This window comes from Serratia sp. BW106 (genome assembly GCF_002607755.1).
GTDB classification, from domain to species: domain Bacteria; phylum Pseudomonadota; class Gammaproteobacteria; order Enterobacterales; family Enterobacteriaceae; genus Serratia; species Serratia proteamaculans.
In genome coordinates this window covers 1-57,671 of record NZ_MCGS01000010.1, presented here as the reverse complement: position 1 = coordinate 57,671, position 57,671 = coordinate 1, and the positions used below count along the sequence as shown (strand labels likewise).

General features: G+C 53.4%; 52 protein-coding genes, 1 pseudogene and 1 other annotated feature (1 of these 54 running past the window's edge). Of the genes and pseudogenes, 25 read left to right on the top strand and 28 right to left on the bottom strand.

Annotation, left to right across the window (positions count from 1 at the left end):
- A protein-coding gene (locus BEI65_RS08065; RefSeq protein ID WP_099062875.1) for a DNA-binding transcriptional regulator YciT crosses the window boundary here: on the top strand, window positions 1-32 show its final stretch. Its footprint begins 715 nt before the window's first position; the window shows 32 of its 747 coding nt (coding positions 716-747); its start codon lies off the left edge, out of view; its stop codon occupies window positions 30-32.
- 49 nt (window positions 33-81) lie between these two features.
- Here BEI65_RS08065 and araD read toward each other — a convergent pair whose 3' ends face one another.
- Entirely contained in the window at window positions 82-777 is a 696-nt protein-coding gene (araD, locus tag BEI65_RS08060) for an L-ribulose-5-phosphate 4-epimerase (protein WP_099062874.1), read from the bottom strand.
- Between the two features lie 362 nt (window positions 778-1,139).
- Between araD and osmB the strand changes: the two genes are divergently transcribed.
- Window positions 1,140-1,358 (top strand): osmotically-inducible lipoprotein OsmB, encoded by a 219-nt coding sequence (osmB, locus tag BEI65_RS08055; RefSeq protein ID WP_004945176.1) that lies wholly within the window; start codon window positions 1,140-1,142, stop codon window positions 1,356-1,358.
- Between the two features lie 203 nt (window positions 1,359-1,561).
- Here osmB and yciH read toward each other — a convergent pair whose 3' ends face one another.
- Together yciH and pyrF are read right to left on the bottom strand one after the other, a co-directional pair.
- On the bottom strand, window positions 1,562-1,888 hold the full coding sequence (gene yciH, locus BEI65_RS08050; protein ID WP_099062873.1) for a stress response translation initiation inhibitor YciH: 327 nt from the start codon (window positions 1,886-1,888) through the stop codon (window positions 1,562-1,564).
- A gap of 10 nt (window positions 1,889-1,898) precedes the next feature.
- The gene (pyrF, locus tag BEI65_RS08045) at window positions 1,899-2,627 is read right to left on the bottom strand and encodes an orotidine-5'-phosphate decarboxylase (protein ID WP_099062872.1); all 729 of its coding nucleotides are present in this window, start codon (window positions 2,625-2,627) and stop codon (window positions 1,899-1,901) included.
- 328 nt (window positions 2,628-2,955) lie between these two features.
- On the opposite strand from pyrF, the gene BEI65_RS08040 reads away from it, so the two are divergent.
- Both BEI65_RS08040 and BEI65_RS08035 read left to right on the top strand, forming a co-directional pair.
- Complete coding sequence (locus BEI65_RS08040; protein ID WP_085117030.1) at window positions 2,956-3,216, top strand: YdgH/BhsA/McbA-like domain containing protein; 261 nt, start codon at window positions 2,956-2,958, stop codon at window positions 3,214-3,216.
- Between the two features lie 172 nt (window positions 3,217-3,388).
- Entirely contained in the window at window positions 3,389-3,685 is a 297-nt protein-coding gene (locus BEI65_RS08035; protein ID WP_099062871.1) for an Arc family DNA-binding protein, read from the top strand.
- A gap of 64 nt (window positions 3,686-3,749) precedes the next feature.
- On the opposite strand, the gene lapB is transcribed toward BEI65_RS08035, so the two are convergent.
- The 3 genes from lapB to pgpB all read right to left on the bottom strand — a co-directional run bounded on the left by lapB (window position 3,750) and on the right by pgpB (window position 6,287).
- Window positions 3,750-4,919: a lipopolysaccharide assembly protein LapB gene (gene lapB, locus BEI65_RS08030; protein WP_099062870.1), complete on the bottom strand. Its 1,170-nt coding sequence runs from the start codon at window positions 4,917-4,919 to the stop codon at window positions 3,750-3,752.
- Window positions 4,920-4,925: 6 nt separating this feature from the next.
- A complete protein-coding gene (locus BEI65_RS08025; protein ID WP_085117032.1) occupies window positions 4,926-5,228 on the bottom strand; it encodes a LapA family protein in 303 nt (100 codons plus the stop codon).
- 288 nt (window positions 5,229-5,516) lie between these two features.
- Entirely contained in the window at window positions 5,517-6,287 is a 771-nt protein-coding gene (gene pgpB / locus BEI65_RS08020) for a phosphatidylglycerophosphatase B (protein ID WP_099062869.1), read from the bottom strand.
- A gap of 278 nt (window positions 6,288-6,565) precedes the next feature.
- Between pgpB and ribA the strand changes: the two genes are divergently transcribed.
- Window positions 6,566-7,159 (top strand): GTP cyclohydrolase II, encoded by a 594-nt coding sequence (ribA, locus tag BEI65_RS08015; protein ID WP_085117134.1) that lies wholly within the window; start codon window positions 6,566-6,568, stop codon window positions 7,157-7,159.
- Between the two features lie 46 nt (window positions 7,160-7,205).
- On the opposite strand, the gene acnA is transcribed toward ribA, so the two are convergent.
- Window positions 7,206-9,878 (bottom strand): aconitate hydratase AcnA, encoded by a 2,673-nt coding sequence (acnA, locus tag BEI65_RS08010; protein ID WP_099062868.1) that lies wholly within the window; start codon window positions 9,876-9,878, stop codon window positions 7,206-7,208.
- 242 nt (window positions 9,879-10,120) lie between these two features.
- Between acnA and BEI65_RS08005 the strand changes: the two genes are divergently transcribed.
- On the top strand, window positions 10,121-11,905 hold the full coding sequence (locus BEI65_RS08005) for a hypothetical protein (protein ID WP_157765437.1): 1,785 nt from the start codon (window positions 10,121-10,123) through the stop codon (window positions 11,903-11,905).
- A gap of 101 nt (window positions 11,906-12,006) precedes the next feature.
- Here BEI65_RS08005 and cysB read toward each other — a convergent pair whose 3' ends face one another.
- Complete coding sequence (gene cysB / locus BEI65_RS08000; RefSeq protein WP_085117036.1) at window positions 12,007-12,981, bottom strand: HTH-type transcriptional regulator CysB; 975 nt, start codon at window positions 12,979-12,981, stop codon at window positions 12,007-12,009.
- Window positions 12,982-13,341: 360 nt separating this feature from the next.
- On the bottom strand, window positions 13,342-15,939 hold the full coding sequence (topA, locus tag BEI65_RS07995; protein ID WP_099062866.1) for a type I DNA topoisomerase: 2,598 nt from the start codon (window positions 15,937-15,939) through the stop codon (window positions 13,342-13,344).
- A 426-nt stretch (window positions 15,940-16,365) separates the two neighbouring features.
- Here topA and BEI65_RS07990 point away from each other — a divergent pair, with 426 nt between their 5' ends.
- A complete protein-coding gene (locus tag BEI65_RS07990) occupies window positions 16,366-16,617 on the top strand; it encodes a YciN family protein (protein WP_099062865.1) in 252 nt (83 codons plus the stop codon).
- 46 nt (window positions 16,618-16,663) lie between these two features.
- Here the strand turns inward: BEI65_RS07990 and sohB are convergent, their stop codons facing one another.
- The gene (gene sohB / locus BEI65_RS07985; RefSeq protein WP_099062864.1) at window positions 16,664-17,710 is read right to left on the bottom strand and encodes a protease SohB; all 1,047 of its coding nucleotides are present in this window, start codon (window positions 17,708-17,710) and stop codon (window positions 16,664-16,666) included.
- Between the two features lie 360 nt (window positions 17,711-18,070).
- Between sohB and BEI65_RS07980 the strand changes: the two genes are divergently transcribed.
- Window positions 18,071-18,832, top strand: a complete 762-nt coding sequence (locus BEI65_RS07980; RefSeq protein WP_099062863.1) for a YciK family oxidoreductase — start codon at window positions 18,071-18,073, stop codon at window positions 18,830-18,832.
- A 13-nt stretch (window positions 18,833-18,845) separates the two neighbouring features.
- Window positions 18,846-19,436 (top strand): cob(I)yrinic acid a,c-diamide adenosyltransferase, encoded by a 591-nt coding sequence (cobO, locus tag BEI65_RS07975; protein WP_099062862.1) that lies wholly within the window; start codon window positions 18,846-18,848, stop codon window positions 19,434-19,436.
- A gap of 44 nt (window positions 19,437-19,480) precedes the next feature.
- Here cobO and rluB read toward each other — a convergent pair whose 3' ends face one another.
- The 5 genes from rluB to BEI65_RS07950 all read right to left on the bottom strand — a co-directional run bounded on the left by rluB (window position 19,481) and on the right by BEI65_RS07950 (window position 23,584).
- Entirely contained in the window at window positions 19,481-20,377 is an 897-nt protein-coding gene (gene rluB / locus BEI65_RS07970; protein WP_085117041.1) for a 23S rRNA pseudouridine(2605) synthase RluB, read from the bottom strand.
- Between the two features lie 230 nt (window positions 20,378-20,607).
- A complete protein-coding gene (locus BEI65_RS07965) occupies window positions 20,608-21,405 on the bottom strand; it encodes an alpha/beta fold hydrolase (RefSeq protein ID WP_099062861.1) in 798 nt (265 codons plus the stop codon).
- A 148-nt stretch (window positions 21,406-21,553) separates the two neighbouring features.
- Entirely contained in the window at window positions 21,554-21,913 is a 360-nt protein-coding gene (locus BEI65_RS07960; protein ID WP_099062860.1) for a Rap1a/Tai family immunity protein, read from the bottom strand.
- A gap of 114 nt (window positions 21,914-22,027) precedes the next feature.
- Complete coding sequence (locus tag BEI65_RS07955) at window positions 22,028-22,648, bottom strand: L-threonylcarbamoyladenylate synthase (protein WP_099062859.1); 621 nt, start codon at window positions 22,646-22,648, stop codon at window positions 22,028-22,030.
- Window positions 22,649-22,696: 48 nt separating this feature from the next.
- Window positions 22,697-23,584: a PHP domain-containing protein gene (locus BEI65_RS07950; protein WP_099062858.1), complete on the bottom strand. Its 888-nt coding sequence runs from the start codon at window positions 23,582-23,584 to the stop codon at window positions 22,697-22,699.
- A 243-nt stretch (window positions 23,585-23,827) separates the two neighbouring features.
- Window positions 23,828-23,931: a sequence feature (Trp leader region), on the top strand.
- A gap of 25 nt (window positions 23,932-23,956) precedes the next feature.
- Between BEI65_RS07950 and BEI65_RS07945 the strand changes: the two genes are divergently transcribed.
- From BEI65_RS07945 to BEI65_RS07915, 6 genes and pseudogenes are all read left to right on the top strand, one after another.
- The gene (locus tag BEI65_RS07945; protein ID WP_099062857.1) at window positions 23,957-25,519 is read left to right on the top strand and encodes an anthranilate synthase component 1; all 1,563 of its coding nucleotides are present in this window, start codon (window positions 23,957-23,959) and stop codon (window positions 25,517-25,519) included.
- Window positions 25,519-27,113, top strand: a pseudogene (gene trpD / locus BEI65_RS27125) (bifunctional anthranilate synthase glutamate amidotransferase component TrpG/anthranilate phosphoribosyltransferase TrpD). Before BEI65_RS07945 ends, trpD begins: the two are co-directional and overlap by 1 nt.
- 3 nt (window positions 27,114-27,116) lie before the next feature.
- On the top strand, window positions 27,117-28,478 hold the full coding sequence (gene trpCF, locus BEI65_RS07930; RefSeq protein WP_198404420.1) for a bifunctional indole-3-glycerol-phosphate synthase TrpC/phosphoribosylanthranilate isomerase TrpF: 1,362 nt from the start codon (window positions 27,117-27,119) through the stop codon (window positions 28,476-28,478).
- Window positions 28,479-28,509: 31 nt separating this feature from the next.
- Entirely contained in the window at window positions 28,510-29,700 is a 1,191-nt protein-coding gene (trpB, locus tag BEI65_RS07925; protein WP_099062853.1) for a tryptophan synthase subunit beta, read from the top strand.
- Window positions 29,700-30,506: a tryptophan synthase subunit alpha gene (gene trpA, locus BEI65_RS07920; protein ID WP_099062852.1), complete on the top strand. Its 807-nt coding sequence runs from the start codon at window positions 29,700-29,702 to the stop codon at window positions 30,504-30,506. The genes trpB and trpA overlap by 1 nt, the downstream gene beginning before the upstream one ends.
- A 220-nt stretch (window positions 30,507-30,726) precedes the next feature.
- Window positions 30,727-31,041 (top strand): BON domain-containing protein, encoded by a 315-nt coding sequence (locus BEI65_RS07915; protein ID WP_012145400.1) that lies wholly within the window; start codon window positions 30,727-30,729, stop codon window positions 31,039-31,041.
- 47 nt (window positions 31,042-31,088) lie between these two features.
- On the opposite strand, the gene ompW is transcribed toward BEI65_RS07915, so the two are convergent.
- Window positions 31,089-31,733, bottom strand: a complete 645-nt coding sequence (gene ompW, locus BEI65_RS07910; RefSeq protein WP_099062851.1) for an outer membrane protein OmpW — start codon at window positions 31,731-31,733, stop codon at window positions 31,089-31,091.
- 433 nt (window positions 31,734-32,166) lie between these two features.
- Here ompW and BEI65_RS07905 point away from each other — a divergent pair, with 433 nt between their 5' ends.
- The gene (locus BEI65_RS07905; RefSeq protein ID WP_099062850.1) at window positions 32,167-32,919 is read left to right on the top strand and encodes a YciC family protein; all 753 of its coding nucleotides are present in this window, start codon (window positions 32,167-32,169) and stop codon (window positions 32,917-32,919) included.
- Between the two features lie 46 nt (window positions 32,920-32,965).
- Here BEI65_RS07905 and BEI65_RS07900 read toward each other — a convergent pair whose 3' ends face one another.
- Complete coding sequence (locus BEI65_RS07900; RefSeq protein ID WP_099062849.1) at window positions 32,966-34,669, bottom strand: SulP family inorganic anion transporter; 1,704 nt, start codon at window positions 34,667-34,669, stop codon at window positions 32,966-32,968.
- A 234-nt stretch (window positions 34,670-34,903) separates the two neighbouring features.
- Here BEI65_RS07900 and BEI65_RS07895 point away from each other — a divergent pair, with 234 nt between their 5' ends.
- The gene (locus BEI65_RS07895) at window positions 34,904-35,443 is read left to right on the top strand and encodes a septation protein A (RefSeq protein WP_099062848.1); all 540 of its coding nucleotides are present in this window, start codon (window positions 34,904-34,906) and stop codon (window positions 35,441-35,443) included.
- Between the two features lie 75 nt (window positions 35,444-35,518).
- Window positions 35,519-35,947 carry an acyl-CoA thioester hydrolase YciA gene (gene yciA, locus BEI65_RS07890; protein WP_012145405.1) on the top strand — a complete coding sequence of 143 codons (429 nt, stop codon included), beginning with the start codon at window positions 35,519-35,521 and terminating at the stop codon, window positions 35,945-35,947.
- Window positions 35,948-36,016: 69 nt separating this feature from the next.
- Here yciA and tonB read toward each other — a convergent pair whose 3' ends face one another.
- Together tonB and BEI65_RS07880 are read right to left on the bottom strand one after the other, a co-directional pair.
- Window positions 36,017-36,763, bottom strand: a complete 747-nt coding sequence (gene tonB, locus BEI65_RS07885; protein WP_099062847.1) for a TonB system transport protein TonB — start codon at window positions 36,761-36,763, stop codon at window positions 36,017-36,019.
- Window positions 36,764-37,001: 238 nt separating this feature from the next.
- Window positions 37,002-37,655, bottom strand: a complete 654-nt coding sequence (locus BEI65_RS07880; protein WP_099062846.1) for an epoxyqueuosine reductase QueH — start codon at window positions 37,653-37,655, stop codon at window positions 37,002-37,004.
- A 181-nt stretch (window positions 37,656-37,836) separates the two neighbouring features.
- Between BEI65_RS07880 and BEI65_RS07875 the strand changes: the two genes are divergently transcribed.
- Both BEI65_RS07875 and BEI65_RS07870 read left to right on the top strand, forming a co-directional pair.
- Window positions 37,837-38,133, top strand: coding sequence for a YciI family protein (locus BEI65_RS07875; RefSeq protein WP_099062845.1), 297 nt, complete (start codon window positions 37,837-37,839; stop codon window positions 38,131-38,133).
- A gap of 186 nt (window positions 38,134-38,319) precedes the next feature.
- A complete protein-coding gene (locus tag BEI65_RS07870) occupies window positions 38,320-40,209 on the top strand; it encodes a hypothetical protein (RefSeq protein ID WP_099062844.1) in 1,890 nt (629 codons plus the stop codon).
- Between the two features lie 161 nt (window positions 40,210-40,370).
- Here BEI65_RS07870 and BEI65_RS07865 read toward each other — a convergent pair whose 3' ends face one another.
- Window positions 40,371-40,916, bottom strand: coding sequence for a TetR/AcrR family transcriptional regulator (locus BEI65_RS07865; RefSeq protein ID WP_099062843.1), 546 nt, complete (start codon window positions 40,914-40,916; stop codon window positions 40,371-40,373).
- A gap of 124 nt (window positions 40,917-41,040) precedes the next feature.
- On the opposite strand from BEI65_RS07865, the gene BEI65_RS07860 reads away from it, so the two are divergent.
- Together BEI65_RS07860 and BEI65_RS07855 are read left to right on the top strand one after the other, a co-directional pair.
- Entirely contained in the window at window positions 41,041-42,516 is a 1,476-nt protein-coding gene (locus tag BEI65_RS07860) for an MFS transporter (RefSeq protein ID WP_099062842.1), read from the top strand.
- Window positions 42,517-42,709: 193 nt separating this feature from the next.
- Window positions 42,710-43,201, top strand: a complete 492-nt coding sequence (locus BEI65_RS07855; protein WP_085117075.1) for a Dps family protein — start codon at window positions 42,710-42,712, stop codon at window positions 43,199-43,201.
- Between the two features lie 47 nt (window positions 43,202-43,248).
- Here the strand turns inward: BEI65_RS07855 and BEI65_RS07850 are convergent, their stop codons facing one another.
- Window positions 43,249-43,425: a YciY family protein gene (locus tag BEI65_RS07850; RefSeq protein ID WP_071593055.1), complete on the bottom strand. Its 177-nt coding sequence runs from the start codon at window positions 43,423-43,425 to the stop codon at window positions 43,249-43,251.
- A 253-nt stretch (window positions 43,426-43,678) separates the two neighbouring features.
- On the opposite strand from BEI65_RS07850, the gene cls reads away from it, so the two are divergent.
- Window positions 43,679-45,139, top strand: a complete 1,461-nt coding sequence (cls, locus tag BEI65_RS07845) for a cardiolipin synthase (protein WP_085117076.1) — start codon at window positions 43,679-43,681, stop codon at window positions 45,137-45,139.
- Window positions 45,140-45,316: 177 nt separating this feature from the next.
- Window positions 45,317-45,640 (top strand): HI1450 family dsDNA-mimic protein, encoded by a 324-nt coding sequence (locus tag BEI65_RS07840; protein ID WP_004945300.1) that lies wholly within the window; start codon window positions 45,317-45,319, stop codon window positions 45,638-45,640.
- Between the two features lie 64 nt (window positions 45,641-45,704).
- Here the strand turns inward: BEI65_RS07840 and oppF are convergent, their stop codons facing one another.
- The 7 genes from oppF to BEI65_RS07805 form a co-directional block, all read right to left on the bottom strand.
- Window positions 45,705-46,706 (bottom strand): murein tripeptide/oligopeptide ABC transporter ATP binding protein OppF, encoded by a 1,002-nt coding sequence (gene oppF, locus BEI65_RS07835; protein WP_099062841.1) that lies wholly within the window; start codon window positions 46,704-46,706, stop codon window positions 45,705-45,707.
- Entirely contained in the window at window positions 46,703-47,719 is a 1,017-nt protein-coding gene (locus tag BEI65_RS07830; RefSeq protein ID WP_099062840.1) for an ABC transporter ATP-binding protein, read from the bottom strand. The genes oppF and BEI65_RS07830 overlap by 4 nt, the downstream gene beginning before the upstream one ends.
- 11 nt (window positions 47,720-47,730) lie before the next feature.
- Window positions 47,731-48,639, bottom strand: coding sequence for an oligopeptide ABC transporter permease OppC (gene oppC, locus BEI65_RS07825; protein ID WP_099062839.1), 909 nt, complete (start codon window positions 48,637-48,639; stop codon window positions 47,731-47,733).
- A 14-nt stretch (window positions 48,640-48,653) separates the two neighbouring features.
- A complete protein-coding gene (gene oppB, locus BEI65_RS07820; RefSeq protein ID WP_085117080.1) occupies window positions 48,654-49,574 on the bottom strand; it encodes an oligopeptide ABC transporter permease OppB in 921 nt (306 codons plus the stop codon).
- An 84-nt stretch (window positions 49,575-49,658) separates the two neighbouring features.
- Complete coding sequence (gene oppA / locus BEI65_RS07815) at window positions 49,659-51,296, bottom strand: oligopeptide ABC transporter substrate-binding protein OppA (protein WP_099062838.1); 1,638 nt, start codon at window positions 51,294-51,296, stop codon at window positions 49,659-49,661.
- A gap of 150 nt (window positions 51,297-51,446) precedes the next feature.
- Complete coding sequence (locus BEI65_RS07810) at window positions 51,447-53,084, bottom strand: ABC transporter substrate-binding protein (RefSeq protein WP_099062837.1); 1,638 nt, start codon at window positions 53,082-53,084, stop codon at window positions 51,447-51,449.
- A gap of 691 nt (window positions 53,085-53,775) precedes the next feature.
- Complete coding sequence (locus tag BEI65_RS07805; RefSeq protein WP_099062836.1) at window positions 53,776-54,420, bottom strand: YchE family NAAT transporter; 645 nt, start codon at window positions 54,418-54,420, stop codon at window positions 53,776-53,778.
- 524 nt (window positions 54,421-54,944) lie between these two features.
- Here BEI65_RS07805 and adhE point away from each other — a divergent pair.
- Window positions 54,945-57,617: a bifunctional acetaldehyde-CoA/alcohol dehydrogenase gene (gene adhE, locus BEI65_RS07800; protein WP_099062835.1), complete on the top strand. Its 2,673-nt coding sequence runs from the start codon at window positions 54,945-54,947 to the stop codon at window positions 57,615-57,617.
- Window positions 57,618-57,671 lie beyond the last annotated feature (54 nt).

Below are 57,671 nucleotides of genomic sequence, written 5' to 3'. Positions count from 1 at the left end.
AGGGAATACAGTTGGATATAGTGAACGACTAGGCGTCAGGCAAGAATATGAACGGCCGTCGATTGGCGGCCGTTCTGAAGATCACTGGCCGTAATAGGCATTTTTACCGTGCTTACGCAGGTAATGTTTATCCAGCAGCGTTTGCTGCATATTCGCCAACCCCGGCGTCAGTTGGTTTGAAAAAATCCCCATATAGGCAATCTCTTCCAACACCACCGCATTATGCACCGCGTTTTCCGCATCCTTCCCCCAGGTAAAAGGACCGTGCGAATGCACCAATACCGCAGGGACCGCGGCAGGATCCAACTGGCGTTCAGCAAAGGTTTCGACAATCACCCTGCCGGTTTCCCATTCATAGCGGCCGTTAATTTCCTCATTCCGCATCTGTCGGGTACAGGGGATATCACCATAAAAATAATCGGCGTGGGTGGTGCCCCAGGCAGGAATATCCAACCCCGCCTGCGCCCAGATAGTGGCATGGCGTGAATGAGTGTGCACAATGCCCCCGGCGGCGCCAAACTCAAGGTAAAGTACGCGGTGGGTATCACTGTCCGATGACGGTTTTTTACCTCCCTCCACGACCTTGCCGCTTTCCAGCTCCACCACCACCATGTCATCACGGGTCATCACCTCGTATTCCACCCCTGAAGGCTTGATCACCATCAGCCCTTCGCGGCGATCGACTGCGCTGACGTTACCCCAGGTAAAAGTCACCAGATGATGCCGTGGCAGGGCCAGGTTGGCCTCTAATACCTGCTGTTTGAGTTCGTTAAGCATGTGTCTGTCCCGGTTAAACCTGTTGGGAATATTGTCGGCAGACCGGCTGTTAGAGGGTATGGCGTAAATCGCTAAAGACCGCGTAGCCTTCTGCTGGAAACCGAGAACTGTGTGAGGTGAGACAATTGCCTGTAAAAGGCGGAGAAATGGACTTTAAGACTATTTACCTGTTTATCGTCAGACAGAGGCTTATAGTGGATATTGGCAGAGAGAGCGCTTCTGGCTTTTCAATTGTTCTGCCTTTAACAAAAAATGCCATTTTTTATATCGATACGCTTTGGGAGCTAATAGCAGGCCGAATTTAGGGTTCATGCCTATACTTATAGGGCACTCCCATAAGCCAATGCTAAGGAGAAGTCATTATGATGATTATCAATAAACGTTTCGCCACCGCTGCTTTGGCGCTTACACTGGCGTTTTCACTCAGCGCTTGTTCCAACATGTCCAAACGTGACCGTAACACCGCTATTGGTGCCGGCGCAGGGGCTGTAGGCGGCGCGGTGTTGACCGATGGTAGCGCACTGGGTACGCTCGGCGGGGCCGCCGTTGGGGGCATCATTGGTCATCAGGTAGGCAAATAACCTGATCGGCCACTATCTGGATACCTCTGCCGACAGGCTGGCAAAAGCGTTTGCGCTTTGACGTATTAACCATAATAAAGATTATTTCAGGTCTGTTTTACCTTCAGTCAATGGCTCATTGCCATTCACGGGTTAACGCCCGGCAGCATCACCCTATGCCATGCCGCAGCATTGCACCGCGGCATGGCAATTCACCCAGGCGATCAACCTCCCGCCAGCTTGACCTTCATTCCTTTGGCTTCCAGCAGCTGTTTTAGTAAATCGCGCTTATCGCCCTGGATCTCAATCACGCCATCCTTGAGCGAACCACCGCAGCCACACTTCTTCTTCAACTCGGCCGCCAGTTTTTCCAGTGCCGCATCATCCAGATCAACGCCCGAGATCAGGCAAACGCCCTTCCCCTTACGCCCACTGGTCTGACGCTGAATGCGCACGATGCCGTCACCCTTGTCGCGCTGTGGCTTAACCTCTTCCTGTTTGATGCGACCGCTGTCGGTGGAATAGACCAGGCGGCTGTTATCGTCCTTCATGGTCATCTCCTCAGGCCAGTGAGGCGCGAATGGCGCTCAGCGTGGCGGCAGGGTCAGCGGATTGGGTGATCGGACGCCCAATCACCATGTAGTCAACGCCCACCGCCTGAGCCTGCACCGGCGTCATGATGCGACGCTGATCGCCTGCGTCGCTGCCTTCAGGGCGGATACCCGGCGTCACCAACTGGAACTGTTGGCCACAGGCCGCTTTCAGGCGCTCGGCCTCATGCGCAGAACAGACTACGCCGTCCAGCCCGCAATCGCGAGTCAGGCGCGCCAGCCGTTCCGCCTGTTCGGCCGGAGAGAGGTCGATACCGATAGCCTGCAGATCTTCCGCTTCCATGCTGGTCAGCACGGTCACGGCGATCAACAACGGCGCCTGCGCGCCATAGGCCAGCAATGCCTCTTTGGCGGCGGTCATCATACGCGCACCGCCGCTGGCGTGAACGTTAACCATCCATACGCCCAGTTCAGCCGCTGCCGCTACCGCACGGGCGGTAGTGTTAGGAATATCGTGGAATTTCAAATCCAGGAATACGTCGAAACCGCGGTCGTGCAAATCACGCACCAGTTGCGGTCCAAACAGGGTGAACATTTCCTTGCCCACTTTTAACCGACAGTCCTGCGGATCGATACGATCGGCAAATGCCAGCGCGGCACCTTTGTCCGCGTAATCCAGCGCAACGATGATTGGCGATGATTTTAAGTCATTGTTATTAATGTTATTTTCAGACTTCATTTCTTCTACCTTCTGTAAAATGGACATAACCAGGTAACAACCCGCCAAACTGACCGCCGCATTCTACATGCCAGTCGACAGAAATCCCAGCCGCAGCGCGCGCTGCGGTTAAGTAATGTTAGCCCCTGGTTCGTCATCAAGCGTCAATATAACCCGAATGCCATTAGCCCAGACTGCGTAAAGCGCCGTAAAGATGCGTAAATTATCAATCAAATAATTTGAATAACAAGCTCAGCATTATCAGATTTTAAATCTGCGTGGATGCTTTATTATTCAACACATCGGAAGCAAACGGCTTCCAACCTAAATAAACAGACTGGAGTTTCCTATGAAAAGCATCAAATATTTTGCAGCCGCTGCCGCTATTGCCATGACCTCTTTCGCTACCTTCGCCGCTGAGCCGGTTGATCTGCAGCAGGCCACCAGCCTGACCGCCTCCGGTGTCGTCTCCGCAGGCCATGCTACTACCCTAAGCAGCCTGGAAAGCAAACTGGCCGCCAAAGCTGAAGCCCAGGGCGCCAGCAGCTACCGCATTATCTCAGCCGGTGGTAATAACATGCTGAGCGGCACCGCAGTCATCTACAAATAAGTGCTTTCGGTATGGGGCCCGGCACGCCGGGCTCTACCTCAATCCCCCCCGCCATATCGTTCATTATTCCCCCGTCACAATGTTACATAAATATTAAATTTTTATTACACACTAGACACTCACCCACGACTGGCTTAGCTTGAAGGCAATCCTCCCGCAGAAAGGCTTCAAAATGAGCGAGATATCTACACTAACGATTAAAATCCCTCTGGAACTCAAAGAAAAAATTCGTGCCATTGCCGCCGATAACCAACTTTCTCTGAGCGCTGAGGTTTGCCAACGTCTTGAACATAGCTTCGACTTCCCGGCTAAGGCGGAAAAAGCCGCTAAGAAATCGGCGGAGTTACACCATGGTGACATCGACAACCAGGGTATTGAAGAAGAGATTGAGCAACCGCTGAACCAGAAAGAATTGAAGAAGCTGCGTCAGTTGCTGAAAGGTGGCGTCAAAGCCGGCAAGAAAAAATAAAGCGCTATTCTCATAAAAAAACGGGGCTAATTTAGCCCCGTTTTTTATTGTGTATTACTGTGCGTTATTGTCCATCCAGCCCGCGGATCGGTTTAACCGATGACCAGGCTCGGCACGACGGGCAATGCCAATAAAGAGAGTGCGCGGTAAAACCGCATTTATGGCAGCGATAGCGCGGCTTGGTACGTATTTGTTCGCCAACCATATCACGCAGCAACAGCAAACTCTCTTTCGCACGGCCGTCTTCCGCATCTGCCAGGTGATAATCCATCAGGTGATAAAATACCCGCATCGTCGGGTGGCGCTGTAATTGGCGGTTGATATACACCTGCACCACATCGCGCCCTTCTTGCTGCTCAATTATTTCCGCCAGCATCAGTTCAGCGGTAGCGCCGGTATTTTCTTCCACACAACGTTTGAGGAAGTCCGACCAATCCTGCTGCTGATCCAGATGTGGATAACACTCATGCAGCATCGGCAAGGTTTCGCTAACCAGTTCTTTATCCTGATTCAGCACCCGCTTGAGCGACTCTACCGCCTTGGCGTATTCCCCCTGAGCCATATAAATGCGCCCTACCATGATCGACACCCGGGCACACTGCTTATCGGCCGAGGCCGCTCGTTTCAGCAGGCCCATTGCCTTATCGAGATCGTCACTGCCCATCGCCTGCAATGCCAGTTCGCAGTAGAAATGGGCGATCTCGATACGCTGTTTATCTTTGCCCAATTTGACCAATTTTTCCGCCACATCAATGGCTTTTTGCCAATCGCTGGTGGCCTGATGGATCACCAACAGTTGCTGTAACGCGGAAATGCGGAAATCTTCTTCACCGATTAACTGGCCGAACATATCTTCCGCGCGATCGTACATGCCGGCGGCCATATAATCGCGCCCCAGCTGTTGCACCGCCAGCAGGCGTTGTTCGAAGGTCAGAGAAGCGCTTTCCATCAGCGCCTGGTGAATGCGGATTGCACGGTCTACTTCGCCGCGCGAACGGAACAGGTTGCCCAGCGTCAGGTGGGCCTCAACGGTGTTGCTGTCCTCTTTCAACATATCCAGGAACAGATCAACCGCTTTATCCTGCTGGTTGGAGAGCAGGAAGTTAACCCCGGCCACATACTCGCGTGACAGACGGTTGGCTTCCTGTTGTTTATCCTGTTGAGCACTTCTGCGCCCCATGTACCAGCCGTACGCGGCAGCCACGGGCAACAACAGAAACAGCAGCTCTAACATAGAAGATTATTCCTTGCTGACAACGGATGGAGCTGCCGATTCAGCAGGTTGTTCAAGCTGCAGTTCCAGCCTTTTTATTTTTCGCTCAGCCCGACCCAGCGAAATGCGGGTACGCAGATAAAACAGGCCACAAATGACCCAGCCGAGAACAAAACCGGCGCCAAACAATGCCGCCAATAGGGTCGATACGCGATAGTCGCCCTGCGCAACCAGGTAATTAAAACTCACGACCTGGTCGTTATGCGCGCCCAACGTGACTGAAATCACGAAAATCACCAGAACCAACAAAAAAATCAGCAAATATTTCACATTCTTTCCCGCGATGCCGAGTTAATCGGATGAACTATGCCTATACGTGGCGTCCCTAACCTTTAAGTTAGCATTTCCCATCGTGGCAGGGAAACCCTGCGGCACGATAAAACCACATATCTGCTGGCATATTCGACAGTAAACGACGCTCCCGAACAAATTAATGAGAAAGCTTCTCAAAATAATAGATTAATAAGGATATGGGGGCATGAATAAGAATTACAACGAAGGGAAATGTAAGGGGTTAATGCGGCGCCGTATCGGCGCCGCGATAAGTGACATCGTCACCTAATGTTTATGGGTAGAACTTCTTTCTGCAATTTCCTGCTGTTCTTGCGGCGGCGGAGTCAAAGGGCCAAACCAGCGTTGTGCCAACCAACAGGCTATTGTCACCAGCAACCAACTGATCAACGTCGCCACCACCAGATCGCGCGGCCAATGCATGCCCAGCAGCAAACGACTGCCCATGACGCCCGTTGCCCATAGCATCAATACCGCCACGGTCTTATAGTGCCGACGTGGCCACAACAGCCCAACGCCCAGCAGCGCCCAACTGGCGGCAAACATGGTATGGCCGGAAGGGAATGCGAAACCAGTCTCAAACTGCCAGTGCTCACGCAACCATACCGGTACCAGAGGTTGATCTTGCAGTTGTTCTTTAACCAACGCACCCCGTTCTTTACGCTTGAGTGAGTAAAAGTACTTTTCGTCAATCTGATGGGCAGACTCCAGCCACAACACAAACGGCCGCGGCTCCTGTACCCGATCCTTGATAAAAGACTTCACCCCCTGACCAATCAGAATCGATGCGCTGAGCAGCACCAACAGACCTATCGCCGGCCGGATGCGAAAGCGCAGGCACCACAGGAACCAGGCACCGAGAATGATGCTGGTGATAATCCCCCAGGGCGAAGTGACCGTTTCGGTCAACCAATACAGACCTTTCAATAGTCGGCCATCGCCACCCGGCTGCCATTGCCAACCGGAAAGCCACGCTGCCAGCGGCATCAGCAACAGCACTATCGCGCCTGCTGCCGTGCGTTTTGCTATCTCAAACATTCCTATCGTCCTTTGCATAAACCCATTGGCAGTGTAACAATCTTGTAATATTGATAACACTCTAAAAATTAAACAGATATATAACCTAATTCAATAATACTTGGCTGAAAACACCGGATGCCGATTTGCTGAGCACCTCAGGGCAAGAAGTTATGGCAAAATAGTCGATAATTAATGAAATGCCGATCGTCGTTGCGCATTTTAATACTGGTCAGTTCACTGTGCCGGACGTAGGATGCGCAACCATGATTGAATCGGATGTATTTGTGGAGAGCAACATGCAGCTTAAACGGGTGGCAGAGGCCAAATTGCCAACACCTTGGGGCGATTTCCTGATGGTAGGATTCGAAGAACTGGCTACCGGGCACGATCATCTGGCGCTGGTGTTCGGTGATATTTCTGGCGCGACGCCGGTACTCTCACGGGTTCATTCTGAGTGTCTGACCGGTGATGCATTATTCAGCCTGCGCTGTGACTGCGGTTTTCAGTTGGAAGCGGCACTGGAGCATATCGCAGAAGAAGGTCGCGGTATTCTGCTCTACCACCGCCAGGAAGGTCGTAATATCGGTTTGTTGAATAAGATCCGCGCTTATGCGCTGCAGGACAAGGGGGCTGACACGGTAGAAGCCAACCACCAGTTGGGCTTCGCCGCTGATGAACGAGATTTCACCCTGTGTGCAGACATGTTCAAACTGCTGGGCGTGGATGCGGTGCGTTTGTTGACCAATAACCCGAAAAAGGTTGAGATCCTGACGGAAGCCGGTATTAACATTAGCGAGCGAGTGCCGTTGATCGTTGGGCGTAACCCGAAGAACGAACGTTACCTGGCGACCAAGGCCGCGAAAATGGGCCATTTACTGGACCAAGAGTAATTTCCCCCAGGGGAAAATCAGGGCGCCATGACAGGCGCCCTTTTTATTACAGCATTTTCCTGATCACATAGTGCAGGATGCCGTCATTTTCATAGTAGGTCAGCTCATTGCCGGTATCGATACGGCAACGGGTATTGACCACTTCTTTACGCCCATCGGCATAAGTGATCAGCACCGGCACATTCTGCCCCGGTTTCAGCGTTTGTAATCCGCTGACGCTAATCTGCTCATCACCACTCAGCCCCAGCGTTTTGCGTGTCACGCCCGCCGGGAACTCTAACGGCAGAATGCCCATGCCAATCAGGTTAGAACGGTGAATACGCTCAAAGGACTCGGCAATCACCACTCGTACCCCCAGCAGACGCGGCCCCTTCGCCGCCCAGTCACGGCTGGAGCCGGAACCGTATTCTTTACCGGCAATCACCGCCAGCGGTACCTGTTCCTGCTGATACTGCATCGCGGCATCGTAGATCGACAGCTGATTCTGTGACGGAATATGGCGGGTATAACCCCCTTCAACCCCCGGCACCATTTCGTTGCGGATGCGGATATTGGCAAAGGTGCCGCGCATCATCACTTCATGGTTACCACGGCGTGAGCCATAGGAGTTAAAGTCCAGTGCCGCAACGCCATGATCGCTCAGATAGCGCCCCGCCGGGCTTTCACGTTTGATATTCCCCGCTGGCGAGATATGGTCGGTAGTCACCGAGTCGGCCAGGATCGCCAGAATGCGGGCGTCCTTGATGTCTTGCACCGGATCCGGCTGCACTTTCATGGTGCTGAAGAACGGCGGATGGCGGATATAGGTGGAATCTTCCTGCCACGGATAGGTGGCCGAACCGGCAACCTGAATCGACTGCCAGTTGGCGTCACCGTCAAACACCGCACCGTATTCCTTGTGGAACATTTCGGTGCGAACTTCTTCCACCGCCTGGGCAATGTCCTGGCTGCTTGGCCAGATATCCTTCAGATAAACCGGCTTGCCGTCACGGCCTTCGCCCAGTGGGTCTTTGGACAGGTCAACCTTCATGCTGCCGGCCAGCGCATAGGCCACCACCAGCGGCGGCGAGGCCAGCCAGTTGGTTTTCACCAGCGGATGGATACGGCCTTCAAAGTTACGGTTACCGGACAACACCGCCCCCACGGTCAAGTCGCCCTCTTTAATCGCCTGCTCGATAGGATCGGGCAATGGCCCGGAGTTACCAATACAGGTGGTACAGCCATAACCCACCAGATTAAAGCCGAGCTCTTCCAGGTAGGCGGTCAGCTTGGCGCTGTCGAAATAGTCGGTCACCACTTTGGAACCCGGCGCCAACGAGGTTTTCACCCAGGGTTTGGTTTTCAGCCCTTTATTCACCGCATTTTTCGCCAGTAGACCGGCTGCCATCATCACGCTGGGGTTGGAGGTATTGGTACAGGAGGTAATGGCCGCGATAACCACAGCGCCGTTATGCAGCTCGTGTTGCTGCCCATTCAAAGTGAAAGGTTTGAATTCAGATTTACGTTGCTGGTTGCCGATTTCCAGTTCAGTTGCGGCATTGAACGCTTTAGGGACGTCGGGCAGTGCCACGCGGTCCTGCGGGCGTTTCGGCCCGGCTAGACTGGCAACCACCGTCGACATATCCAACGCCAGGGTACTGGTAAACACCGGCTCATCACCAGGGTTACGCCACATGCCCTGCACTTTGGCGTAGGCTTCCACCAATGCGATTTGTTCATCGCTGCGGCCACTCAGCTTCATATAGCCCAGCGTCACGTCGTCCACCGGGAAGAAGCCACAGGTCGCACCAAATTCTGGCGACATGTTGGCAATGGTGGCTCGGTCGGCCAGCGGCAAATCGGCCAGGCCGTCACCGTAGAACTCGACAAACTTGCCCACCACCCCGTGCTTACGCAGCATCTGGGTGACGGTCAACACCAGGTCGGTGGCGGTAATGCCTTCGCTGAGCTTACCGGTGAGTTTAAAGCCCACCACGTCCGGGATCAGCATCGACACCGGCTGGCCCAGCATCGCCGCCTCGGCCTCGATACCGCCCACGCCCCAGCCAAGAATACCCAGGCCGTTGATCATGGTGGTGTGGGAGTCGGTACCCACCAAGGTATCCGGGTAGGCAATACGCTGACCGCTTTCGTCGGTGTGCCATACCGTTTGACCAAGATATTCCAGGTTAACCTGGTGACAGATACCGGTGCCCGGCGGCACTACGCGGAAACGGTTGAAGGCTTTCTGCCCCCAGCGCAGGAAGGTATAGCGCTCGTGGTTACGCTCCATTTCGATGCGCACGTTTTCTTCAAACGCTTCGTCATCGCCGAACTCATCAACGGTGACCGAGTGGTCAATCACCAAGTCGACCGGCGACAGCGGGTTGACCTGGTCGACATTGCCACCTAATCGCTGTACCGCTTCACGCATCGCGGCTAAATCCACCACCGCGGGCACGCCGGTAAAATCCTGCATCAGTACGCGGGCCGGGCGGTAGGCAATCTCACGGTCGGCATGGCCGGTCTGCAACCAGCCAACGATAGCTTTCAGATCCTCAACCTGCACAGTGTCACCATCCACATGGCGCAGCAGGTTTTCCAACAGCACTTTCATTGATTTTGGCAGCCGGTCGATATCACCCAACTGTCTCGCTGCCAGTGGCAAACTGTAATAGCGATACTCGCTATTGAGCGCAACCAGCTTATCCATACTTGTTTCACGAAGATCGGACGACATAGCTCCTCCATTTCTTATTATGTCTAAAACAGGGTAATCACTGAGGTCTTATTTAAAGATAACACAAAGATGATGTAACGTTTTGATAACAACACGTTTTGATCATAACGATAGGCAGAAGCAATCAACTTAAAGATCTGGTGTTAGCTCAACAAGTTAACTGTGAGTGTTTAGTGAGTCCTGACAGGACGTGTACAAAATGTCACGCCGTTCCTCCGGAGATACTCTTTCCAGGCAAAGTCATGCAACCGGTGCAACCATGGGGATACCCTGTCTTGCATATCGATATCTCACTACCTGGGAAGAAAAATATGGCCGATACCAAGATCAACACCCTTGCCAACGTGGAGGCATTAAGGGTTACAGAACCAGAATCAGAGGGGCAGGTAATTCTGTTACGCGGCACTGGCGATCGCGTACTTTTTTATGTTTACAAAGCAGGTGACAACACGCCTGATGACGGCACATTAGTAGTCGTCACCACTGCTGGCAAACGCTGGCGCCTGGTTAGAGACGGCAATACGCTGCAACTTGCCTGGTTTAAGACCACCAATAATAACTGGGACAATGCAATGGATGCATTACTCAGCCATGCTTCGACTATGAATGGGAACGTAGCCAAAATCGTGTTTCCGCGTGGAACATTAAACTTTAAAAAACCGATAGTGCTGGATTACAGCAAAGACTGGTTTTTGGAAGGACAAGGCGGACATGGCGCTTCGGGTACCGTACTCGATTTTAATATTCCGCGCAGCGCCGGCTACGGCAACTATGGCGCAATTCATTGTTGGGGCGAAAACTTCGGATTCCAGCAACTCACTCTACGCAGCCTGATGGTGCAAGGGATTGGCACCAGTATTGTTGACCCCACCCAAGACGAAAAAGGCCGGGCATATTGCCACGGCGTTTATTGCCGCACCACGGCCACCCTGTGGGAGGATGTCGCTATACAAAATTTCCGAGGTTCAGCGTTGTATCTCGACAATGCCTTCGATAACAACTTCAATCGTGTTTCCGTCTTTGCCTCTGGTCGAATGAAAGACGGTTACAGCTACACCAACCTTGAAGATATCGCTAATCCGGATGCGACCGCTTACCCACCGCTACTGATCATGAGCACCCGCCCTGGCGACCAAAGCAATTTTAATCGCTTTTTTGACGGTTCTTTCGAACTGAACAATGTTACGCCATTCGTTGAGGTTCGTGGCGGCATTCAAATGCACTTTACGCGGATCCATGCTGAACGCCCTGGCGGCAGTCTGGCCGAAGGTCATTGGCCCCTGGGGACTTTTATCAAGGTCGGGGGGGAAGTGTGGCTAACCGAATGCGGTATTAGCAATTTCACACGAGCGGTTTCGTATGGCCCATACGCTCAAATGGTAATCAACGGTTGTAACCGCCTTTCAGGTGATATTTATCCTTACGATACGACGACTGTTGGTAATGGTCGCATCAAACTCGATAACACCATCTGCAATGGCCTATACATATCAGGTAATATTCAGGGGGATTATCAGATTAGCAACAGTGTACTGAACTACCTAAGAACGGTGGTGATGTCAGGATCAACCCTGGTTACCAACAGCAGAATTAATGGTGATGTCACGGTCGCAGCAGCAGCAGGCGCACCTTTGGGGTCTGCCGGCGGCCTCAAGATTAGCAATAGCCAGATTACCGGTAGCCTTATCGCTGGAGCGACGGCGCAGCGAGTCAGCGTTGCCGGGTGTCATATATTTGGCGATCTCACGCTGCCGGGTGCCAACTGCAGCGCAGTGCATAACGTGGTGATAGGGCAAGAATCCATTGCGGCCACGGGAAATAATATCAGCATCGGCAAAACCTCTCCGGCCATTATTTATGTTGATAACAGCTATGCCGAAATCAGCGGCATCATTCAAAAAGGCACGCTAATTCTGAAACGCGAGTCGCTAGCAAACCAGTCACCTGGATGGATGTGTACGTTTAGTGGGGCTAACGGCTCAGGATTGAAAGTGGCGCAATTAGCCGCGCTGGGGGCGGAAGTTTGATATGCAGGCCGCCCTGGCTATTCACAGGGCGGCCTATATGACGAGGGATCATGCGGGTTATATTGGTCCGCCATCCTGCTATCAGCCATTAATCTAACGGCTTACTTCTCTGGTAGCAAAATGTCCTTGAACATCGCTTCGATCTCTTCGTTGGAACGCAACGCAACGGCACTGTCGACCACGTCACGCGTCAGGTGTGGCGCGAAACGCTGGATGAAATCGTACATGTAACTGCGCAGGAAAGTGCTGCGACGGAAACCGATTTTGGTGGTGCTGTAGGTGAAGATATCGCGTGCATCCACCGTCACCAGGTCTGGATCCTGTACCGGATCCACGGCCATGCTGGCAATCACACCTACCCCAAGCCCCAGACGTACGTAAGTTTTAATCACGTCAGCATCGGTCGCAGTGAAGACGATGCGTGGCGTCAGGCCGGCGCGGTTAAACGCGGTATCCAGTTCGGAACGGCCGGTGAAGCCAAAGGTATAGGTAACGATCGGGTAAGCCGCCAACTCTTCAATGGTGATGTGGCTTTTACCGGCCAAGGGGTGATCGGGCTTCACTACCACCGCACGATTCCAGTGATAGCAAGGCAGCATGATTAAATCGTCGTAGAGATGCAGTGCTTCGGTGGCAATGGCAAAGTCTGCGGTACCTTTGGATACGGCCTCAGCGATTTGCGTCGGCGACCCTTGATGCATGTGCAGCGAGACACGCGGATAACGTTCAATAAAACCTTTAATCACGTTAGGCAAAGCATAACGCGCCTGGGTATGGGTGGTGGCCACATACAGTGAACCTTTATCCGGGTAGGTATGCTCGCCGGCGACGGCTTTGATGGCATCCACTTTGGACAGAACTTCACGCGCAATACGGATAATTTCCAAACCTGCCGGCGTCACCTGAGTCAGGTGTTTACCGCTTCGGGCGAAAATCTGGATACCCAGTTCATCTTCCAGCATCCGCACCTGCTTGCTGATACCGGGTTGTGAGGTGTAAAGCCCTTCTGCCGTCGAGGAGACATTCAGGTTGTGGTTAACCACTTCCACGATGTAACGAAGCTGCTGCAATTTCATATCTTATACCATCCTAGGTTAAACACTGCGTTGAGCCGCAGCCAGGTATATCGGTGTCGCCCCGGTATGCTGAAAAGTAACAAGCCATAAACACCGTGTTTCACCCAGACGCTGAAGAAACCGCCGCTGTTAATAAGCTTTAATCATAAAAAAACTTTTTATATAACCACTATAACACGCTACAGCTTCAAGTATAGATCCACGTCACACTGTGGTAACGATTATTTTGCATTGCTATCAAGGTGAAACTCTGGCCCCAGGAGGGAAAAAGCAGCAAAGGATAGATCCGTTCGCCCCCTTTCGCCAATAAAAAAACCAGCCACATGGGCTGGTTTTTTATGTTGCATTCAGGCTGCAAATTTACTTTTTGCCTTCAACCCATTTGCCATCTACGTAGAAAGCGGACCAGCCGGTGGCTTTGCCGTCCTTCTCTGAAGAGACATACTGCTGTTTGGTTTTACGGCTGAAACGCACCATGGTTTTGTTGCCTTCCGCATCGGCCACCGGCGCATCCGCCAGATAGCGCAGTTTTTCAGGCAGACGATCCTTGAAGCGGGCCAGTTCTTCCACCAACGGCGCGCGGGTCTCGCGCGATTTAGGGAAGGTATTAGCCGCCAGGAACACACCGGCAGCGCCGTCACGCAGAACAAAGTAAGCGTCCGACTTTTCGCATGGCAGTTCCGGCAATGGAACCGGATCTTCCTTCGGTGGTGCAACATCACCATTACGCAGGATCTTGCGGGTATTTTTACAGGTCTCGTTGGTGCAACCCATGTACTTGCCGAAGCGCCCCATTTTCAGGTGCATTTCAGAACCACACTTATCGCACTCAACCACAGGACCGTCATACCCTTTCAGGCGGAACTCGCCCTCTTCGATCTCATAGCCGTCACACGCCGGGTTATTACCACACACGTGCAGCTTGCGTTGATTATCGATCAGGTAGCTGTCCATCGCCGTACCGCACTTCTGGCAACGACGGCGGGCACGCAACGCGTTGGTTTCCGCGTCATCCCCTTCGAGAATGTTCAGCACTTCCGTTTCCGGCACCAGGTTAATGGTGGTTTTACAACGTTCCTTCGGCGGCAACGCATAGCCGGAGCAACCCAGGAACACGCCGGTACTGGCAGTACGGATACCCATCTTGCGTCCGCAGGTTGGGCAATCGATGCTGGTCATCACCATCTGATTCGGGCGCATGCCGCCTTCTTCTGGCTCTTTCTCCGCCGTTTCCAGCTGTTCGCTGAACTCGGCAAAGAACTCATCCAGCACCGCTTTCCACTCGGCCTGGTTGTTCGCTACCTGGTCCAGGCCGTTTTCCATGCGTGCGGTGAAGTCATAGTTCATCAGCTCACGGAAGTTTTCTTCCAGACGGTCGGTAACGATCTCACCCATTTTCTCGGCGTAGAAACGGCGGCTTTCGACCCGCACATAGCCACGATCCTGAATGGTCGAGATGATCGAAGCGTAGGTCGATGGACGGCCGATACCGCGTTTTTCCAACTCTTTTACCAATGACGCTTCGCTGTAACGCGCAGGCGGCTTGGTGAAGTGTTGGCTTGGGATCAGCTTCTGCAGTTCCAGATCGCTGCCTACTTCAACGTATGGCAAGGTGCGGTCTTCATCACCCTTGCGCAGAGCAGGCATCACTTTGGTCCAGCCATCGAAACGCAGCGTACGGCCTTTGGCACGCAACTGGTAATCAGCGGCTTTCACCGACAGCGTGGTGGAGTCGTACTGCGCCGGTGTCATCTGACAGGCGACAAACTGGCGCCAAATCAGCTGATACAGTTTTTGCGCATCCGCTTCCATATCTTTCAACTGCTCGGCCAGCACGTTCACATCCGACGGACGGATAGCTTCGTGTGCTTCCTGCGAGTTTTCTTTGCTGCTGTACTGATTCGGGGCTTTCGGCAGGTACTTGTCGCCGAAGTTGTCGCCGATGTAACCACGCACCATCTCGAGCGCATCCTGGCTCAGGTTGGTGGAGTCGGTACGCATATAGGTGATGTGACCCGCTTCATACAGCCGCTGGGCCATCATCATGGTTTTCTTCACGCCAAAGCTCAGACGGGTACTGGCCGCCTGCTGCAAGGTGGAAGTGATGTAAGGCGCACCCGGCTTGCTGCTGGTCGGTTTGTCTTCGCGATCCAGCACCGTATAACGGGCTTTCTCCAGCAGTTTGAGCGCGGCGTGGGTCTGCTCACGGTTAACCGGTTTGAACGGTTTGTCGTGGGCATGTGTCACTTCCATCTGCAGCGCGGTATCACCTTTCGCCAACAGATCGGCATGCAACTCCCAGTACTCTTCCGGCACGAAGGCTTTGATGTCGCGCTCACGCTCCACCACCAGTCGAACCGCAACGGATTGCACTCGCCCGGCGGACAGGCCACGGGCAATTTTTTTCCACAGCAGCGGCGAAACCATGTAACCCACCACGCGGTCCATAAAGCGACGCGCCTGCTGAGCGTTAACACGATCGATATTCAGTTCACCGGGCTGTTTGAACGCATTTTGGATCGCGTTCTTGGTAATTTCGTTAAACACCACGCGGCTAAAGCGTTTGTCGTCACCCCCGATAACTTCCCGCAGGTGCCAGGCAATGGCTTCCCCTTCGCGGTCAAGGTCGGTTGCGAGATAAATGTGGTCGGCGTTTTCCGCTAACGACTTTAACTCGGCGACAACTTTTTCTTTACCCGGCAGGATTTCGTATTGCGCTTTCCAGCCATGGTAAGGATCGACACCCATGCGATTTACCAGCGCCGTCGTCGGATCTTTTTTAACTTTCTTCTTGGCTTTGTCTTCGGTTGAGTCAGCGCTCTTTTTGCTGGCTGAGCCACTGGTCGGCAAATCACGGATATGACCGACGCTGGACTTCACCACGTAGTCATTACCTAAATATTTATTAATAGTTTTGGCTTTTGCCGGGGACTCAACTATTACGAGAGCTTTACCCATATTTACCTTTACCTAATTTTATTTCTTCTAAAAAGAAGTCTTTTATCTCGCCGTGCCGCAGCGATTCATATCTCTTTTTTATATTGCGGCAGTCTGGCAAGAGATCAACATGTTTTTTTCTATCGGCTGTTTAACTGCTCAACCTGAACGCAAGTTGTTGATCCTGCCTACTATTCACTCATGCCCCAGAAGTACGGCAGTGTGAAACTCATTCATGGCGTAAACAAAACCTTCCACCCGACGCCGCAAAATCCCACACTGTACCTGATAAAAAGCGTCACGCAACCTAATTAGCACGGAAAGGCAGATTTCGCCAATCGGCAGATAGTGCTAGCCATCCAGACGGCAAATAAACCTTAGTCTGTTTGCGGATAAATGCGAACTGGCGTTAGAATATGTGCAGAATTTTTCATTGGAGTGTAATAAATGCGCACTGATACCTCACCTATTGCTCGCGAAGCCCTGCTGGAAGAAGCAAATAAACTTATTCGCCAGCATGATGAATATCTGCATGGTATGGTTGCCACTGATGTTGAACAAAAAGGCAGCGTTTTAGTTTTCCGCGGTGAATTCTTTTTGGATCCGGATGGATTGCCAACGATAAAAACTACCGCTGTATTTAATATGTTTAAACACTTGGCCCACGTGTTTTCTGATAAATACCATTTGGTCGATTAAGCATTAAAAAAGGGGGCCATGGCCCCCTTGATGTTTAAACATTCGGTTAAAGCAGTGGCTTTTCACCCCGCTGCCACCAGCGTAACAGCAGACGATCGACGCTTTCCGCCGCACTGCTGGTAAAACGGTCCATCATGCGTTTACGGCGTGCATAGCGCACCCCGACCACCTCGTGGTTTTCCATTTCAGCAATCAACAAATCATCACTGGTGCCAATGGCATCAATCAGCCCTTTGTCTTTCGCCTGAGTGCCGAACCAATGCTCACCGGTCGCCACGCTATCGATATCCAGCGATGGACGCTGTTGATGAACAAACTGTTTAAACAGCTCGTGGGTGTCGTTCAAATCTTCACGGAATTTCTCACGCCCCTGCTCGGTATTTTCGCCAAACAATGTCAGCGTGCGTTTGAACTCACCGGCGGTGTGCAGCTCTACATCAATATCATTCTTTTTCAGCAAGCGATGGAAGTTAGGGATTTGCGCCACGACGCCAATGGAACCGATGATGGCAAAGGGGGCTGCAACGATGCGATCTGCCACGCAGGCCATCATATAACCGCCGCTGGCCGCCACTTTATCGACCGCAACCGTCAGGCGAATGCCACCGGTACGCAAACGTGCCAGTTGCGATGACGCCAGGCCGTAGCCGTGCACCACCCCACCAGGGCTTTCCAAGCGCAGCAACACTTCATCCTGCGGCGTCGCTACTGCCAATACCGCCGAAATTTCCTCACGCAGTGAAGTCACTTCATGGGCATCCATGCTGCCTTTGAAATCCAGTACGTACAGGCAAGGTTTGGTGGCTTCAACCGCACCGGCTTTGGCACGCTGTTTCTTCAGTTTATCGTCGGCCTTGGTCTGCTTTTTAAACTGTTTGCTCCAGGCCTTTTGTTCCGCATCGCCCATGCGCGCCAGCCGCATATCACGCTGCATGTCGCGATATTGTTCGCCGAGGTCAGTCAACTGCAGTTCCCCTTTCTGGCGGTTCTTGCGTTGCCCCAGGCTGACCGCCAGCAACGCCAGCGCGGCGATAGCAATCACTACCGTCGCGACTTTGGCCAAAAACAGGCCATAAACAGATATAAACTCCACAGATTCCGCCTTTATTAACAGGTTGTTAGTATGATCTCATTCATTCTAGCCAACCGACGCGGTGGCTGTCGCGGCTAAATAAAAAATCCTTGTGATACCTTTTTACTATGTGGGCACATTTGGGCTTAACCAAGCCGCTGCTGTTCCCTTTTTGTTACAAAAGAATGACGATTCTGCTGCCTAATCATTGAAAATACGATCCATTTAAGGCATATAACACGGATTATTCATCAACATGATGATCCAAATTCGCTGCGGGGCCCTGCATGCGGTCGAGCCTTAGCTCCTGTCATGGCCCCTCAATCCACACCCCTCCCCGATGCAAGCGGGAGACCAGCCACCAAGGCGCGAGGAATTATTGTGCATTACCAACCTAAACAAGATCTGCTGGAAAAACGTATCATTTTGGTCACCGGCGCCGGTGACGGCATCGGTCGCGAAGCGGCACTCACTTACGCCAAATTTGGCGCACAGCTGGTGCTGTTGGGGCGTACCGAAAGCAAGTTGCAGGCGGTACAAGCCGAGATCGCAAAACTCAGCAGTGCGCCAACCTACATCATCACGCTGGATCTGCTGCATACCACCCAGGAGCAGTGCCAACAGGTGGCCCAAGAATTAGCAACTCATGTCCCACGCCTCGACGGCGTGCTGCATAACGCCGGTCTGCTGGGTGATATCGCTCCCATGGCCGGGCTGTCGATGGCAATGTGGAATGAGGTGATGCAGGTGAACGTCAACGCGACCTTTATGCTCACTCAGGCGCTGCTGCCATTGCTGCTGAAATCCAACGCCGGATCGCTGGTCTTTACCAGTTCCAGCGTCGGCCGTACCGGACGTGCCAACTGGGGTGCCTATGCGGTGTCCAAGTTCGCCACCGAGGGCATGATGCAGGTGTTGGCCGATGAATACAAAAGTCGCCATCTTCGGGTAAATTGCATCAATCCTGGTGGAACACGCACCCAAATGCGCGCATCAGCCTTCCCGCACGAAGACAAAAGCAAGCTAAAAACCCCGGCTGATATTATGCCGCTTTACCTCTATCTGATGGGCGATGACAGCCGCCGTAAAACCGGCATGAGCTTCGATGCCCAGCCAAACCGTAAACCCGGCGCCGCCGAATAAAAGGGGCTTTATCATGGCTGAAGATCGTCACCAACAACGCCAGCAGCGCCTGAAAGAACAGGTCGATGCCCGCATCGCTGCGGCTCAGGATGCACGGGGTTTACTGCTGGTTTTCACCGGTAACGGCAAGGGCAAGACTACCGCAGCATTTGGCACTCTGACTCGCGCTGTCGGCCACGGGATGAAAGCCGCCGTCATTCAGTTCATCAAGGGAGAGTGGCCGAACGGCGAAAAGAATCTGCTGCAGCAGCACGGCGTTGAGTTTCAGGTGATGGCCACCGGTTTTACCTGGGAAACCCAGGATAAAGCCAGCGATACCGCCGCTTGTCAGGCCGTATGGCAACACGGCAAGCGTATGTTGGCCGACAGCAGCCTGGATCTGGTACTACTGGACGAACTGACCTACATGGTCAGCTACGGGTACCTTGAGCTGGATGAGCTGCTGGAGGCGCTACGACAACGCCCTGCACACCAGACGGTGATTATCACCGGGCGAGGATGCCATAGAGATCTGTTGGAGCTGGCGGATACGGTCACGGAGATGCGACCGGTGAAACACGCATTTGACGCGGGTATCAAGGCACAACAGGGAATTGACTGGTAACGCAAAGAAAACGCCGCAGCCCGGAGAGGGTTGCGGCGTAATGATTAGCTACGCTTGGCGGGCTTGCCAGGCTTGCTGCCTGCCGCACTGCGACGTCCGCTGCCGGCCACCTGGGTATGGCGCTTGACGGCACGACGGATCTGATTGGCTTTCACGCGGCGACGTTCACGCTCAATCGGCATCTTGCTAACGGTTTCCGGTTTTAACTCAACCAGTTCGCGCAGATAGTTAATTGCCGGCAAGTCCAGCTCGGTCCAACCGCCACGCGGCAGGCCTTTCGGCAGATCGATATCGCCGTAACGCACACGGATCAGGCGACTCACCTGCACGCCAACCGCTTCCCAAAGACGACGAACTTCACGGTTACGCCCTTCGGTCAAAGTGACGTTGTACCACTGGTTAATGCCTTCGCCACCCTGGAAACTGATGGTGCGGAAAGCGGCCGGGCCGTCTTCCAGCTGAACGCCCTTGCTCAGTTGCTTGATTTTTTCGTCATCAATCTGACCAAATACACGCACCGCATATTCACGCTCAACTTCACGGCTTGGGTGCATCAGGCGGTTCGCCAGTTCACCATCAGTGGTGAACAGCAGCAAGCCTGAGGTATTGACGTCCAGACGCCCTACTGCCACCCAGCGTGAGCCACGCAGTTTAGGCAGGCGATCAAATACCGTCGGACGGCCTTCAGGATCGCTACGGGTGCAGAGTTCGCCTTCCGGCTTGTAATACGCCAGTACGCGGCAAACCGCTTCTTCGGATTCTTTAACCGAGACCACGTGGCCATCCAAACGGATTTTCATTGAAGCGGTTACTTCAACGCGATCACCCAGTTTGGCGACTTTACCGTCGACGCTGACGCGACCGGCTTCAATAATGGTTTCGATTTCACGACGCGAGCCATGGCCGGCGCGCGCTAAAACTTTCTGTAACTTCTCGCTCATTGAGCAACCTCTAGTGTCGCCTTCACAGGCGTCGGGGGGATGACTACCGCGGCGTCAAGCGCCACGGTAGTAACAATACGTTTACATAGATCGAACCGCGCATTATACAGGCTTTCAATAGGGTTGAAACCCACTTTATTGTCGGGTCGATTATCAAAAGCTATTGATGGCTTCAGCACGCGAGGGAAAACGGGCGCAGGCCCGTTAGATAAACAACCGCAGTGATTTAATTAATGACCGAGAAAATTGACAACCTCCCGATATACCACCTCCGGCTGTTCGAGAATACCAAGATGAGTGCGGGCATCTTCCAGCCGCGCAACCGAGAAGAACGGATGGTCAACGGCAAACCCCTGTTGGTGCCGCAGGTAATCGTCATCACGATCCAGCGAGTAAATATGCCGACAAACCGGAGGGGAGCTTAATTGACTCAGCCGGTGAAGTGGCGAACGGTACTGCAGATAGGCTTGTTCAATCGCTACGCCAGCCGCCTGCCAAACGCGAAAATCTTCCTGCGCCATTTCGACAGTCAGATGATGTTTAACCCGTGGTTGCTCAATTCCCCCCTGCCAGAAACTAAACAATTCATCACGTGCCGCCAGCCATTTTTCTGGCCGCTGCATTTGTTGCACCGAATCGAAAAATGCCGGTTCAGGCTGAGTCATGATCCAATCGAGAAAGACCATGGCTTGCGTCTGCTGTGGCAAGCTCTCGGCCAACGCCACCGCAATCCAACTGGCGTGTGCCACCGACAACGTCGCAAACCGCTCCACCCGCAGTTCAAGTAACAGTTGGCGCAAATCCGCCAGCAAATCCTCAGCACCCAGAGCAAGATCGACACCGCCGGCGGACAGCCCGTGGCCACGCCAGTCGAGACTGATCACCCGGTATTGTTGCTCCGCCAGTGCGGTAAAAGGGGCAAAAACGGTTTTCGGCTCACACCAGCCAGGCAGCAAGAGCAACGTCAGTGGACCTGAGCCGGAATCGTGATAATCGAGGGAAAGAGTGCCATGGCGAAACGCTGTCATTTTGTCTCCTAAACGTCATTGCCCTAAATCACTTAGGGGCTTATGCGCTAGTGGTAAAATGACAGCGTTTATCGATCTCATCTATGGGAAATGATGCTAACAAACAGGCTTCGCACCTAATGAAAAAATACGCACGAAACGGACTGTTTTAATGCCGTTCACAAGGGTAAGCGGCGGTTAACGCCAGCATAATCACCGAAGGCGCTGAATAGTGCAGCTGTTCCGGGTGTTCATTTAAATATTGCATGACCGCATCCGAGGCCATGCCCACGCTCATACCGGCATCCGGGCAAATATTGCGGTTGCCCTGCATCGAAAAGGTATCAAATACCCCGGCCACATAGCCCATAAACATCCCGCCATCGAGCGCTTCGGCAACGGTGGCTGCACCATTTTTATTTTTCACATAGCCGCTGGTCTCAGACAGCAAGGCGCTGCCGGAATAAAAACCTGCACTGGCCGCAGAGGAAAACAATATGGCCGCTAAAAGAGAAACCCGCTTAATCATCGCTATGCATCCTGCCTATTATCTATTTTTGATATTGTAGAATAGCGGCTTTAACCCTAAATGACGCCGTTTCGGCCACTTTTCAGAATAATGAGCAAAAACTACCGCGATGAATCAACGGAAAGGCGTTGGGTCACCCGCCCCTTCGCGCAGCACTTCCGGTGCGGACTCGGTCAGGTCAACCACCGTGGTCGGTTGCTGCCCCAGGAAGCCACCGTGGATCACCAGATCCACCTGTTTACCCAGGTGTTCGCTGATTTCTTCCGGGTCGGATTCGGCAAAATCATTGCCTGGCAGCATCAACGTAGTCGACATCATCGGTTCGTTTAATATTTCCAGTAACGCCAGCGCAATCGGGTTCGACGGCACGCGCAAGCCTATGGTTTTACGTTTGTCATTCATCAGGCGGCGCGGAACTTCCTTGGTCGCTTTCAGAATGAAGGTGTAGTTACCGGGAGTGTTGTTTTTGATCAGTCGGAACGCGGTATTGTCGACATAAGCGTAAGTCGATAACTCAGACAGATCGCGACACATCAGCGTAAAGTTATGATTGCCGTCCAATTGACGAATGCGACAGATACGTTCCATCGCCGACTTTTCTTCCAGCTTGCAGCCCAGCGCGTAACCGGAATCGGTGGGATAAACGATCACACCGCCCTTACGCAGCACATCCACCGCCTGATTGATCAGTCGCGGTTGGGGATTGTCTGGATGAATATAAAAAAGCTGACTCATGACTTGCTCCTAAAAATGATGCACGCGGGCGGCATCGCCCACGTTAAATCAATCGACTTTGGCCAGTTGTGGCTGCGACCAGTCACGCCACACGGGTTCAACACCGCCGGGTAACCACAGTTTACGGCCCAGTTCGATCCACGAGCAGGGCTGATGGAAATCAGAGCCCTGCGACGCCAATAATTGATATTCCTGCGCATACTTCGCCAATTGCGAACGCTCATGCGGCGCCTGCTGACACTGCGCAACTTCCATGGCATCACCGCCATGTTCCGCAAAGTGCGCCAGCAACCGCTTCAGCCATTTGGCCGTCAGGTCGTAACGGCCCGGGTGCGCTATCACCGCCTGGCCGCCAGATTGATGAATCACATCAATGGCTTGTTCTATTGTACACCACTGTGGCGGAACGTAGCCGGTTTTGCCTTTGGCCAGGTATTTCTTGAACACCTGAGCCATATTATCGGCCATGCCGATCTGCACCAGATAACGGGCAAAGTGGCCACGGGTCACCGCCCCGCCGTCTGCCAATTTTTGTGCGCCTTCAAAAGCACCTTCAATACGCGCCTTGGCCAGTCGCACGCCTATTTCATGGGCGCGCAGGTGACGGCGCTCGGTCTGTTCGGCCAACAGCTGCACCATCGCCGGGTGCGTGGTCTCTATCCCCAGCCCCACGATATGGATCTCGTGGTTTTCCCACAGCGTGGAGATCTCTACCCCGTTAACCAACTGCAACGGTAGCGATAATTCAGCAATAGTTGCCGCCGCTGCGGCCAGGCCCGCGGTGGTGTCGTGGTCGGTAATCGCCAGTACGCCCACCCGCATTTCAACCGCCCGCTGCACCAGCTGCGCCGGCGTCAAATAGCCGTCAGAGGCGGTGGTATGGCTGTGGAGGTCGTAGAGAGTAAATGCGGAAGGTTGGGGGCTGCTGTCTGTCAAAAGGAATATCCGGCAATGGCTTGGTCTTCTATCATACCCGCGATCGCCCGGCGGACGGAAATCTATTCTGGTCCGAGGCCCCTTCCCGCTGATGAAAATAATTCACGCTTGCCGCTAAAACATTGTGCGAAAAGAGGGTTGACTTTATTCCCACGAACCAGTTAACTAGTACACAAGTTCAGGGCAGTTCCCTGGTTGGATGATAAACAAGAGAGCATAGAAATGAATAAGCAAACTTCTCTTCTTCGTTGGTGGCGTCACTCCCTTTCTCGGGCGGAGTAATCACGCATACCTGTCATCTGACACTGCAGATTCCCTAAGCCCGCTGGTAACGCGGGCTTTTTTATGGATAAATTTTAACTGGAACCACCAATGATGAACATCAAACCACAACTCAAATTACTGAAGGCGGAGGCCAGTTACCGGGGCGATCCGACCACCATTTTCCACCAGTTGTGCGGCGCTCGTCCGGCCACCCTGCTGCTGGAGTCGGCTGAAATCAACAGCAAGCAAAACCTGCAAAGCCTGTTGGTGATCGACAGTGCCCTGCGCATCACCGCTCTGGGCCGCACCGTGACGCTGCAGGCGCTGACCGCCAACGGCGCGGCGATGCTGCCGTTGCTGGACGAAGCCCTGCCGGCCGAAGTCCAGATCCAGGTACGTCCTGATGGGCGTGAACTGACCTTCCCGGTGATTGATGCCATTCAGGATGAAGATGCCCGCCTGCGTTCGCTGTCGGTGTTTGATGCACTGCGCACCCTGCTGACGCTGGTTGACTCCCCGGCTGACGAACGTGAAGCGGTGATGCTTGGCGGCCTGTTTGCCTACGATCTGGTCGCCGGTTTTGAAGACCTGCCGGAACTGCGACAGGATCAGCGCTGCCCGGACTTCTGTTTCTATCTGGCGGAAACCCTGCTGGTGCTGGATCACCAGCGCGGCGTTGCCCGTCTGCAGGCCAGCGTTTTCACTGCCGACACGGCGGAAGAGCAACGTCTGCAACAGCGTCTGGAACAGCTGCAGGTTCAATTGAAACAGACGCCGCAGCCTATCCCGCACCAGAAACTGGAAGACATGCAGCTGAGCTGCAACCAGACCGATGAAGAATACGGTGCGGTCGTCAGCGAATTGCAACAGGCCATCCGTCAGGGCGAAATCTTCCAGGTCGTACCATCGCGCCGTTTCTCACTGCCGTGCCCGGCCCCGCTGGCCGCTTATCAAACGCTGAAAGACAACAACCCAAGCCCGTATATGTTCTATATGCAGGATGATGAATTCACCCTGTTCGGGGCTTCGCCGGAAAGCGCGCTGAAATACGATGCCGGCAACCGCCAGATCGAAATCTACCCGATTGCCGGTACCCGTCCTCGCGGGCGTCGCGCCGATGGTTCGCTGGATCTGGATCTCGACAGCCGTATCGAGCTGGAAATGCGCACCGATCACAAAGAACTGGCCGAACACCTGATGCTGGTCGATCTGGCGCGTAACGATTTGGCGCGCATCTGTCAGGCCGGTAGCCGCTATGTGGCCGACCTGACCAAAGTGGACCGCTACTCATTCGTGATGCACCTGGTTTCCCGGGTGATTGGCACCCTGCGCGCCGACCTCGACGTGCTGCACGCCTACCAGGCCTGCATGAACATGGGCACCCTGAGCGGTGCGCCAAAAGTACGCGCCATGCAGTTAATTGCCGCCTCTGAAGGCACGCGTCGCGGCAGCTACGGCGGTGCAGTCGGTTATTTCACTGCCACCGGCGATTTGGATACCTGTATTGTCATCCGCTCCGCGTATGTTGAAGACGGCATTGCAACCGTGCAAGCCGGCGCCGGTGTGGTGCTGGATTCTGTTCCTCAGGCGGAAGCCGATGAGACCCGTAATAAGGCACGAGCCGTGCTGCGTGCCATTGCCAGCGCGCACCAGGCCAAGGAGGTGTTCTGATGGCCGATATCTTACTGCTCGATAACGTTGATTCCTTTACCTATAACCTGGTCGACCAGTTGCGTGCCAGCGGTCATCAGGTGGTAATTTACCGTAACCAGATTTCTGCCGAAGTGATTATCGAACGCCTGCAGCAGTTGGAACAGCCGGTTCTGATGCTGTCACCGGGTCCGGGTACCCCGTCCGAAGCCGGTTGCATGCCGGAACTGTTACAACGCCTGCGCGGCCAGTTGCCGATTATCGGCATCTGTCTGGGTCATCAGGCGATTGTCGAAGCCTACGGCGGCCACGTTGGTCAGGCCGGTGAGATCTTGCACGGCAAGGCCTCGGCCATCAGCCACGACGGCGAAGGGATGTTTGCCGGGATGGTGAACCCACTGCCGGTGGCACGCTATCACTCACTGGTCGGCAGCAATATCCCGGCCGAGCTCACCGTCAACGCCCAGTTTGGCGAGATGGTGATGGCAGTACGTCATGACCAGCATCGCGTATGCGGTTTCCAGTTCCATCCGGAATCGATCCTGACCACCCACGGCGCGCGTTTGCTTGAGCAGACACTGGCCTGGGCGCTGGCGAAATAACGAGGGATACGACGATGCAAACTATTCTTGAAAAACTGTACCGCTCAGAGTCGATGGACCAACAGGAAAGTCAGCAGTTATTCAGCGCCATCGTGCGCGGTGAGCTGGAACCAAGCCAATTGGCAGCGGCACTGATCAGCATGAAAATTCGCGGCGAACGCCCGGAGGAGATCGCCGGAGCGGCCAAAGCGCTGCTGGCCGATGCCCTGCCGTTCCCACGCCCGGATTACCCGTTTGCCGATATCGTCGGCACCGGTGGCGACGGCACCAACAGCATTAATATTTCCACCGCCAGTGCCTTTGTGGCAGCAGCATGCGGCGCCAAAGTGGCCAAACACGGCAACCGCAGCGTTTCCAGCCGGTCCGGCTCCTCTGATCTGCTGGCGGCGTTTGGCATTCGCCTGGATTTGCCGGCGGAAGAAGCGCGTAAGGCACTGGACGAACTGGGCGTGTGCTTCCTGTTCGCCCCGCAATATCACACCGGTTTCCGCCATGCGATGCCGGTACGCCAGCAACTGAAAACCCGTACGGTGTTCAACGTGCTCGGCCCGTTGATCAACCCGGCACGTCCACCGCTGGCGCTGATCGGCGTTTACAGCCCGGAACTGGTGCTGCCGATTGCCGAAACCCTGCGCGTGCTGGATTATCAACGGGCAGCGGTGGTGCACGGCGGCGGAATGGATGAAGTGGCTATCCATGCGACTACTCATGTGGCCGAATTGAACAACGGTGAAATTGAAAGCTATCAGTTGACGCCACAGTCCTTCGGGCTGCAAAGCTACCCGCTGGAAGCCCTGCTGGGCGGCTCACCGGAAGAAAATCGTGACATTCTGGCAAGGTTGTTACAAGGTAAAGGTGACCCGGCGCACGCCGCTGCGGTAGCCGCTAACGTGGCGCTGCTGCTGAAGTTATTCGGGCATGAAGACCTGCGCCAAAACGCGCAGCAGGCACTGGACATGATTCACAGCGGACAAGCTTACGAGCGCGTCACCGCACTGGCAGCAAGAGGATAAATGATGCAGGAAACCGTGCTCAACAAGATTGTTCGTGACAAAGCGCAATGGGTCGCAGCACGACAGCAACAACAGCCACTGGCCAGTTTTCAGAATGAAATCGTCCCGAGTGAACGCGGTTTTTACCACGCGTTAGAGGGAGCCAGAACGGCGTTTATTCTTGAATGTAAAAAGGCATCCCCTTCCAAAGGGTTGATCCGCGAAAACTTTGATCCGGTGGAAATCGCTGAGGTCTACAAGGATTTCGCCTCGGCGATCTCGGTGCTGACCGATGAAAAATACTTCCAGGGCAGCTTCGATTTTCTGCCGCTGGTCAGCAAGACGGTGACACAGCCGGTACTGTGCAAAGATTTTATTATCGATCCGTACCAGATCTACCTGGCTCGTTTCTATCAGGCCGATGCCATCCTGCTGATGCTGTCGGTGCTTAATGACGATCAATACCGTCAGTTAGCCGCAGTGGCGCACAGCCTGAACATGGGCGTGCTGACCGAAGTGATCAGTGAAGAAGAGCTGCAACGGGCCATTGCTCTGGAAGCGCGCGTGGTGGGCATCAATAACCGCGATCTGCGCGATCTGAGCATCGATCTGGATCGCACTCGTCAGTTGGCGCCACGCGTGCCACACGGCGTGACGGTGATCAGCGAGTCCGGCATCAACAACTACGGCCAGATCCGCGAACTGAGCCACTTTGCCAACGGTTTTCTGATTGGCAGTGCATTGATGTCGGAACCCGACCTGCGCGCCGCCGTGCGCCGGGTGATGCTCGGCGACAATAAAGTTTGTGGGCTGACCCGTCCGCAAGACGCCGCCGCGGCCTATCAGGCAGGTGCCGTCTACGGTGGGCTGATTTTTGTCGGGCGCTCCCCGCGCTATGTCGATATCACCCGTGCCCGTGAAGTCATTTCCGGCGCTCCGCTGAAATACGTCGGCGTGTTCTGTGACGCACAGGTAGAAACGGTAGTACAGACTGTCGCACGTCTGGGCCTGAAAGCAGTGCAACTGCACGGTGCGGAAGACCAAACCTATATCACCGCCCTGCGCGCCGAACTGCCGATCGACTGTCAGATTTGGAAGGCGCTGAGCGTGAAAGACCATTTGCCAAAGCGCGATTTGCAGCACGTTGACCGCTACCTGCTGGATAACGGCGCGGGCGGCACCGGGCAACGTTTCGACTGGTCGGTACTCCAGGGTGAAAACCTGGAAAACGTGATGCTGGCCGGTGGCCTGGGTGCAGACAACTGTGTTGACGCGGCCAAGCTCGGCTGCGCCGGTCTGGACTTTAACTCCGGCGTTGAGAGCCAGCCCGGCATTAAGGATCCTGCCCGTCTGGCGGCGGTGTTCCAGACCCTGCGCGCTTACTGAAGATCATTAACGGATAATAACGGGAACTATAATGACGCTGCTTAACCCCTACTTCGGCGAATTTGGTGGCCAATATGTGCCACAGATTCTGATGCCGGCCTTAAAACAACTGGAAGAAGCCTTTGTCAGCGCACAGCGCGACCCGGAGTTCCAGGCTGAATTTATCGACCTGCTGAAAAACTACGCCGGTCGCCCAACGGCGCTGACGCTGTGCAGAAACCTCACTGCCGGTACCAAAACCAAGCTGTACCTGAAACGTGAAGACTTGCTGCACGGCGGCGCACACAAAACCAACCAGGTGTTGGGTCAGGCACTGTTGGCCAAACGCATGGGCAAAACCGAAATCATCGCCGAAACCGGTGCCGGTCAGCATGGCGTTGCCTCGGCCCTGGCCTGTGCCTTGCTCGGCCTGAAGTGTCGCATCTATATGGGTGCCAAAGATATTGAACGCCAGTCACCGAACGTCTTCCGCATGCGTCTGATGGGGGCGGAAGTGATCCCGGTGCATAGCGGTTCTTCTACGCTGAAAGACGCCTGTAACGAAGCACTGCGCGACTGGTCCGGCAGCTACGAAACCGCCCACTATATGTTGGGTACCGCAGCAGGCCCACATCCGTATCCAACCATCGTACGTGAATTCCAGCGCATGATCGGTGAGGAAACCAAAGCGCAGATGCTGGAACGCGAAGGCCGCCTGCCGGATGCGGTACTGGCCTGTGTCGGTGGTGGCTCCAACGCCATCGGCATGTTCGCTGACTTTATCGATGATGCCAGCGTGGGTCTGATCGGCGTTGAACCCGCCGGTCTGGGTATTGAAACCGGTCAGCACGGCGCCCCCTTGAAGCACGGCCACGTGGGGATCTATTTCGGCATGAAAGCGCCGATGATGCAGACTTCCGAAGGCCAGATTGAAGAGTCCTATTCCATTTCGGCGGGGCTCGACTTCCCTTCCGTTGGGCCGCAGCACGCCTATCTGAACAGCATTGGTCGCGCAGAATATGTGTCGATTACCGATGACGAGGCGTTGGACGCCTTCAAAGCGCTATCGCGTAGCGAAGGGATTATCCCGGCGCTGGAGTCTTCCCATGCCCTGGCACACGCGCTGAAAATGATCCGTGAAACACCGCAAAAGGAACAGATCCTGGTGGTTAACCTGTCTGGCCGCGGCGACAAAGACATATTTACCGTTCACGACATTCTGAAAGCACGGGGAGAAATCTGATGGAACGTTACCAGCAACTGTTCGACCGCCTGGCAAGCAACAAGGAAGGCGCCTTCGTCCCGTTCGTGACCCTCGGCGATCCAAACCCGACATTGTCATTGCAAATCATCAATACTTTGGTTGAAGCCGGTGCCGACGCGCTGGAATTGGGTATCCCGTTCTCCGATCCACTGGCTGACGGCCCAACCATCCAAAGTTCGGCGCTGCGCGCATTCGCCTCTGGCGTCACACCAACCCAGTGCTTTGAAATGCTGGCCGCCATCCGTCAGAAGCACCCTGGCATCCCCATTGGTTTGCTGATGTACGCCAACCTGGTGTTCCATAAAGGCATCGATGCGTTTTACCAACGTTGCGCCGAAGTGGGCGTTGATTCGGTGCTGATTGCCGACGTGCCGTATGAAGAGTCAGCGCCCTTCCGGGCCGCTGCTATCCGCCATGGCATCGCGCCGATCTTTATCTGCCCGCCAAATGCCGACGATGATTTGCTGCGTGAAATCTCCTCACACGGCAGGGGATACACCTACCTGTTGTCACGCGCTGGCGTAACCGGGACCGAAAGTCGCGCGCAATTGCCACTGCATCACCTGGTGAACAAACTGCGTGAATACCATGCAGCCCCCCCGCTGCAAGGGTTTGGCATTTCCGAGCCGGCTCAGGTGCGTGATGCACTGCAGGCCGGGGCTGCCGGGGCGATATCCGGCTCGGCGATCGTCAAGATTATTGAGCAAAACCAAGCGCAACCGGCCGAAATGCTGACCCGACTGGCGACCTTTGTCAGTGAAATGAAGGCCGCAACCCGGGCGTAATTCCCCAATAACGGGTGCAGAGGATCTGTGCCCGTTGTTAACATATTGTTTCCCTTCAAGGTTGTGCTAATTTTTTACAGCTTGGATTTGAACAAACCCCATTCTTGTCTCACAATGAATCTTGCGCGTCGGGCATTTCTTTATTTGGGGGAAATGCGCTACGTTTTCAGGTGAAAACCCAAATGTAGTTTCAACAATAACATTGCATGGAGAGTAATTTATGAAGCTATTTAAAACCCTTTCGGTCTTATGCATGGCAGCCGTTGTGGCATTCGCAGTGAGTGCCTGCGCGCCAACAGCGAAATCTGAAGGGACTGGCGGTTATATTGACGATACGGTAGTGACAACCAAGGTGAAGTCAGCGCTGCTGGCGGATAAAACCATCAAATCTACCGAAATCAGCGTCGAGACCTTTAAAGGTCGTGTGCAGCTGAGCGGTTTCGTCAGCTCAAGCGCCGATGCCAACCGTGCGGTGCAGGTGACTCGTGGCGTAGCGGGTGTGAAATCCGTTGAGAACGTAATGAATATCAAGTAGTAAAAATAAAACGGAGGCGCTGTATGCGCCTCCCTGTTTCACCCCTGTCAGAAGCGATACCCTGCCCCGAACATAAACACCCACGGATCCAAACGCGTATCGATGCTGTGATGATTACCGTCCGCGTCGTCAAAGCGAGTTTTGGTTTCGATGTTCATCCACCACACTGACATGTTCAGCATCCAGTGCTCATCCAGGTTGTAATCCAGGCCCGCCTGCGCGGCCACGCCCCAGGAGTCTTTCAAACTCAGGTTGCTCAGCCCGGCGCTTTTACCGTTGTCGTTGAATTTTTCATCGAAGAAGGTGGTGTAGTTAACCCCCAGCCCCAGGTACGGACGCAGTTTGTCCTGCTTATCGCCAAAGTAGTATTGCGCCATCAGGCTTGGCGGCAGATCGCGCACCGTGGCGATATCACCGTTCACCGCCTTGCCATTCAGCCCCACTTTATGGCGAAACGGCGTTGCGGCCAGCAGTTCGACGCCAATATTGTCCGTGACCATATAGCCGAAGGTCAGACCAAGCTGGGTATTATTGTCGGCACTGAATGAGCCTTGCCCCAGCACGTCATCCGATCCGGCGTTTGGCCGCACCGTTGCAGCGCCGGCGCGGAAAAGAAAATCCCCTGCCTGATGTGCACTTGCCAACATAGGGGCCATCATCGCCGCCAATACCACCAGAGTTGTCTTTTTCATTATCCATTCCATTTGTGTGGTTATCATCCAGGGGAATATACCTACTTACGGGTATTTATGATCCCATCGAGATCACATCTTATGTGTAAAAATTTTAAATCCTACTAAAAACAAGGTTACCTAAGAGGCTAATAAATCAAGAATTGATCTGAATCAAAAAACACTTTTGTTGCAAATTATCTACATGTTTAGTTATGGGGACGTAGCATAAACGGGGCAAATATTTTTATCCTTCGACCGGCATGAGGGTGACAAATTTAGCGGGAATTAGGTTAAACGCTGTGGCTTGAAGGATAACGAGTAGATAGCAATAACGGCGATCGCCGAAGAAATCGTCGCAGTGCACTTCACGGGGTGCCACAGCGGCCTGGAACAGGGTACAATCGCCCACTGATTTTGATTTATCTCTGTTTCTCGATGCCAAGGAGTCTGCATGCCTATCACGGCCAACACGTTGTACCGTGACAGTTTTAATTTTTTCCGTAACCAACTGACCAGTATCCTGATGCTGGCGCTGTTGACCGCGTTCATTTCTGTACTGCTCAATCAGGCTTTCAGCCCTGATGTCGAACAGTTGAAGATCCTGAGCGCAACGGAAGGTGACTTTGCTGCATCCGCCGGTATGGGGATCCAGGAAATCATTCAACAAATGACGCCTGAGCAACAGATGGTGTTATTGAAGGTTTCAGCCGCCGCCACCTTTTCCGCATTAGTGGGCAACGTGTTGCTGGTTGGCGGGATGCTGACATTGATTCGCCTGGTTTCCCAGGGGCAGCGCATCAGCGCACTGCGCGCTATCGGTGCTTCCGCGCCAGAGTTGCCACGTTTGCTGTTGCTGCTGTTCATCTGCACGCTGTTGATTCAACTGGGCCTGACGCTGTTTGTGGTACCTGGCGTGATCATGGCGATCGCTTTCTCGCTGGCACCGGTGATCACCGCTACCGACAAGAAAGGCGTGTTTGCCTCGATTAAGCTGAGCTGCAAGTTGGCTTTCGCCAATGCGCGTGTGATTGTTCCGGCGATGATGCTGTGGCTGGCAGCCAAGCTGCTGGTGCTGTTTATGGTGAGCCACCTTTCGGTGCTGACCCCAAACGTCGCCAGCGTGGTATTGACTGCATTGAGCAACCTGGTTTCTGCCCTGTTGCTGGTTTACCTGTTCCGTCTGTATATGCTGCTGCGCAGCTAATTTTGCCACAGGAACTTAAAGGGCACGCCTCGGCGTGCCCTTTTGCTTACTGAGTCACCGGCGGTTCAGCCTGTTCCTTACTTTGAATCAGCTTCAGCGCCAGGTACAGATCCGGCACCAGGATCAATTCCCGGTCGCGCCCCATTCGATTGATACGGAACCAGCGCGTCAGCTCGGTTCGACGCCCTGCCAGTACCAGCTTCACGTTACGCTGTAACAAATCCCGTTTCAATTCGTCGATGGCAGCCAATACGCTGATATCGGCATGGGTAAAGCTGGCAACCGCATCCACCACTACCCACCGCGGCTGGAACGGCGTGCTGTCGACCAGGTTGAGGATCCGCCGCTTGAAGTACGCCACGTTGAAATAGGTCAGCGGCGAATTGAAACGATACATCATCACGCCGGGCACCGCTTTAATGCCGTTATTGTTGCCCATTGAGTGGATCATGCCTTCGTCATTAACACCCAGCAGTTGTTCTGTCGGGCGGAACACCGTGCGCAGGAACTGCATCAGGCCCAGTAAGACCGCCAGGCCAATGCCGCTGATCACCCCCACCAGCAGCACGCAGAGGAAGGTAAACATCGCCAGTCGGAAAGCCTGAGCATTACGACGCCGCATGATCCAGATACCGCGAATATCCAGCAACGACCAGGCGGCGTACATCAGCACCACGCCCAACCCCGCGACCGGAATAAACTGCAACGGCGCCATCAGGAACAACAACACGAAAGCAATCACCGCAGCCGCAATGATCGACACCAGTTGGCTCTTGCCGCCGTTGGCATCATTGACCGCGGTACGTGAATCCGCCCCGCTGATGGCAAACCCCTGTGACAGCGCCGAGACGATATTCACCAACCCGAGCGCGCGGAATTCAGCGTCAGCGTTCACCTCATAACCGTTCTTCGCCGCAAAACTACGGGCAGTCAGCATCATGCTGACAAAACTCACCACCGCCAGGTTGAGCGCCGGGATCACCATGTCACGCAGTAAACCCGGTTGAAAATCCGGCCACTGCACGATGGGTAATACATCGCTAAAGCCGCCCACCGTCACCACACCATGCTGCTGCAGTCCACCAGCCCAGGTCATAAAGGTCACCAGGACGATGGCAAATAACGGCGCCGGCCAGTTGGGCCGCCATTTTTTAAACCCGATCAGCGTAACCAGCGTCAGTAACGACACCGACATGGTCAGCCAATCGCTGTGCATCAGGTTGCCCGGCAGCGCGTAGATACGTTCGATCAACTGCGCCGGATGCACGCCAAAACCGAATACCTTGCCAATTTGATCGACGATAATGGTGATCGCCACGCCGTTCAGCAGCCCACTGAGAATCGGCCTGGAGAGCAGGTCCGCCAGCGCACCCAGCTTGAAGCGGCTGGCCAACAGGCACCAGGCGCCCATCATCGCGGTCATCATAATGGTCAACTGCCAGTGGCGTTCCATATTGCCTGCCGCCAATGGGGTCACAACGGCGGCAATTACCGCACAGGTCGCCGCATCCGGCCCCACAATCAGTTGGCGTGAGGAGCCAAAAAACGCGTAGGCTACCATCGGTAAAATACAGGAATATAACCCTACTATCGGGCTGACTCCCGCCAGTTCGGCGTAGGCAATCGCTACCGGCAAGGCCACGGCGGCCACGGAAAGCCCGGCGCGGATGTCCGGTTTCAGCCAACTGCGTTGATACCCTAATAAATGCGTCAAACCAGGCGTCAGCGCCTGGAGAGATTTCCACTGCATAAACTGTTTTCCGTTATAAATTATCCGGCTATTATTGTGTGTATCATGCGATGCCAATGCCGTACTGGCAATCTGCCCGCCGCGAACTCGCGACCTCAATCGTAAGTTTATGCAAATTCCTGCTTTCATGGCGGAAATCCGGCGGCCAAACGCCGATAATCAGCGCTTGCCAGCGGTACACAGAGCCCGCCAAATCCGGTATAGTCGGCCGATGAACAGATGATGGATTGATTTATGAAGCAGTTTCTTGATTTCCTCCCGTTAATTGTCTTTTTTGCATTTTATAAGCTCTACGATATCTACGTCGCCTCTGGTGCGCTGATTGTTGCTACCGCCCTGGCGCTGGTGCTCACCTGGTTTAAATACCGCAAAATCGAGAAGATGACGCTGATCACCTTCCTGATGGTCCTGGTGTTTGGCACCCTGACACTGGTGTTCCATAACGATTTGTTTATCAAATGGAAAGTGACGATCATCTACTGCCTGTTTGCGCTGGCACTGCTGATCAGCCAACTGGTGCTCAAAAAGCCGCTGGTACAACGCATGCTGGGCAAAGAGCTGACGCTGCCGGATAAAGTCTGGAACACCCTCAACCTGGCCTGGGCCGTCTTCTTCCTGGTCTGTGGCCTGGCGAATATCTACGTCGCTTTCTGGCTGCCTCAGAGCGTTTGGGTTAACTTCAAAGTGTTCGGCCTGACCGCGCTGACGCTGGTATATACCCTGCTCAGCGGCGTTTATATCTATCGGCACATGCCGGAAGAACAGAAAAAATAGTTACAAAATTGTTAATGCCCGTGGCGTTTGCTACGGGCAGTATAGTGAAATCCCTTCCTTGATAAGCAGACAGCTATGACTCAACAACGACCTTTACCCAGTGGCGAAATGGTGCTGCGAACGCTGGCGATGCCGGCAGATACCAATGCCAACGGCGATATTTTTGGCGGCTGGCTGATGTCGCAGATGGACATCGGTGGCGCTATTCAGGCGAAAGAAATTGCCGAAGGCCGTGTCGTGACCGTGCGAGTGGATGGCATGACCTTCCTGAAACCGGTCGCGGTAGGTGACGTGGTATGTTGCTACGCACACTGCATCCGCACCGGACGCAGCTCGATCACCATCAATATCGAAGTGTGGGTCAAGAAAGTGTCTTCTGCCCCTATCGGCCAGCGCTACCGTGCGACCGAAGCAGTGTTTACCTATGTTGCCGTAGACGACGAAGGTAATTCACGCGCCCTGCCCGACGGTAAGATGAACTTCCGTGTGGGCTTCGAAGAATAAGCCGGAATGCAGGCAGTAAAAAGGGTCGCCACAGGGCGACCCTTTTCTTTGTCAAAATCACTCCCAGTGTCAGTTCATTTCCGTGGTGCCGTTAATTTTAAAGCGGATACTCATGGTGATATTCTTCGCTTCCTTGGCTTCATAACGCCACTTACGCATCGCCTGTTTCACTTCACGCTCAAACATATTGCGTGGCTCCGCAGACAGGATACGCACGTTACTCAAACGGCCATCACTATCGACATCAAACTGCACCCGCACATTGCCTTCAATCTGCAAGGCTCTGGCGCGCGGCGGATAAATCGGGTCAGCACGGCTGATCGCTCTCGGCGTCACATCACGTGAATTGCCCGCAACCGGCGCGGATGGCGCCTGCTTCACCGGAGCCCTATCGACAGGCTTGGCCGGCTGGTTATTTTCAAACGGCGACGGATCACGCGGTTCGGTTTTCTGCGGCTCACGCTTAACCGTTTTCTCGACCTTCGGCTTCGGTTTTGGCTTCGGCTTGGGTTTTACCGGCTCAGGCTTCAGTATCGCCTTCGGCGGAGGCTCTGGGAGCGGTTCCGGCTCCGGCTCGGGTTCAGGCTCCACCTGCGGCTCTGGCTCAGGCTCGGCCGGTGCAGGCGGTGGCGGCTCTGCCATCGCGGCGGTATTGACCATCATGACGCTGATCGGCGCATCCTCAGGTTTCGGCAACTCCATCACCTCTTTGACAGAGGCATAGAGCAGACTCGCCACCAGGGCGCTATGTAAGCCAACGGACAGGACAATTGGCACGGACAAACGGCGATTAAGGAACATCTTTTTTAGCGGCATAATGATTCTGTTTCCTCTGGTTCGCCAAGTTTAAATGCAAATAGCAATCATATTCAATAACGAATAGCCAACTATCGCTCTAATCGTCATTATTCATTGCTAAAACCTGTAAACTCATGGGGATATTAACCTTTTATTTGCCTTTTAACTGAGGCTTTTACACGCTTCATTAACCTGATTCACCCGGGCCAAAAACGAAAAAACCCGCCGTAGCGGGTTATCTTTGGCCCATGCAGCGTTATTCTTCATCGCCGTAATACAGCACGCCCAGTTTGATCAGCGGCCGACCCTGCGCTTTACGATGCAGGTTGCTGTCACGTAGCGAATAAACGCAGCCGCAGTACTCTTGCTGATAAAAACGCTCACGTTTGCTGATGTCGATCATCCGCGACGAACCGCCCTTTTTACGCCAGTTGTAATCCCAATACTCCAGATCGGGGTACTTTTCCGCCGCGCGCACCCCACAGTCGGTGATTTGCTGCATATTCTTCCAGCGAGAGATACCCAGCGAGCTGGAGATAGTGTCGTAGCCGTTTTCATGCGCGTAGAGTGCGGTGCGTTCAAAACGCATGTCGAAACACATGGTGCAACGGATACCGCGCTCAGGTTCATGCTCCATGCCTTTGGCACGAGCGAACCAGTTATCGGTATCATAATCGGCGTCGATGATCGGTACCCCGTGCTGCTCGGCAAAGCGGATATTCTCATCCTTGCGCAGCAGGTATTCCTTTTGCGGATGGATATTCGGGTTATAGAAGAAAATGGCGTATTCGATGCCGGAGGCTTGAATGGCTTCCATCACCTCCCCGGAACAGGGCGCACAGCAAGAGTGCAACAGCAGTTTGCTTTTGCCCTCAGGCAAGTCGAGTTTATCTCTAACCAGTTCCGTCATTTCCTCACCTCTCAATCCTTGTCTCATTAAACCGCGCGGCCGCACTATACGAATAAAAGCTAGTCGCTTCAAGGCATAAGCGCCAGCCACAGTTAAATTCCAGCGGACGGGCATTCCCTTGTATCTCCTTTTGCGCTACTTTAAATTTACCCTTCTATAGCAATGATTTTAAAGGTGAAACATGCTTTATCTGATCTACGCGCAAGACGTGCCCAACTCTTTGGAAAACCGCCTGTCAGTACGCCCCGCACACCTGGCTCGCCTGCAGGCACTGCGTGACGCAGGTCGCCTGATAGTTGCCGGCCCCAATCCAGCCATCGACAGCAACGATCCGGGCAGTGCCGGTTTCAGCGGTTCTACGGTGATTGCGGAATTCGCCTCACTGGCCGACGCCCAAGCCTGGGCCGAACAGGATCCTTACGTCGCCGCCGGTGTTTATGCCGAGGTGACGGTCAAACCCTTCAAGCAAGTGTTGTAGTCTAATGGTACCCCGCTGGTTCTGCAGCCGCGGGGTGTTTACCGATATAAATTGCCCATCATGCGACTGTCGCCATGTTTAGCGTTCAATGGCACAACCACATGCTGTGGTGAATTAGCCGACGTCCTCATAGACTAAAATGACTGTACACACATACAGTCATTGAAAACTATGAGGATCTAAATAATGAACACCTGCCCTGATATCGCAACATTAAGAACGACTATTCCTACCGCTGCCGGTGAGCTGATCACCGTAACCGCCTATAATGCCGACTGGAGCACCAGTAATCTTCAACCCACTGGAGGCGGTGTTTTTGTCGCAAAAGCGCAATCGACGTCGGCAGACGACGGCGGCATGTTTATTCGCCCTAATACGTCGTGGGTGTGGCTGCGCGTATTAGAAGTAGCGGGTACAGTTTCACCCTATATGTACGGTGCTAAAGGCGATGGTATTGCTGACGACACCGATGCGATCCAAAAAGCACACAACTATGCCAGTTCGCAGGCAACCACCAGTGGTTCACGTGTATTGAAAAACGGCAATCTGATTTTTGGAAATGGTCGTTTCAAATGTATTACAAAACTAACCTTTGATACCAAAACCGTCGATTATGATTTTTCCGGTGCCTTACTGGATTTCACAGCAATGACACCTGGCACTGCAGAACTTCACAAGGCTGCCATCGACTGGAAAAATAATGCCGGTTATGCCCAAGGTAATCTTAGTGCTAAAAATCTGCGAATGATCGGCCCTGGCGCTGACTCGTTTATTGATGGAATGGCATTCTCTACATCGCTTTCAGGCAGCTACCCACGTAACTCGCTGACGTTCACCGGCGGTGGCATCGAGGGGTTCTCCTGCGGCATAACAGGTACCACTAATTTCTATTTCCTGCGCATGTACGGTTTCACTTTCAACCATTGCGACACCTGCTATTTCTTCCCAAACAATACCTCAGACTCCGGTGAAGAGATGAATTTCCACAGCTGTGTCTTTGCCCAAAGTAACTGCGGCGTGAACCTGCAGGGAGGATACAGCTACTTCTTCAATTGTTCCTTCGACTATATCTACGGGAAAAATGGGCCGCAAACGTCGGCAGACAGGCTGGGGAAATATATTCATATCGAAGGCGGTCAACACACTTTCCGCGATTGCCACTTTGAGGGTTACGGCCCCCAAAATTACATCGTCAACATCCCAGATGCTAAACGCTGTAAAGTTAACTTTATTGGCGGCATATTCACCTTTAAAGCTGGTGGCAGCCCATCGACCTATCCGACTACCTGTAACCCTTTCTACTTTGGCAACCTGGCACGAGTCGTGTTTGAAAAAGTCAATATTGGTCAGATGCAGCAAGGTGGCGATGCAAACGTCAGCGGCTGGATTGATGGTAACGGTTCAGTATCATTGCATGATACGCAACTGCCGATCGCCTGGCCTTATTTGTTGTCGCAAGTACGTACCGATGCAACGGTGCAGGACAACTGGCTCGATGGCTCAACCTATACCAGCGGTGCCGGAAATGAGAAATGGACCGAGGAAGTTTGGGTATTACCGCCAGGAGGCGTTAATACCGTGCGCAAATCACGTTACGGCTGGGGTACTGCAGCCAGTACCAATTTCAGCATGATCCGACAGGCCAACTTTGTCTCCCTGGGGCGTAATGTAAGCGCCGGAGACGGTGTATTTCAGGCCGTGTTAGGGACCATAAAACTGAAAGGCTACGGCGGTGTCATTCATCACCTCCGAGCCAATACATTCGCAGGCGATGGTCAAAGCTGCCAGGTTAAAATTGTTTGGGCAAAACTGAGCGAATTTGGTGCTCAGCAGGATGTTGAGCCCAAAATACTAATGCAACAAACCGGCCACTCATACACCTTTAATTTCAGCGGATTAGAATCCGAATTGAAAACCGTGGTCATTCCTGGACAAATGCAGGGCTATGTCACCCAGCCACCATCATTTGAACGGGCTCCAGATTGGGCAACGCATGCTTTTTTACTGGTGGATACCACTAAAATGAAAAGCAACTTCGACCTGCGAATTACGGACGTTTATATGCGTCAGGTCTAAAGAGCACAATGTTAACAGCAGCCGCAGATGACCGCGGCTTTTTCATACAAAAAAAAGCCAGCACGGAGTGGCTGGCTAAAGGGTTCTTCGAGGGAATATCTTGTCCGATAAACTTACTCTCTTCACCTGTCGGTCCGCCATCTATCGCTGTGATAGGTGAGCTATTTTTTCGCCAAAATCAACGCCTGCATATCTGTAAACATGGCGTCCCACTCTGGCTGGTCAATCTCCATCAGGCCAAAGAAACGCAGCATAAATGCCCCTTCTGTGGCCAGAAAAGCCAATCGAGCGCGTTTGCCCTCTTCGCTGGTTAAGTCCAGACCGGCGATCCGGCTGCGGTACCACTCGCGCGTACTGTCCAAATGCTCTGGCGTTTGGATCAGGGTCGCCATCAGCCCCGCCGCCTTGGCGCTGGATGCCTGATCCGAACTTCGGGTCGCCTGCATATGTGCTTGTACGGTAGTGGTGGCGGAGGGATTGTCCCCGGCAATGGCATCAAACACCCGGTCATAGGCCTTACCCCAACGATCGAACATCGCATCAATTAATGCGTCTTTGCTGCCAAAGCAGTATTGCACCCCGCCCTTGGAAATCCCCATCGCCTTGGCAACGGAATCAATGGTCAGCCCGGCGGCACCCTGCGTGGCGACAATCTCTTCAGCCGTATCCAGAACCTTGTCACGATCGATGCTGCGTTGACGTCCCATTGAGAAACCCTCTTTTCAATACATACGTATGGATATATATTAACGCCAGTATACCACCCGACAGGTTCGGGTAGTGACTTTATGGCAACGCATCCGCGTCGCTCGTTTTTTTTGGAATAATATTATGCACGTAAACAACCGCTGGTTGATCCTGGCAATGATTTCCAGCGCGCTATTTTTGATCATCATCGACATGACGGTGCTGTACACCGCATTGCCACGCCTGACGTTAGCGCTGGATGCCAGTGCGTCACAAAAATTATGGATCGTGAATGCCTACCCGTTAGTGGTTGCCGGTTTGCTGCCCGGTGCAGGCATGTTGAGCGATCGCATTGGTCATAAACGGCTGTTTATTGCCGGACTGCCCGTGTTTGCCGTCGCCTCCCTGTGTGCGGCCTTTTCTCCTTCAGCCGAATGGTTGATCGCCGCTCGCGTATTCCTCGCTGTCGGTGCAGCAATGATGATGCCGGCCACGCTGTCCATTGTCCGCCACGTTTTTACCGACGAACGCGAACGCGCCCTGGCGATTGGTATTTGGGCTGCCGTCGCCTCTGGTGGTGCCGCTATTGGCCCGGTGGTTGGCGGGGTCCTGCTGGAATATTTCTGGTGGGGGTCGGTGTTCTTGATCAACGTGCCAGTCGTTATGGTGGTGTTACCGCTGGCATGGCGGTTGATACCGCACTGCGGCGGAGAAAATAAACGCCCTTACGATATCATCGGTTCGGTGCAGATCATGGCCGGTCTGGTGGGCTGCATCTATGCGCTGAAGGAACTGAGCAAGGCGACGCCCTCCTTCACTGCGTTGACGGTGTCTGCTGCCATCGGTATTTTCTCGCTCTGGCTGTTTGTCCGCCGCCAGCGTCAGGCGCGTTATCCAATGATCGACTTCTCGCTGTTCCAGAATCGGCTGTTTGCCGGTGGCGTCGGCGTGGCTCTGATATCGATGATAGCCCTGGTCGGTGTGGAGCTGGTGCTGACTCAACGTCTGCAGTTGGTGCTTGAACTTAGCCCGTTACAAGCGGCACTGTTCATTCTGCCGATCCCCGTGGCATCGGCATTAGCCGGTCCGCTGGCCGGATTAATGCTGCCACGCTACGGCGAGCGCAGCATGATATTTGGTGGGTTGCTCCTGACCGGCTTGGGTATTGGCGGCCTGGCGCTGCTTTATCAGAGTAGCCTGGTGCTGCAGTTGGTTTGCCTGTTTATCGCCGGTTTTGGTCTTGGGGGAGTAATTACCGCCGCGTCGACCGCCATCATGCTCAATGCTCCGGAAGAAAAATCCGGTATGGCGGCGTCGATCGAAGATGTGTCCTATGAACTGGGTGGCGTTCTGGGCATCACCTTGCTGGGTGGGTTGATGACCGCTATCTATAGCCACAGTCTGGCGCTGCCTGGCAGTCTGCCGGTGAGTGAAGTCGCTTACGACAGTATCGATGAGGCCTTGCGGTTGGCCTCAACTCTGGCCGCCGATCAGGCCCAACAGCTGAAGCAACTGGCCCGCCTGGCTTTCGACCGCGCATTTATCGTGGTGCTGATCACGGCGGCATTACTGATGGTGCTGGGTGCCGGTGTGGCAAAAATGGCCTTGCGCAAGGAATGATAAGAAGCCGCTTTTGTTGTTAACGCATTCTGCTTAAACTGAATTGGCAATTTGCTTGTCGGATTTATCGTTATTGGTTTCAACGATTGCATTGATGCTTTTGATCGTCTTTAACCCTGCGATAAATCCGGTTACTGTGTTTGTTATGGATATTGTGTAAATCATCGAATCAAATAATCAGGAGAAGATTATTATGGCAACGACGAAGAAAGCAGCTAAAAACCATATCGGCCTGGACAGTAAACAATCGGCAAAACTATCGGAAGCGTTGAATGCGCTGCTGGCGAATTATCAGGTGCTGTATATGAACGTGCGCGGTTACCACTGGAACATTTCCGGCCCGCACTTCTTTGAGCTGCACGTCAAATTTGAAGAAACCTATAACGATCTGCTGACCAAGGTTGATGAGTTGGCGGAACGTATTCTGACCCTGGGTTCGCAGCCGCGTCATGCCTTCAGCGATTATCTGAAAACTTCCGACATCAAGGAAGACACCAACGTCACCGACGATAAAGGCACGCTGGGTGGGTTGCTGCACGGTTATTCGGTGCTGCTGCAACAGCAGCGCGACCTGTTGACACTGGCCGCCGATGCGGGTGATGAAGGGACGGCCTCACTGATGAGCGACTACATCAAAGAGCAGGAAAAGCAGGTTTGGATGCTTAACGCCTATCTGGGGAAATAAACCCAGCCGCAGTTAACAAAACAGTCCCCTCAGGGACTGTTTTTGCTTTACCACTCGTAGGCCACCACAAACAGCAATGAACGTCGGTGTTGGTCATCCAGGCGACGTCGCACCCGAATAATATGCCGATTGCTGCAAGACTGGCGTTCCAACCAGCGATGCCTGCGGCGCTGACTCTGTCTTAGCATCCGCCAGCGGCCCACCTCGTTTCTACTGCGTCTCATCGTTTTGTCACTCATCCGTCAAAAACCTACGGCGGGCATTATAGCCCTTTCGCTGAGCGATCCAAGCCTCAGTTCGCCGTATTTTAATCCGACTGGGCGACGCGACAACCGGCGAAAAATGTATTTTTTGTTTACAGCAAGTGCCTTAAGCCAATCATATTTTTGCAACATAAGCGCCGAGAAAAGGTTTCCCCTTTAGCGTTCTGTGCGTACACTCATCGTTGGTGGTTTGCGAACGGGATTTTTCGCCTTTATGACAACATTTTATACCGTAATCAGTTGGCTCATGGTCTTTGGTTACTGGCTGCTTATCGCCGGTGTGACACTGCGTATTCTGATGAAACGCCGCGCTGTACCTTCCGCTATGGCCTGGTTGCTGGTTATCTATATTCTGCCGCTGTTCGGTATTGTGGCTTATTTATCCTTTGGTGAATTGCATCTGGGCAAACGCCGCGCCGAACGCGCCAAGGCGATGTGGCCTTCCACCGCACGCTGGCTGAGCGAATTAAAAGAGAGCCAGCGCATCTTCGCCACCGATTACAGCGAGGTCGCCAGACCCCTGTTCCAACTGTGCAATCGTCGCCAGGGTATTGATGGCGTCAAGGGCAACCAACTCCAGTTACTCACCACCACCGACGCAACGCTAAAAGCGCTAATCCGTGATATTGAGCTGGCGCGCCATAATATTGAGATGGTGTTTTACATCTGGCAGCCCGGCGGATTGGTGGATCAGGTGGCCGAATCCCTGATGGCCGCTGCGCGCCGCGGTGTACATTGTCGCCTGATGTTGGACTCTGCCGGCAGCCTGCAGTTCTTCCGCAGCCCCTATCCCGGCATGATGCGTAATGCCGGCATCGAGGTGGTGGAATCACTCAAGGTCAACCTGTTCCGCGTATTCCTGCGTCGGATGGATTTGCGTCAACACCGTAAAGTGGTACTGATTGACAACTATATTGCCTACACCGGCAGTATGAATATGGTCGATCCACGCTATTTCAAACAGGACGCCGGTGTCGGTCAGTGGATCGATCTGATGGCACGTATGGAGGGCCCGGTCGCCAGTACCATGGGTATCGTTTATGCCTGTGACTGGGAGATTGAAACCGGTAAACGGATCCTGCCACCGCCGCCGGACGTCAATATCATGCCGTTCGAACAGGAAAGCGGTCACACTATCCAGGTTATCGCCTCCGGTCCCGGCTTCCCGGAAGAAATGATCCACCAGGCGCTGCTGACCGCGGTTTACTCAGCACGTGAACAGTTGATCATGACCACCCCCTACTTCGTGCCAAGTGACGATTTGCTGCATGCGATCTGCACCGCGGCCCTGCGCGGGGTTGAAGTCAGCATTATTGTGCCACGCGACAACGACTCCACGATGGTACGCTGGGCCAGTCGCTCTTTCTTCTCCGAACTACTGGAAGCCGGCGTCAATATTTACCAGTTTGAAGACGGACTGCTGCATACCAAGAGCGTACTGGTCGATGGCCAGCTCAGCCTGGTTGGCACAGTGAATCTGGACATGCGCAGCCTGTGGCTGAATTTCGAAATCACACTGGTGATCGACGATGACGGTTTCGGCAGCGATCTGGCCTGCGTGCAGGATGACTATATAGCCCGCTCGCAGTTGCTGAATGCCAAAGAGTGGCAGAAACGGCCGTTCTGGCACCGTATTGTTGAGCGCCTGTTCTACTTTTTCAGCCCGCTGCTATAAATGCCGTAGCGGGCATGCTTTATACCCTTTCCGTAGGGGGCGAACAAATTCGCCCCGATTAAAACGGGCGCAGCATGCAGCGGCCCTACCAATCTGAGGATGAATGATCTGGTCGCCTAGCTGCAACTTGAAATTCATAGGGTATAATGAGGAATCATTTGTTATCGGGATTTAATTATGGATTTGAATAACCGCCTTACTGAAGACGAAACGCTGGAACAGGCTTACGACATCTTTTTGGAGTTGGCCGGCGACAATCTGGATCCGGCGGATATTCTGCTGTTCAACCTGCAGTTTGAAGAACGCGGTGGCGCCGAACTGTATGACCCGGCGGAAGACTGGTCGGAGCATGTGGATTTTGACCTGAACCCGGACTTCTTCGCCGAAGTGGTGATTGGCCTGGCGGACAGCGATGGCGAACCGATCAATGACGTGTTTGCCCGCGTGCTGCTGTGCCGAGAGAAAGACCACAAGCTTTGCCACATTCTGTGGAAAGAGTAAGCGGCTATCAGGCATAAAAAAACCCGCCAATTTTGGCGGGTTTTTTGTTGGCGGAAAACACCGATTACAGCGGATCGACCTTCAGACAAGAAACCGCATGGCGGAAGCTGCCTTCCAGCAACGGTCGGGTCTTGGCGCATTCCGGCCCGGCGATGGGACAGCGAGTACGGAACACACAGCCAGATGGCGGGTTGATCGGTGAAGGCAGTTCCCCTTCCAGCAACTGGATCTTTTTATCCTTCTCCTTGTCCGGATCCGGAACCGGCACCGCCGACATCAGAGCTTTGGTATAAGGATGCTGCGGGTTGTGATACACCTCGTCATAGGTGCCCAGTTCCACCGCATGGCCCAGATACATCACCAGCACGCGGTCAGAGATGTGTTTTACTACCGCCAGGTCATGAGCGATAAAGATCAGCGACAGCCCCATTTCACGCTGCAGTTGCTGCAGCAGGTTCACCACCTGTGCCTGGATCGACACGTCCAGCGCCGAGACCGGTTCATCACAAATCACCAGTTTTGGCTCCAGGATCAGGGCGCGGGCGATACCGATACGCTGACACTGACCACCGGAAAACTCATGCGGATAGCGGTTGATCAGGTTTGGCAACAGGCCAACCTTCAGCATCATCGCTTTAACCTTGTCTTTCACTTCCTGACGCGGCATTTTTGGGTAATAGGTGCGCAGTGGTTCGGCGATGATTTCCCCGATGGTCATGCGTGGGTTCAGTGAGGCCAGCGGATCCTGGAAGATCATCTGAATATCGCTGCGGGTTTTGCGCCAGTCAACGTCGCTCATACCGAGCAAGTCTTTACCCAGCCAGGCAACGCGCCCGCTGGTCGCTTTCACCAGACCGATAATGGCGCGGGCAAAGGTCGATTTACCACAGCCCGACTCGCCCACCACGCCCAGAGTTTCCCCTTCGAACAGGCGCAACGTCACACCGTCAACGGCCTTCAGGGTTTTCGGCGGCTGCCAGAACCACTGTTTGTCATCATGAATGTCGAAGTGCACTTTCAAATCAGCCACTTCGAGCAGGACTTTCTTGTCGGTTACCGTACTCATACCAACGCCTCCACCGGTTTAAAGCAGGCACGTAGACGCCCTTCGCCAAACTGCTCCAACGGCGGAGCGCTTGCACATTGCGGCATCGCGTAAGAACAACGCGGCTGGAACGGGCAGCCTTTCGGCAGGCGTAGCAGATTCGGTGGGTTGCCAGGAATAGTCATCAGCGCCTCACCTTCGGCGTCCAAACGGGGTACCGCATTTAGCAAACCAATCGAGTAAGGGTGGCTAGGACGATAGAACACATCGCGTGCACTGCCATATTCCATGGTGCGTCCGGCGTACATTACCAGCACCTTGTTACAGATGCCGGCCACCACACCCAGGTCGTGGGTGATCATAATGATGGCGGTGTTGAACTCGCGCTTAAGCTCGTTCAGCAGCGTCATGATCTGCGCCTGAACCGTCACATCCAGTGCGGTGGTAGGTTCATCGGCGATCAACAGCTTCGGCCGGCACAGCAACGCCATGGCAATCATCACGCGCTGGCGCATACCGCCGGAAAACTCATGCGGATACATGCGCATGCGCTTACGCGCTTCAGGCATTTTAACCGCATCAAGCATGCGCACCGATTCTTCAAAGGCTGCACTTTTACCCATGTTCTTGTGCTGCATCAGCACTTCCATCAACTGCTCACCAACGCGCATATAGGGGTTGAGTGAAGTCATCGGGTCCTGGAAGATCATCGAAATCTCTTCCGCCCGCAGCTTGTTGAGCTGTTTTTCCGGCAGGTTGAGGATTTCACGGCCGTTAAATTTAGCCGAGCCGCCAATGCGACCGTTGCTGGCCAACAGCCCCATCAGCGCAAAGGCGGTCTGGGATTTACCAGAACCTGACTCCCCCACGATACCCAGCGTTTCGCCGGCGCGCAGGTCAAAGTTCAGATCGTTCACTGCCGTCACGTCACCGTCCGGGGTGCCGAAGGTCACGCGCAGGTCTTTTACATCCAGCAACAGCGGCGATTTGGCGGCGGTGCTGGTTTGCAACTGCGGATTTTCAATGGTGCTCATGATTGCACTCCTTAACGATCTTTCGGGTCGAGGGCGTCACGCAGGCCATCGCCGATAAAGTTGAAACAAAACAGAGTGACAACCAGGAAACCCGCTGGGAACAGCAGCAACCACGGTGAAACTTCCATCGAGTTGGCGCCATCGCTCAGCAATGCACCCCAGCTGCTTAACGGTTCCTGAGTACCCAGCCCCAGGAAGCTGAGGAAGGATTCGAACAGGATCATGCTCGGCACCAGCAATGAAGCGTATACCACCACCACACCGAGCACGTTCGGCACGATATGGCGCAGCACGATATTGCGGCTCGATACCCCGCACACCAACGCCGCTTCGATAAATTCCTTGCGCTTCAGGCTCAGGGTCTGTCCGCGCACAATACGCGCCATATCCAGCCAGGACACCATGCCGATCGCCACAAAGATCAACAGGATGTTTTGCCCGAAGAAGGTGACCAGCAAGATAACGAAGAACATGAACGGGAAGGAGTTGAGGATTTCCAACAGGCGCATCATTACCGAGTCGGTTTTACCTCCCAGGTAACCGGACATCGCGCCATACAGCGTCCCGACAATCACCGCCACCAGCGCGGCTGATACGCCAACCATCAGCGAGATACGTCCGCCAATCGCCACGCGCACCAGCAAGTCACGACCGGAGGAGTCGGTGCCAAAGTAATGGCCCGCGTCAAGGCTCGGCGCGGCCGACATCATCGCCCAATCGGTATCGTCATAGGCAAACTGAGACAGCCAGGGTGCCACAATCACAAACAGGGTAATCAGCACCAGCACAAACAGGCTGCTGACTGCCGCACGGTTATGCACAAAGCGGCGACGGGCATCCTGCCACAGGCTGCGCCCTTCCACTTCGAGCTTTTCGCTGAAGTTCTCCAGAGCCTCGCTGTTCTTTTTCGTCAACATCATTTGCGTGCTCCAGCTTAATAACGAATTTTTGGATCGATAACGGCGTACAGCACGTCGACGATCGCGTTAAACAAAATAGTCAGGCCACCCACCAGAATGGTCAGGCTCAATACCAAGGAATAGTCACGGTTCAGCGCGCCGTTAACAAACAGCTGGCCGATACCCGGCAGACCATAAATGGTTTCGATCACCATGGAACCAGTGATAATGCCGACAAACGCCGGGCCCATATAAGAAAGCACCGGTAATAACGCAGGCTTGAGCGCATGGCGGAAAATAATGCGCCGCATCGGTAAGCCTTTGGCGCGGGCTGTGCGGATAAAGTTTGAGTGCAGCACTTCAATCATCGATCCACGCGTGATACGGGCGATACTGGCAATATAGGCCAGTGATAACGCCACCATCGGCAGGATGATGTATTTCGGCGCCCCTCCGTTCCAACCGCCACCCGGCAACCATTTCAGCGTGATGGCGAAAATCAACACCAGTAACGGCGCCACCACGAAACTGGGGATCACCACCCCGGTCATGGCAAAGCCCATCACCGTATAATCCCATTTGGTATTTTGATTCAGCGCAGCAACCACCCCGGCGCTAACCCCCAGGACGACCGCCAACAAAAATGCGGCAAGGCCAAGTTTGGCGGAGACCGGGAATGAAGCAGCCACCAGATCGTTTACCGAGTAATCTTTGTATTTGAATGACGGCCCAAAATCGCCTTTCGACAGTTGCACCAGATAATGGCCGTACTGCTTCCAGATCGGATCGTTCAAATGGTATTTGGCCTCGATGTTGGCCATCACTTCCGGCGGCAATGCACGCTCGCCGGTAAATGGGCTGCCAGGAGCCAAACGCATCATAAAGAATGAGATGGTAATAAGGATAAATAGTGTCGGGATCGCTTCTAACAAGCGACGAAATATAAATTTAAGCATTGCCCTAACCCTGTGCTGCAGCCTGATAACGGCTTATTATTCTCAACATGGGCCGGCGGGTTCACACCGCCGGCACTTACCTTATCAATGCTTGATGATGTACAGGTTTTTGTCGTACACGTTATCAAGTGGGTCTTTACCGGTGTAACCCCCAACATAAGGTTTCACCAGACGGGCATTCACATAGTAATAAACCGGAACGATGGCAGAGTCTTTATCCAGCTGCACTTCGGCTTTCTGATACAGCTCTGCACGTTCTTCTTTGGTTTTCGCCGTCAGCACATTCGCCATCAGCTTATCGAACTCCGCGCTCTTATAGTGCGGGGTGTTACTGCTGCTGTCAGACAGCATCATGTTCAGGAACGAGCTTGGTTCGTTATAGTCGGCACACCAGCCGGCGCGCGCTACGTCATAGGTCCCCTGATGGCGGGTGTCCAGGAAGGTTTTCCACTCCTGATTCACCAGCTTCACGTCCACACCCAGGTTTTTCTTCCAGATGGAGGCCGCAGCGATAGCCAGTTTTTTGTGCAGGTCGGAAGTGTTATACAACAGTGAGAATGTCAGTGGTTTGCCTGGGCCATAACCCGCATCAGCCAGTAGTTTTTTCGCTACTTCGTTGCGTTTTTCCTGTGTCCAGCCGAACCACTCTGGTGGCGTCAGTTTGGCGCCATCGGTGTAAGGAGGTGTGAAGCTGTAGGCTGGCAGATCACCCTGGTTTTTCACTTTATTGGTGATGATGTCGCGATCCAGACCCAGTTTCAGCGCTTCACGTACGCGCTGATCGGTAAATGGCGCTTTCTGGTTGTTGATCTCGTAGTAATAGGTACACAGGTAAGGATCAACATGAACTTCTTTCGGGATCTCTTTTTTCAATTTCTGGAACAGTTCAATCGGCATGTTGTTATAGGTCATGTCGATTTCGCCTGTGCGGTAACGGTTAACGTCAGTCACTTCAGAAGAGATCGGCAGGAACGTCACTTTATTAATGATGGTTTTTGCGTTATCCCAATATTCCGGGTTACGTTCCAGCACGATACGTTCGTTAACCACCCAGTCTTTCAGCTTGTAAGCACCGTTGCTGACGTAGTTCGCCGGCAGGGTCCACTTCTCGCCAAACTTCTCGACCGCATCTTTAAACACTGGCTTCATCGCATAGTGCGGCGTCATTTCAACCAGGTAAGGCACCGGCTCGGTCAGGGTAACCTGGAAGGTGTGATCGTCGATTGCTTTCACGCCCAGGGTGGATTTGTCTTTCTTACCGGCGATGATGTCATCGACGTTTTCTACGTGAGCGTATTGCAGATAGCTGGCGTAAGGGGATGCCGTTTTTGGATCCACCACGCGCTGCCAGCTATAAACGAAATCTTGCGCCGTTACCGGCTTGCCATTCGACCATTTTGCGTCTTTACGCAGATGGAAGGTCCACACTTTAAAATCTTTGTTATCCCAGCTTTCCGCCACGCCGGGAACGATAGCCCCATCCGGACCATTGTTGGCCAGGCCTTCCATCAGATCGCGGGTAACGTTATTTTCCGGCACGCCTTCGATCTTGTGCGGATCCAGGGACTGCACTTCCGAACCGTTGTTTTTAACGATTTCTTGCTTGTCCGCCAGTTGCACGCCCGCCGGCACGTCAGCCGCAAAAGCACTTCCGGTTGCTGTGATGCCCAGCGCGGCAATGATGCCGGCCGCAAGGATGGTTTTTTTCGTGATGTTGGTCATGTGTATACTCCAGTTTTTATTATCACAGGCTCGTCGTGGAGCCTGTGTTGCCCGTGAGCGGACCTTGTTATACCGGCTACCGATGAACGAATACGGCAGGCGGCCTTCCCTGTATTACTCACCGTTGTTGGCGTGACGTAATACCCCTCGTTACTGCTTGATGATGTATAGATTTTTCACATCGGTGTAATCCAGCGGATCTTTACCGGTAAAGCCGCCCACTGACGGTCTGATCAGACGCGCGCTAATGCGGTAATACACCGGGACCAACGCTGAGTCTTTGTCCAACTGCGTCTCCGCCTGCTGATAAAGAGCAGCGCGGGCAGCTTCATCCGGCGCTTTCAGCGTGCTGGCCATCAGGGCGTCAAACGCCGGGCTCTTGTAAAAAATGGTGTTGATGCTGCTATTGGAGATCAGCAGGTTCAGGAAGGCACTTGGCTCATTATAATCACCACACCAGGTGGCCCGAGCCACGTCGTACTGCCCCTGATGGCGGCTTTCAAGTGAGGTTTTCCACTCCTGATTGCGCAGCGTGACATCCGCACCGAGGTTTTTCTTCCACATTGACGCCGCTGCGATCGCCTGCTGTTTATTTTGATCGGAGGTGTTGTACAGCAGCGTGAATTTAAGCGGTTTAGCCGCGCTGAAACCTGCCTCGGCCAACAATTTCTTCGCCTCGGTATTGCGCTGTTCCTGGCTCCATCCTGCCCATTCCGGCGCCGTGAACTTGGCACCTTCAGTAAAGGTCGGGGTAAAGCTGTAGGCCGGAATCTGTCCCTGGCCCATGATCTTGTTGGCGATAATGTCGCGGTCCAACGTCAGTTTTACTGCAGCGCGCACCCGGGCATCGGTAAATGGTGCGCGCTGGTTGTTGATCTCGTAATAAAAAGTGCACAGATAAGGGTTAACGTGCAATTGCTCAGGGATTTCGCTCTTCATCTTCGCGAACAGGTTCGGCGGGATGGCGCTGTTAGTGATATCAATTTCACCGCTGCGGAAGCGGTTGACGTCACTGACCTCTGAAGAAATCGGCAAGAACGTTGCCTGATCGATTACCGTTTTCTTGTTATTCCAGTAGGTTGGGCTGCGTTCAAGCACAATACGCTCATTCACCACCCAATCTTTCAAGCGATAGGCCCCATTGCCGACATAGTTCGCAGGCAGCGTCCATTTGTCGCCAAACTTCTCAACCACCGAACGTTTTACCGGTTTCAGCGAGGTGTGGCTCAGCATGCTAATAAAATACGGCACTGGCTCGCTCAGGGAGACCTGCAGCGTTTTATCATCAATGGCTTTAACGCCGAGGGTCTGCGGACTTTGCTTGCCGGTCAGGATCGCGTCGGTATTTTCAATTTTGGCGTACTGCAGATAGCTGGCGTAAGGTGAGCCGATTTTCGGATCGGCCAGGCGCTGCCAACTGTAGACAAAATCCTGTGCGGTGACCGGTGAGCCATCACTCCATACCGCGTCGGGCCGCAGGTGGAAAGTCCAGGTCTTAAAATCCTGATTTTCCCAATTTGTCGCCGCGGCCGGCACCACGTGCCCATTGGCGTCGGTACTGACCAACCCCTCCAGCAGGTTCAGAATGATATTGCTTTCCGGTATGCCTTCGACCTTATGCGGATCCAATGAAGCCACTTCTGAACCGTTGTTAATGACAATCTTCTGCTGTTGGGCTAATTGCACCCCGGCAGGAACATCAGCCGCCTGAGCAGAATAAACGGTGCTGAGACTCAGCAAACCGGCAATGAACATGGCCAATGGAGTGCGCTTTAAGGTTTGCTGCATGGTCGAGGCTCCTTTTCACCAACAAGCAATGCTTATCGATATTCGTGAAGTATTTATAAGAATTCTAAATAAACAGACACCAGCAAAAATCATTCCCACTTTGGCGACGCGATACCATTAATTACGCGTAGAAAGTTGCTCGGAAATTAGCAGAAGGCAATTTCCATAGCCAATAATTTTTACAGAAATGTTAAGCAATTCTCTTTTATTGCTCCAAGAAGGTTCTGACCCACTGGTGAAGGGGGTACATAAAAATAATTTAAACCAATGATTTTAATGATTAAAATTAAAAAAATAACCGTCAGAGCCGTACGCAGCGAACCCACACACCAGATAAAGAAACATTCAGTTAACAAAGGCGCAGTTCAAAGAACAAACACCTGCTTATGTGCGGTTAATCACTAATAACACCTGGATGAAAGCGAGACAAGCCCTACAGAATGATGTGATTAAATTAACAGCGAATTTGATGTTCAGAAGGTAATAAAGGGCAATAACCGAGGGGGATAAGGGGTAAAAATAGCGCTTAGAGCTTTTATTGAGCAACAGATTAAGATTTATGCCACATTATGGTGCAAGTGAATAAAATTCATTCACATTAAGCACTATATTAATGCGAGCCAATAATAGTTTTTATTTTTTAAAATTAATTTGAGCCGCGAATCATCCTATTCGCGACTCATTCGCCGGATTACAGCAAGCCGGGGAACATGGCCTTTATACCCGTCACGATAAACTCGATACCCAATGCCATCAGCAACAACCCCATGATACGGGTGATGACGTTAATGCCGGTTTGCCCCAATAGACGCACCAGCAGAGGCGCAGCACGGAACAACAACCAACAACAAAAGGCAAACAACGCGATGGCCAGGGTAAACCCCAGCAGGTTCTGCCAGCTGTGGTAGCGAGAACTCCAGACTATGGTGGAACTGATGGCGCCCGGTCCAGCCATCAGCGGCAATGCCAACGGCACCACGCCGATGCTCTCACGGATCGCGCTCTCTGATTTTTCCTGTTTGTTCTGTTTGTCCTCGCCCAGCTTGCCGCTGATCATCGACATGGCAATACTGACCACCAGGATGCCGCCGGCAATACGGAACGAGTCAATAGAGATGCCGAACATGCGCAAAATCCCCTCCCCCAAAAACAGCGAGGTCCACAGGATAATGGCGACCGACAGGTTGGCGGTCAGGTTAGTTTTATTGCGCCCGGCCGCCGCCTGGTAGCTGGTCATGCTGATAAACACCGGCAAAATACCCACCGGGTTCACCAGTGCAAACAGGCCGACAAAAAATTTAATGAAGCCGGAAAAATCCAACAGAGATGGGCCCACAAATGACTCCGCTTTAGTAACGCTAAAAGTGACAATGCCTTCGCGCGCTAATGTAATAGAATTGCCACGGGTAATCCATTGGTCATGGGCGGGATTTATATCTATTTATACCCATACCGATAAGATAATTCTCCATTGTTAAAGCAATGTACGGTTTATGATTTTTTATGTTGAGAAAAGTGTCTGACATGGCAGTTATCAAGAATCATTCTCAACAACCATAGCTGAATGGTGTCAGCTTGCGGTTTTTATGATTTAAATCACAAAATCACTAACCAAGAGTAGTTAAGCTCTTAGTCGTAGTCAGGGAGTAGAACAGGTTAAGGAAAAAGTGGCATCTCTGTTCGGCCCGCTGTCTTCTCCTGCTGAAGCATCGGGTAAAGCTCTTTAAGCAAATCAGCGACATGTGACAAAAAATGGCGGAAAGCCCTTGTTTTTAAAGCAGCATTTTCCCCCGATCTGTCTATACTACTTGCTCGCACGGCTGATTTACTGAAAGAGTTTAACATTATCAGGAGAGCATTATGGCTGTAACAAATGTCGCTGAACTGAACGAGCTAGTTGCACGTGTCAAAAAAGCCCAGCGCGAATATGCCAACTTCACTCAAGAGCAAGTTGATAAAATTTTCCGCGCTGCTGCCCTCGCCGCTGCCGATGCCCGTATTCCTCTGGCCAAATTGGCCGTTGAAGAATCCGGGATGGGTATCGTTGAAGATAAAGTGATCAAGAACCACTTCGCATCAGAGTTTATCTACAACGCCTATAAAGATGAAAAAACCTGCGGCATTCTGGCCGAAGACCATACTTTCGGTACCATCACCATTGCAGAGCCTATTGGCCTGATTTGCGGTATCGTACCTACCACCAACCCGACTTCCACGGCCATTTTCAAAGCCTTAATCAGCCTGAAAACCCGTAACGGCATTATCTTCTCTCCGCACCCTCGTGCGAAAAACGCCACCAACAAGGCAGCGGATATCGTGCTGCAAGCCGCGATTGCCGCCGGTGCGCCAAAAGACATCGTCGGCTGGATCGACCAACCTACCGTTGAACTGTCTAACCAACTGATGCACCACCCTGACATCAACCTGATCCTCGCGACCGGCGGTCCAGGCATGGTGAAAGCCGCCTACAGCTCCGGCAAACCGGCTATCGGCGTTGGTGCAGGTAACACCCCTGTGGTGGTTGACGAAACCGCAGACATCAAACGCGTTGTCGCTTCAATCTTGATGTCCAAAACCTTCGACAACGGCGTAATTTGTGCCTCTGAGCAGTCAGTCATCGTGGTTGATTCAATCTATGATGCAGTACGCGAACGTTTCGCTACCCACGGCGGCTACATGCTGCAGGGGAAAGAACTGAAAGCCGTTCAGGACATTATCCTGAAAAATGGCGGCCTGAATGCGGCTATCGTTGGCCAGTCTGCACCGAAAATCGCTGAGATGGCTGGCATCAAAGTGCCGGCAAGCACCAAAGTGCTGATCGGTGAAGTGAAACTGGTTGATGAAACTGAGCCTTTCGCTCACGAAAAACTGTCGCCTACGCTGGCTATGTATCGCGCCAAAGACTTTGCCGACGCCGTCAGCAAAGCGGAAAAACTGGTCGCCATGGGCGGTATCGGTCACACCTCTTGTCTGTACACCGACCAGGATAACCAGCCGGAACGCGTTGCCTTCTTCGGCGACAAGATGAAAACCGCGCGTATCCTGATCAACACCCCGGCTTCTCAGGGGGGCATCGGTGACCTTTACAACTTTAAACTCGCTCCGTCACTGACGCTGGGCTGCGGTTCCTGGGGGGGTAACTCCATCTCTGAAAACGTCGGTCCAAAACACCTGATCAACAAGAAAACTGTAGCGAAGCGAGCAGAAAACATGTTGTGGCATAAACTTCCGAAATCAATCTACTTCCGCCGTGGCTCACTGCCTATCGCGCTGGAAGAAGTAGCGACCGACGGGGCAAAACGCGCCTTCATTGTGACCGACCGCTACCTGTTCAATAACGGTTATGCAGACCAGATCACCTCCGTTCTGAAGTCTCACGGCATTGAAACAGAAGTCTTCTTTGAAGTTGAAGCGGACCCAACGCTGTCCATCGTGCGTAAAGGCGCTGAGCAGATGAACTCCTTCAAACCAGACGTGATCATCGCGCTGGGTGGGGGTTCACCGATGGATGCTGCGAAGATCATGTGGGTGCTGTACGAACATCCTGAAACTCATTTCGAAGACTTGGCGCTGCGCTTTATGGATATCCGTAAACGTATCTACAAGTTCCCGAAAATGGGCGTCAAAGCAAAAATGATTGCCGTGACCACCACCTCTGGTACTGGTTCAGAAGTAACACCGTTTGCGGTAGTGACCGACGACGTAACCGGCCAGAAATACCCACTGGCGGATTATGCGCTGACACCGGATATGGCGATCGTTGACGCCAACCTGGTGATGAACATGCCAAAATCCCTGTGCGCCTTCGGCGGCCTGGATGCGGTGACTCATGCGCTGGAAGCTTACGTTTCAGTACTGGCGAACGAATACTCTGATGGTCAGGCGCTGCAAGCGTTGAAACTGCTGAAAGAGTATCTGCCAGCCAGCTACAAAGAAGGTGCCAAGAACCCGGTAGCCCGTGAGCGCGTGCACAATGCCGCAACCATCGCCGGTATCGCGTTCGCCAACGCCTTCCTGGGGGTTTGCCACTCAATGGCCCACAAACTGGGCTCTGAGTTCCACATCCCACACGGTCTGGCCAACGCCATGCTGATCTCCAACGTTATTCGCTATAACGCGAACGACAACCCAACCAAGCAAACGGCATTCAGCCAGTACGACCGCCCGCAGGCTCGTCGTCGGTATGCTGAAATCGCTGACCACCTCGGTTTGGGCGCTCCAGGCGACCGTACCGCTCAGAAAATCGAGAAGTTGCTGACCTGGTTGGACGAGATCAAAGCCGAACTGGGCATCCCGGCATCAATCCGTGAAGCCGGTGTGACGGAAGCCGATTTCCTGGCGAAAGTTGACAAGCTGTCTGAAGACGCCTTTGACGACCAATGTACCGGCGCCAACCCGCGTTATCCGCTGATTGCAGAACTGAAGCAAATTATGCTGGATACCTTCTACGGCCGTAAGTTTAGTGAAGCAGAAGATGAAGAAGTTTTGGTAGCCCCTGTTGCGGCCAAAACAGAAAAAAAGACCAAAAAGTAACGGTTCATTGAGCCAATAAAAAAACCGCCGAAATGAAGTGAACCCCATTTATTG

Excerpts from the sequence above, each read along its gene's own strand:
- BEI65_RS07915 (WP_012145400.1), top strand. The coding sequence starts at position 30,727 with ATGAAGCTATTTAAAACCCTTTCGGTCTTATGCATGGCAGCCGTTGTG.
- cysB (WP_085117036.1), bottom strand. The coding sequence starts at position 12,981 with ATGAAATTGCAGCAGCTTCGTTACATCGTGGAAGTGGTTAACCACAAC.
- osmB (WP_004945176.1), top strand. The coding sequence starts at position 1,140 with ATGATGATTATCAATAAACGTTTCGCCACCGCTGCTTTGGCGCTTACA.
- pgpB (WP_099062869.1), bottom strand. The coding sequence starts at position 6,287 with ATGTTTGAGATAGCAAAACGCACGGCAGCAGGCGCGATAGTGCTGTTG.
- BEI65_RS07830 (WP_099062840.1), bottom strand. The coding sequence starts at position 47,719 with ATGAGCACCATTGAAAATCCGCAGTTGCAAACCAGCACCGCCGCCAAA.
- yciA (WP_012145405.1), top strand. The coding sequence starts at position 35,519 with ATGACTCAACAACGACCTTTACCCAGTGGCGAAATGGTGCTGCGAACG.
- lapB (WP_099062870.1), bottom strand. The coding sequence starts at position 4,919 with ATGTTAGAGCTGCTGTTTCTGTTGTTGCCCGTGGCTGCCGCGTACGGC.
- acnA (WP_099062868.1), bottom strand. The coding sequence starts at position 9,878 with ATGTCGTCCGATCTTCGTGAAACAAGTATGGATAAGCTGGTTGCGCTC.
- trpB (WP_099062853.1), top strand. The coding sequence starts at position 28,510 with ATGACGCTGCTTAACCCCTACTTCGGCGAATTTGGTGGCCAATATGTG.
- oppF (WP_099062841.1), bottom strand. The coding sequence starts at position 46,706 with ATGAGTACGGTAACCGACAAGAAAGTCCTGCTCGAAGTGGCTGATTTG.
- topA (WP_099062866.1), bottom strand. The coding sequence starts at position 15,939 with ATGGGTAAAGCTCTCGTAATAGTTGAGTCCCCGGCAAAAGCCAAAACT.
- BEI65_RS07875 (WP_099062845.1), top strand. The coding sequence starts at position 37,837 with ATGCTTTATCTGATCTACGCGCAAGACGTGCCCAACTCTTTGGAAAAC.
- araD (WP_099062874.1), bottom strand. The coding sequence starts at position 777 with ATGCTTAACGAACTCAAACAGCAGGTATTAGAGGCCAACCTGGCCCTG.
- BEI65_RS07965 (WP_099062861.1), bottom strand. The coding sequence starts at position 21,405 with ATGACAGCGTTTCGCCATGGCACTCTTTCCCTCGATTATCACGATTCC.
- BEI65_RS07960 (WP_099062860.1), bottom strand. The coding sequence starts at position 21,913 with ATGATTAAGCGGGTTTCTCTTTTAGCGGCCATATTGTTTTCCTCTGCG.
- adhE (WP_099062835.1), top strand. The coding sequence starts at position 54,945 with ATGGCTGTAACAAATGTCGCTGAACTGAACGAGCTAGTTGCACGTGTC.
- BEI65_RS07850 (WP_071593055.1), bottom strand. The coding sequence starts at position 43,425 with ATGAGACGCAGTAGAAACGAGGTGGGCCGCTGGCGGATGCTAAGACAG.
- BEI65_RS07860 (WP_099062842.1), top strand. The coding sequence starts at position 41,041 with ATGCACGTAAACAACCGCTGGTTGATCCTGGCAATGATTTCCAGCGCG.
- cobO (WP_099062862.1), top strand. The coding sequence starts at position 18,846 with ATGGCTGAAGATCGTCACCAACAACGCCAGCAGCGCCTGAAAGAACAG.
- oppA (WP_099062838.1), bottom strand. The coding sequence starts at position 51,296 with ATGACCAACATCACGAAAAAAACCATCCTTGCGGCCGGCATCATTGCC.
- BEI65_RS07880 (WP_099062846.1), bottom strand. The coding sequence starts at position 37,655 with ATGACGGAACTGGTTAGAGATAAACTCGACTTGCCTGAGGGCAAAAGC.
- BEI65_RS07870 (WP_099062844.1), top strand. The coding sequence starts at position 38,320 with ATGAACACCTGCCCTGATATCGCAACATTAAGAACGACTATTCCTACC.
- BEI65_RS08035 (WP_099062871.1), top strand. The coding sequence starts at position 3,389 with ATGAGCGAGATATCTACACTAACGATTAAAATCCCTCTGGAACTCAAA.
- trpA (WP_099062852.1), top strand. The coding sequence starts at position 29,700 with ATGGAACGTTACCAGCAACTGTTCGACCGCCTGGCAAGCAACAAGGAA.
- yciH (WP_099062873.1), bottom strand. The coding sequence starts at position 1,888 with ATGAAGGACGATAACAGCCGCCTGGTCTATTCCACCGACAGCGGTCGC.
- BEI65_RS07900 (WP_099062849.1), bottom strand. The coding sequence starts at position 34,669 with ATGCAGTGGAAATCTCTCCAGGCGCTGACGCCTGGTTTGACGCATTTA.
- rluB (WP_085117041.1), bottom strand. The coding sequence starts at position 20,377 with ATGAGCGAGAAGTTACAGAAAGTTTTAGCGCGCGCCGGCCATGGCTCG.
- BEI65_RS07865 (WP_099062843.1), bottom strand. The coding sequence starts at position 40,916 with ATGGGACGTCAACGCAGCATCGATCGTGACAAGGTTCTGGATACGGCT.
- BEI65_RS07955 (WP_099062859.1), bottom strand. The coding sequence starts at position 22,648 with ATGAGTCAGCTTTTTTATATTCATCCAGACAATCCCCAACCGCGACTG.
- trpCF (WP_198404420.1), top strand. The coding sequence starts at position 27,117 with ATGCAGGAAACCGTGCTCAACAAGATTGTTCGTGACAAAGCGCAATGG.
- oppB (WP_085117080.1), bottom strand. The coding sequence starts at position 49,574 with ATGCTTAAATTTATATTTCGTCGCTTGTTAGAAGCGATCCCGACACTA.
- BEI65_RS07895 (WP_099062848.1), top strand. The coding sequence starts at position 34,904 with ATGAAGCAGTTTCTTGATTTCCTCCCGTTAATTGTCTTTTTTGCATTT.
- BEI65_RS07990 (WP_099062865.1), top strand. The coding sequence starts at position 16,366 with ATGCGCACTGATACCTCACCTATTGCTCGCGAAGCCCTGCTGGAAGAA.
- cls (WP_085117076.1), top strand. The coding sequence starts at position 43,679 with ATGACAACATTTTATACCGTAATCAGTTGGCTCATGGTCTTTGGTTAC.
- BEI65_RS07810 (WP_099062837.1), bottom strand. The coding sequence starts at position 53,084 with ATGCAGCAAACCTTAAAGCGCACTCCATTGGCCATGTTCATTGCCGGT.
- ompW (WP_099062851.1), bottom strand. The coding sequence starts at position 31,733 with ATGAAAAAGACAACTCTGGTGGTATTGGCGGCGATGATGGCCCCTATG.
- BEI65_RS07855 (WP_085117075.1), top strand. The coding sequence starts at position 42,710 with ATGGCAACGACGAAGAAAGCAGCTAAAAACCATATCGGCCTGGACAGT.
- oppC (WP_099062839.1), bottom strand. The coding sequence starts at position 48,639 with ATGATGTTGACGAAAAAGAACAGCGAGGCTCTGGAGAACTTCAGCGAA.
- BEI65_RS07840 (WP_004945300.1), top strand. The coding sequence starts at position 45,317 with ATGGATTTGAATAACCGCCTTACTGAAGACGAAACGCTGGAACAGGCT.
- ribA (WP_085117134.1), top strand. The coding sequence starts at position 6,566 with ATGCAGCTTAAACGGGTGGCAGAGGCCAAATTGCCAACACCTTGGGGC.
- BEI65_RS07945 (WP_099062857.1), top strand. The coding sequence starts at position 23,957 with ATGATGAACATCAAACCACAACTCAAATTACTGAAGGCGGAGGCCAGT.
- BEI65_RS08040 (WP_085117030.1), top strand. The coding sequence starts at position 2,956 with ATGAAAAGCATCAAATATTTTGCAGCCGCTGCCGCTATTGCCATGACC.
- tonB (WP_099062847.1), bottom strand. The coding sequence starts at position 36,763 with ATGCCGCTAAAAAAGATGTTCCTTAATCGCCGTTTGTCCGTGCCAATT.
- BEI65_RS07905 (WP_099062850.1), top strand. The coding sequence starts at position 32,167 with ATGCCTATCACGGCCAACACGTTGTACCGTGACAGTTTTAATTTTTTC.
- BEI65_RS08005 (WP_157765437.1), top strand. The coding sequence starts at position 10,121 with ATGCAACCGGTGCAACCATGGGGATACCCTGTCTTGCATATCGATATC.
- pyrF (WP_099062872.1), bottom strand. The coding sequence starts at position 2,627 with ATGAAGTCTGAAAATAACATTAATAACAATGACTTAAAATCATCGCCA.